Origin of the sequence: Hymenobacter sp. B1770 (assembly GCF_049896385.1) — a bacterium.
Taxonomy (GTDB): Bacteria; Bacteroidota; Bacteroidia; order Cytophagales; family Hymenobacteraceae; genus Hymenobacter.
Map to the genome: position 1 here is coordinate 400974 of NZ_JAFCUF010000004.1, position 57671 is coordinate 458644.

Annotated in this window: 46 protein-coding genes (2 of these 46 cut by a window edge); 22 read left to right on the plus strand and 24 right to left on the minus strand. The window is 58.1% G+C overall.

Annotation, left to right across the window (positions count from 1 at the left end; all coding sequences use genetic code 11):
• On the minus strand, window positions 1-2241 hold the 5' portion of the coding sequence (locus ACP7AJ_RS10955; RefSeq protein WP_426060235.1) for a glycosyltransferase. It extends 279 nt beyond the left edge of the window; the window shows 2241 of its 2520 coding nt (coding positions 1-2241); it begins with the start codon at window positions 2239-2241; its stop codon lies off the left edge, out of view.
• Window positions 2242-2551: 310 nt separating this feature from the next.
• On the opposite strand from ACP7AJ_RS10955, the gene ACP7AJ_RS10960 reads away from it, so the two are divergent.
• Complete coding sequence (locus ACP7AJ_RS10960; protein ID WP_426060236.1) at window positions 2552-3895, plus strand: glycoside hydrolase family 2 TIM barrel-domain containing protein; 1344 nt, start codon at window positions 2552-2554, stop codon at window positions 3893-3895.
• 160 nt (window positions 3896-4055) lie between these two features.
• Here the strand turns inward: ACP7AJ_RS10960 and ACP7AJ_RS10965 are convergent, their stop codons facing one another.
• Window positions 4056-4859, minus strand: coding sequence for a PhzF family phenazine biosynthesis protein (locus ACP7AJ_RS10965; RefSeq protein WP_426060237.1), 804 nt, complete (start codon window positions 4857-4859; stop codon window positions 4056-4058).
• A 197-nt stretch (window positions 4860-5056) separates the two neighbouring features.
• On the opposite strand from ACP7AJ_RS10965, the gene ACP7AJ_RS10970 reads away from it, so the two are divergent.
• Window positions 5057-5626, plus strand: a complete 570-nt coding sequence (locus ACP7AJ_RS10970) for an RNA polymerase sigma factor (RefSeq protein WP_426060238.1) — start codon at window positions 5057-5059, stop codon at window positions 5624-5626.
• Window positions 5623-7383, plus strand: a complete 1761-nt coding sequence (locus tag ACP7AJ_RS10975) for a hypothetical protein (protein WP_426060239.1) — start codon at window positions 5623-5625, stop codon at window positions 7381-7383. Before ACP7AJ_RS10970 ends, ACP7AJ_RS10975 begins: the two co-directional genes overlap by 4 nt.
• Window positions 7384-7400: 17 nt before the next feature.
• Here the strand turns inward: ACP7AJ_RS10975 and hutI are convergent, their stop codons facing one another.
• The gene (gene hutI / locus ACP7AJ_RS10980) at window positions 7401-8675 is read right to left on the minus strand and encodes an imidazolonepropionase (protein WP_426060240.1); all 1275 of its coding nucleotides are present in this window, start codon (window positions 8673-8675) and stop codon (window positions 7401-7403) included.
• Window positions 8676-8736: 61 nt separating this feature from the next.
• Complete coding sequence (locus ACP7AJ_RS10985; RefSeq protein WP_426060241.1) at window positions 8737-9858, minus strand: spore photoproduct lyase family protein; 1122 nt, start codon at window positions 9856-9858, stop codon at window positions 8737-8739.
• Between the two features lie 194 nt (window positions 9859-10052).
• Between ACP7AJ_RS10985 and ACP7AJ_RS10990 the strand changes: the two genes are divergently transcribed.
• On the plus strand, window positions 10053-10586 hold the full coding sequence (locus ACP7AJ_RS10990; protein WP_426060242.1) for a 2'-5' RNA ligase family protein: 534 nt from the start codon (window positions 10053-10055) through the stop codon (window positions 10584-10586).
• 366 nt (window positions 10587-10952) lie between these two features.
• Here ACP7AJ_RS10990 and ACP7AJ_RS10995 read toward each other — a convergent pair whose 3' ends face one another.
• Window positions 10953-12833: a gamma-glutamyltransferase family protein gene (locus ACP7AJ_RS10995; protein WP_426060243.1), complete on the minus strand. Its 1881-nt coding sequence runs from the start codon at window positions 12831-12833 to the stop codon at window positions 10953-10955.
• 102 nt (window positions 12834-12935) lie between these two features.
• Window positions 12936-14498 carry a glycosyltransferase family 39 protein gene (locus tag ACP7AJ_RS11000; protein WP_426060244.1) on the minus strand — a complete coding sequence of 521 codons (1563 nt, stop codon included), beginning with the start codon at window positions 14496-14498 and terminating at the stop codon, window positions 12936-12938.
• A 158-nt stretch (window positions 14499-14656) separates the two neighbouring features.
• Here ACP7AJ_RS11000 and ACP7AJ_RS11005 point away from each other — a divergent pair, with 158 nt between their 5' ends.
• Window positions 14657-15274 carry a hypothetical protein gene (locus tag ACP7AJ_RS11005; RefSeq protein WP_426060245.1) on the plus strand — a complete coding sequence of 206 codons (618 nt, stop codon included), beginning with the start codon at window positions 14657-14659 and terminating at the stop codon, window positions 15272-15274.
• A gap of 45 nt (window positions 15275-15319) precedes the next feature.
• Here the strand turns inward: ACP7AJ_RS11005 and ACP7AJ_RS11010 are convergent, their stop codons facing one another.
• The 4 genes from ACP7AJ_RS11010 to ACP7AJ_RS11025 form a co-directional block, all read right to left on the minus strand.
• Window positions 15320-16324, minus strand: a complete 1005-nt coding sequence (locus tag ACP7AJ_RS11010) for an alpha/beta hydrolase family protein (protein WP_426060246.1) — start codon at window positions 16322-16324, stop codon at window positions 15320-15322.
• A gap of 118 nt (window positions 16325-16442) precedes the next feature.
• Entirely contained in the window at window positions 16443-17204 is a 762-nt protein-coding gene (locus tag ACP7AJ_RS11015) for a tRNA(His) guanylyltransferase Thg1 family protein (protein ID WP_426060247.1), read from the minus strand.
• Window positions 17201-17644 (minus strand): AAA family ATPase, encoded by a 444-nt coding sequence (locus tag ACP7AJ_RS11020; protein ID WP_426060248.1) that lies wholly within the window; start codon window positions 17642-17644, stop codon window positions 17201-17203. The genes ACP7AJ_RS11015 and ACP7AJ_RS11020 overlap by 4 nt, the downstream gene beginning before the upstream one ends.
• 72 nt (window positions 17645-17716) lie before the next feature.
• Window positions 17717-17962, minus strand: a complete 246-nt coding sequence (locus tag ACP7AJ_RS11025; protein WP_426060249.1) for a hypothetical protein — start codon at window positions 17960-17962, stop codon at window positions 17717-17719.
• A gap of 54 nt (window positions 17963-18016) precedes the next feature.
• Between ACP7AJ_RS11025 and ACP7AJ_RS11030 the strand changes: the two genes are divergently transcribed.
• Window positions 18017-19363, plus strand: coding sequence for a YfcC family protein (locus tag ACP7AJ_RS11030; RefSeq protein WP_426060250.1), 1347 nt, complete (start codon window positions 18017-18019; stop codon window positions 19361-19363).
• Window positions 19364-19536: 173 nt separating this feature from the next.
• Here the strand turns inward: ACP7AJ_RS11030 and ACP7AJ_RS11035 are convergent, their stop codons facing one another.
• Window positions 19537-19944: a DUF6960 family protein gene (locus ACP7AJ_RS11035; protein WP_426060251.1), complete on the minus strand. Its 408-nt coding sequence runs from the start codon at window positions 19942-19944 to the stop codon at window positions 19537-19539.
• A 567-nt stretch (window positions 19945-20511) separates the two neighbouring features.
• Between ACP7AJ_RS11035 and ACP7AJ_RS11040 the strand changes: the two genes are divergently transcribed.
• Entirely contained in the window at window positions 20512-22395 is a 1884-nt protein-coding gene (locus tag ACP7AJ_RS11040; protein WP_426060252.1) for an alpha-amylase family glycosyl hydrolase, read from the plus strand.
• A gap of 133 nt (window positions 22396-22528) precedes the next feature.
• On the opposite strand, the gene ACP7AJ_RS11045 is transcribed toward ACP7AJ_RS11040, so the two are convergent.
• A complete protein-coding gene (locus tag ACP7AJ_RS11045; RefSeq protein WP_426060253.1) occupies window positions 22529-23158 on the minus strand; it encodes a nitroreductase family protein in 630 nt (209 codons plus the stop codon).
• 231 nt (window positions 23159-23389) lie between these two features.
• Here ACP7AJ_RS11045 and ACP7AJ_RS11050 point away from each other — a divergent pair, with 231 nt between their 5' ends.
• From ACP7AJ_RS11050 to trpS, 7 genes are all read left to right on the plus strand, one after another.
• The gene (locus ACP7AJ_RS11050) at window positions 23390-25228 is read left to right on the plus strand and encodes a glycosyltransferase (RefSeq protein ID WP_426060254.1); all 1839 of its coding nucleotides are present in this window, start codon (window positions 23390-23392) and stop codon (window positions 25226-25228) included.
• 81 nt (window positions 25229-25309) lie between these two features.
• Window positions 25310-26185 (plus strand): DUF4198 domain-containing protein, encoded by an 876-nt coding sequence (locus tag ACP7AJ_RS11055; protein WP_426060255.1) that lies wholly within the window; start codon window positions 25310-25312, stop codon window positions 26183-26185.
• A gap of 70 nt (window positions 26186-26255) precedes the next feature.
• On the plus strand, window positions 26256-26630 hold the full coding sequence (locus ACP7AJ_RS11060) for an STAS domain-containing protein (RefSeq protein WP_046246220.1): 375 nt from the start codon (window positions 26256-26258) through the stop codon (window positions 26628-26630).
• Window positions 26631-26734: 104 nt separating this feature from the next.
• Window positions 26735-27646, plus strand: coding sequence for a ribonuclease Z (locus ACP7AJ_RS11065; protein WP_426060256.1), 912 nt, complete (start codon window positions 26735-26737; stop codon window positions 27644-27646).
• 105 nt (window positions 27647-27751) lie between these two features.
• Window positions 27752-28498, plus strand: a complete 747-nt coding sequence (locus ACP7AJ_RS11070; RefSeq protein ID WP_426060257.1) for a queuosine precursor transporter — start codon at window positions 27752-27754, stop codon at window positions 28496-28498.
• 26 nt (window positions 28499-28524) lie between these two features.
• Window positions 28525-29100: a hypothetical protein gene (locus tag ACP7AJ_RS11075; RefSeq protein ID WP_426060258.1), complete on the plus strand. Its 576-nt coding sequence runs from the start codon at window positions 28525-28527 to the stop codon at window positions 29098-29100.
• A gap of 73 nt (window positions 29101-29173) precedes the next feature.
• A complete protein-coding gene (gene trpS / locus ACP7AJ_RS11080; protein WP_426060259.1) occupies window positions 29174-30148 on the plus strand; it encodes a tryptophan--tRNA ligase in 975 nt (324 codons plus the stop codon).
• Between the two features lie 201 nt (window positions 30149-30349).
• On the opposite strand, the gene ACP7AJ_RS11085 is transcribed toward trpS, so the two are convergent.
• From ACP7AJ_RS11085 to ACP7AJ_RS11095, 3 genes are all read right to left on the minus strand, one after another.
• A complete protein-coding gene (locus tag ACP7AJ_RS11085; protein WP_426060260.1) occupies window positions 30350-31258 on the minus strand; it encodes a hypothetical protein in 909 nt (302 codons plus the stop codon).
• Window positions 31259-31413: 155 nt separating this feature from the next.
• Window positions 31414-32553: a CaiB/BaiF CoA transferase family protein gene (locus ACP7AJ_RS11090; RefSeq protein WP_426060261.1), complete on the minus strand. Its 1140-nt coding sequence runs from the start codon at window positions 32551-32553 to the stop codon at window positions 31414-31416.
• A gap of 225 nt (window positions 32554-32778) precedes the next feature.
• On the minus strand, window positions 32779-33516 hold the full coding sequence (locus ACP7AJ_RS11095; protein WP_426060262.1) for a class I SAM-dependent methyltransferase: 738 nt from the start codon (window positions 33514-33516) through the stop codon (window positions 32779-32781).
• 254 nt (window positions 33517-33770) lie between these two features.
• Here ACP7AJ_RS11095 and ACP7AJ_RS11100 point away from each other — a divergent pair, with 254 nt between their 5' ends.
• The gene (locus tag ACP7AJ_RS11100) at window positions 33771-35453 is read left to right on the plus strand and encodes a DEAD/DEAH box helicase (protein WP_426060294.1); all 1683 of its coding nucleotides are present in this window, start codon (window positions 33771-33773) and stop codon (window positions 35451-35453) included.
• Between the two features lie 115 nt (window positions 35454-35568).
• Here ACP7AJ_RS11100 and ACP7AJ_RS11105 read toward each other — a convergent pair whose 3' ends face one another.
• The 6 genes from ACP7AJ_RS11105 to ACP7AJ_RS11130 all read right to left on the minus strand — a co-directional run bounded on the left by ACP7AJ_RS11105 (window position 35569) and on the right by ACP7AJ_RS11130 (window position 45624).
• Window positions 35569-37563 carry a DUF2075 domain-containing protein gene (locus ACP7AJ_RS11105; RefSeq protein WP_426060263.1) on the minus strand — a complete coding sequence of 665 codons (1995 nt, stop codon included), beginning with the start codon at window positions 37561-37563 and terminating at the stop codon, window positions 35569-35571.
• A 70-nt stretch (window positions 37564-37633) separates the two neighbouring features.
• The gene (locus ACP7AJ_RS11110; protein WP_426060264.1) at window positions 37634-38530 is read right to left on the minus strand and encodes a 1,4-dihydroxy-2-naphthoate polyprenyltransferase; all 897 of its coding nucleotides are present in this window, start codon (window positions 38528-38530) and stop codon (window positions 37634-37636) included.
• A 244-nt stretch (window positions 38531-38774) separates the two neighbouring features.
• Window positions 38775-39275, minus strand: a complete 501-nt coding sequence (locus ACP7AJ_RS11115) for a glutathione peroxidase (protein ID WP_426060265.1) — start codon at window positions 39273-39275, stop codon at window positions 38775-38777.
• 158 nt (window positions 39276-39433) lie between these two features.
• On the minus strand, window positions 39434-40015 hold the full coding sequence (locus ACP7AJ_RS11120) for a TIGR00730 family Rossman fold protein (protein WP_426060266.1): 582 nt from the start codon (window positions 40013-40015) through the stop codon (window positions 39434-39436).
• Between the two features lie 50 nt (window positions 40016-40065).
• Window positions 40066-41862 (minus strand): arginine--tRNA ligase, encoded by a 1797-nt coding sequence (argS, locus tag ACP7AJ_RS11125; RefSeq protein ID WP_426060267.1) that lies wholly within the window; start codon window positions 41860-41862, stop codon window positions 40066-40068.
• 192 nt (window positions 41863-42054) lie between these two features.
• Entirely contained in the window at window positions 42055-45624 is a 3570-nt protein-coding gene (locus tag ACP7AJ_RS11130) for a PAS domain S-box protein (protein WP_426060268.1), read from the minus strand.
• Window positions 45625-46106: 482 nt separating this feature from the next.
• Between ACP7AJ_RS11130 and ACP7AJ_RS11135 the strand changes: the two genes are divergently transcribed.
• The gene (locus tag ACP7AJ_RS11135) at window positions 46107-47114 is read left to right on the plus strand and encodes an alpha/beta hydrolase family protein (RefSeq protein WP_426060269.1); all 1008 of its coding nucleotides are present in this window, start codon (window positions 46107-46109) and stop codon (window positions 47112-47114) included.
• 164 nt (window positions 47115-47278) lie between these two features.
• On the opposite strand, the gene ACP7AJ_RS11140 is transcribed toward ACP7AJ_RS11135, so the two are convergent.
• Complete coding sequence (locus ACP7AJ_RS11140; RefSeq protein ID WP_426060270.1) at window positions 47279-48253, minus strand: arginase; 975 nt, start codon at window positions 48251-48253, stop codon at window positions 47279-47281.
• 316 nt (window positions 48254-48569) lie between these two features.
• On the opposite strand from ACP7AJ_RS11140, the gene ACP7AJ_RS11145 reads away from it, so the two are divergent.
• Both ACP7AJ_RS11145 and ACP7AJ_RS11150 read left to right on the plus strand, forming a co-directional pair.
• Entirely contained in the window at window positions 48570-49967 is a 1398-nt protein-coding gene (locus tag ACP7AJ_RS11145; protein ID WP_426060271.1) for an arginine decarboxylase, read from the plus strand.
• Between the two features lie 95 nt (window positions 49968-50062).
• Window positions 50063-50218, plus strand: coding sequence for a hypothetical protein (locus tag ACP7AJ_RS11150; RefSeq protein WP_426060272.1), 156 nt, complete (start codon window positions 50063-50065; stop codon window positions 50216-50218).
• A 97-nt stretch (window positions 50219-50315) separates the two neighbouring features.
• On the opposite strand, the gene ACP7AJ_RS11155 is transcribed toward ACP7AJ_RS11150, so the two are convergent.
• The gene (locus tag ACP7AJ_RS11155; protein WP_426060273.1) at window positions 50316-50858 is read right to left on the minus strand and encodes a D-glycero-alpha-D-manno-heptose-1,7-bisphosphate 7-phosphatase; all 543 of its coding nucleotides are present in this window, start codon (window positions 50856-50858) and stop codon (window positions 50316-50318) included.
• A 73-nt stretch (window positions 50859-50931) separates the two neighbouring features.
• Between ACP7AJ_RS11155 and hemG the strand changes: the two genes are divergently transcribed.
• The 3 genes from hemG (at window position 50932) to ACP7AJ_RS11170 (ending at window position 54270) form a co-directional block, all read left to right on the plus strand.
• The gene (hemG, locus tag ACP7AJ_RS11160) at window positions 50932-52269 is read left to right on the plus strand and encodes a protoporphyrinogen oxidase (protein ID WP_426060274.1); all 1338 of its coding nucleotides are present in this window, start codon (window positions 50932-50934) and stop codon (window positions 52267-52269) included.
• 122 nt (window positions 52270-52391) lie between these two features.
• On the plus strand, window positions 52392-53135 hold the full coding sequence (locus ACP7AJ_RS11165) for a polyprenol monophosphomannose synthase (RefSeq protein ID WP_426060275.1): 744 nt from the start codon (window positions 52392-52394) through the stop codon (window positions 53133-53135).
• Window positions 53136-53343: 208 nt separating this feature from the next.
• A complete protein-coding gene (locus ACP7AJ_RS11170) occupies window positions 53344-54270 on the plus strand; it encodes a TerC family protein (protein WP_426060276.1) in 927 nt (308 codons plus the stop codon).
• 236 nt (window positions 54271-54506) lie between these two features.
• On the opposite strand, the gene ACP7AJ_RS11175 is transcribed toward ACP7AJ_RS11170, so the two are convergent.
• The gene (locus ACP7AJ_RS11175; protein ID WP_426060277.1) at window positions 54507-56624 is read right to left on the minus strand and encodes a transglycosylase domain-containing protein; all 2118 of its coding nucleotides are present in this window, start codon (window positions 56622-56624) and stop codon (window positions 54507-54509) included.
• A 163-nt stretch (window positions 56625-56787) separates the two neighbouring features.
• On the opposite strand from ACP7AJ_RS11175, the gene purB reads away from it, so the two are divergent.
• A protein-coding gene (purB, locus tag ACP7AJ_RS11180; protein WP_426060278.1) for an adenylosuccinate lyase crosses the window boundary here: on the plus strand, window positions 56788-57671 show its 5' portion. It continues 457 nt past the right edge of the window; only the first 884 of its 1341 coding nucleotides appear in the window; its start codon is at window positions 56788-56790; its stop codon lies off the right edge, out of view.

Here is a 57671-nt window from a genome sequence, read left to right on the forward strand (position 1 = left end):
GTGGGCTGCGCCGGGGAAATAAGTACCTACCGAGTCAGGCCGGGGAGGCGTCCACACCCATACCACTGTGGTATCGCCGCTGGCGCGGTAGCCTTTTACCAAACGCTGCCACGCCTGGCGGTGAGCCGAAGGATTGGTCTTGTTGAAGATGGGCCGGAGCAGCACTTGGTTTTCGCGCGCAATGAGCTGCAACACTTGCTGCTGAAAGAGCTGGTTGTTGGTAGCCGCGGTTTCGTCCACGTTCCAGGTAAGCACCGGAATATCGCCGCGCTGATTGATTTCCTCAATGGCCGCAACCGGCAATTGCGGTGGTGTACCGGCAGGCAGCTCCAAACTCACCAGCTGGGTAGTGGTCTTAGCCGCAGGCCCCCAGGTGATGGCTGGCCGAGCGTTGGCTTCGGAAGCAGGCCGCACTGGCAGCATCGGCGAGCCGGTGTCGGGCTGCCCAACCCGCAACGGGCCAAAACCCGTATGCGCCCAGATGTAGTCATCGGAAATGCCCACTTGCTCGTTCCACTGCACTAGTACAAAGCCCGCAGTAGCCAACGTGTGTAGAATGGCTAAGCCGGCGGCAAAGGCAACGGACCCCGTGCGCAGTCGACGGGTGATAACGCCCGCCCCCGATGCCAAGACATTGTCGGTAAACTGCTTGATGGCGTGCAATGGCCGCACCGACCACACGAACTTCCGTAGGCCGTTGAGCAGCGCGTGCTGGGCCATAATTACCGAAATCAACAGGATGGCGGCGTTGATGAGGGCCAGCGTGGCCATGAGCTTCGTATAGGGGCCCCGAATGCCCTGCACCTGCATGCTATAAGCCGCCGCGCCGATGGAAATGAAGGCCAGCAGCAGATTAGGCATGCACAGCAGCCACTCATTCTTCACCTTGCCCTCTTTGGGGGTAGGCAGGTAGGGCACCTTCACGTTGAGGAAGGTATACACCAGCCCCAGCGAGTATACCCACCAGGTGGCAATGCGCAGAAACCCGCCCGCTAGGTGCAGGCCGGGCTCGTGGCGCTCGCGCAGCCATTGCTGGGCGTTGTACCGAATGAGCAAGCCCACCATGGTCACCGGCAGCATGTGCACGGCAAACTCCGGCAGCGACAGGTGCCACGGAAACTCGAGCAGCAGCAGCGACGCAATGGGCACCGTGATGTCAATCAGGGCCACGATGCCCGACAGGAAATACAGCGGCAGGGTAAAGTAGTGTATGCGCTGCCGCCACGTGAAGTTCTTAAACAGCTTGGGATAGACGTGGGCCAACAAATCGAACGTGCCCCGCGCCCATTTCAGCTGCTGCATGTAGAATGCCCCGAGCGTGGACGGCACCAGCCCGCGGCTCACCACCACGGGCGCATACACCGACTTCCAGCCGGCTGCGTGCAGGCGCATGGCCGTGTGCATGTCCTCGGTGAGGCCGGCCGCGTGGCCACCAATTCCATCGAGAGCCACCCGGCGGAAGGTACAGTTGGCGCCAATGGCCTGTACCGTGTTGTAGCTGTTCATGCCCATCATCAATGGGCCGTAGAAATGGTATGTTTGCTCGGCGGCTCCCAGGGCCACCAGGCTGTCTTTCTGGTTGCCGTAGGCCTGCACCACCTGCACGTAGCCCACGGTTTCGTCTTCGAAGTAGGCAATCACTTGGTCCAGGAAGTCGGGCGTAACTTCGTGGTCGGGGTCGAGCACCACGCAAAACTCGCCGGTGGCCTGGCGCAGGGCGTTGTTGATGTTGCCGGCCTTGGCGTGCTTTTTCTCAACCCGCGTCACATGCACTACCCCCAGACGTTCGCACACGGCGCGCAGTTCGGGGTCGTTGCCTTCGTCGCAGAGGTAGGTAGTGTGCGGGTAGCGCACGGCCACCAACGACTCCAGCGTGCGGATAATCATGTCGTGCGGCTCGCCGGGGCAGGCCGTGGTCAGCATGTCCACCGTGCGCAGCGGCGCGTTTTCCGGCACCGCGGGAGCAATGGGCTCTTTCACGTGCACGTAGTGGTACCACTCATGCAGCATGCGCAGCATCTTGTAGCACAGCGAAAAAGTAAGGAGCCAATACAGCGGGGCGTAGCCCATGTGGTCGGAGTCGGCAAACCACCAAAAGAACTGCGCCAGCAACGCAAGACCTATCACCACCAGAATGCGCATCTGCTTTGCGCCTTTCGCATCCCGAAATTGAACAGTAGTACCTTGAGTCGGCAGTTTTTCAGGGGGAGTTTCCTCTACAGAAACGAGGTCACTTGCCATTGAAGAAGACAAACGTTTATCTTTTGATTGGTAGATATCACTAGACATGCTTGATAATCAGAAAATTATAAAATAATAGGTAGTATTATTGTAAACCATTAATCATCAAAATTAGCGATTACTACGTACGGCTGTCCTATTGCGCCGCTTCGCAAGATTAATTTTTTTCGACATTTGAGCCCATAGAAAGCTATTTATTCATTATTATAATCCACAATCCTGTTCCTTAGCCAGGACCGTGAAGCTCCTTTAATCTTACGTTTCAGTGAATTACTTTCATTTTCAACGAGCAGTCACGCTATTTACAAGCTTGCTCGGAATTACGGCACTGCTCTTAGGCTGCCGCCCCACTCCCGAATCAATTGTCGACCAGGTCACGCCACTTCACCCCGAAGCTGGTGTGGTACCGGTGCGGGTAGTACGCATCGATTCGAGCTACCAGCTTCAGCGCGCTGGCAAACCATACGTAATCAAGGGGGCGGCCGGCGTTCAGCATTTCGAAAAAATAAAAGAGAAAGGAGGCAACTCGGTGCGGCTCTACGCCCCGGCCTACGCCGATGTACTCCTGGACAAGGCCCACCAAAACGGCCTCACGGTCATGTTTGGCTTGTGGATGAAACCGCCCTACGAAAAATTCGATTACTACGACCCCAAGGCGGTGGCCGAGCAGCAGCAAGAAGTGTACCGACAAGTGATGCGCTACAAAAATCATCCGGCGCTGCTGATGTGGAACCTGGGCAATGAGCTTGACAATCATTACGGCGATTTTAAAGTGTATCAGATTGTGAATGAAACAATTAAAATTATTCACAAGCTGGACCCAAATCACCCGGTAACAACCACCATCACCGACGGCACCTACGCCATTCCCTCCATTGTTTACCTGTGCCCCGACCTCGACGTGCTAACCGTTAATGTCTTCAACAAGCTGACTCAGCAGCCCGAGCGGTTGAAGCAGGCGGGGTGGAAAGGGCCCTACATCATCGGCGAGTTTGGGGGCCGCGGGTGGTGGGAAGCCCCCCTTACGAGCTGGGAAGCTCCGCTGGACCAAAGCAGCAGTGCCAAAGCCGAGTTTATGCAAGCTGGCTACAAAGCCACTATCGAAAGCCAAAGCGCCCGCTGCCTGGGCAGCTATGTGCTGTACTGGGGCAACAGATTCGAGCAGACCGATATGTGGCTGAGCATGTTTTCTCCCAATGGGGAGAAAACACCCATGGTGGACGTAATTGAAACAATGTGGACCGGGCGCAAACCCGTCAACCAAGCCCCACAGATGGGCAACGTCCTGTTGGACAACAAGCTTGCCCAGGCCGACCTGGTCCTGGAACCCAATACCAACTACCCGGCATCCGTCACCGCCACCGACCCCGACGGCGACCCGCTGCGGGTCGAGTGGAAAATCACCCATGATGTGGACGAGTTTCACACCCTGCCCCAAAACCGCACGGCCCCCGAAATCATCCCGGGCGCAATTGCCCAAGCCAATGGCTTGAACGCCGTGGTGCGCACCCCTACCGAACCCGGAGCCTACCGCCTGCAGGTGAACGTGTACGACGGGCAGGGCAGCATCTCCAACAACAGCTTCCCGTTTTACGTCGGTCCCCTCAAAACCCCACGCGTGGGCATCCATATGCCGCGGTACCGCCGCGATTAAACCCTTACTGGAAGTTTAGGGGTCCGTGCCAGGTATTAGCGCGGCCTTGTAGTTCGCGTCCTTGCGCCGTTCGATAGATTCCAAATGCGCGGGGACGTGAACTACAAGGCCGCGCTACAAAATCTAGTGTGGACACCTCTTGAGTTGCCTTAGCGACAGCTTAGTCCACCAGGATTTCGCCGGTCTTGTAGGTCACGGCATAGCCGCTGATGTCTACCCGGTCGCCTCGCAGCCGGCACCAGAGGTCGCCGCCGCGGGGTGAAATCTGGCGGGCGCGCAGCTCGGTTTTGCCAAGCTTTTCGGCCCAATAGGGAATCAGGGTGCTGTGGGCCGAACCGGTGACCGGGTCTTCGGGTACGCCCACACGGGGCGCAAAAAAGCGCGAGACAAAATCGATGCCATCGGCTGCCGAGCCGGGAGCTGTGGCGATGACACCCACATATTCGAGGGCGGCGATGTGGGCAAAGTCTGGCTTAAGAGCCAGCACTTCGGCTTCGGTATTGAACACGGCCAGCACGTCGCGGGCGGCCAGCACGTGCACCGGCGTGGCGCGCAGGCCGTCGGCCAGGCCCGTGGGATGCGGTGCGAGCAGTTGCGGTGGGCGCGCCGGAAAATCGAGGGTGAGGCGGCCGTCGGGCTCGCGCGAAACGTGCAGCGGGCCGCTCTGGCTGTGAAAAACTACGGCCGGCTCGGCAAAACCCAAGTGGGCAAACAGCACATGGGCGGCCGCCAGGGTGGCGTGGCCGCACAAGTCGATTTCGACGGTGGGCGTAAACCAACGGATGTCGTATTCAGCGGCCGACGCGGCCCGGGGCACGATGAATGCCGTTTCGGCCAGGTTATTTTCGGCCGCTATTTGCTGCATTAGCTCGGTGGGCAGCCAAGCCTGCAGGGGGCACACCCCGGCGGGATTGCCGGCAAAAGGCTTTTGGGCAAAAGAGTCGACGTGGAAGTAGCGTATCACGGATTGGGTGGGTTTTGAGGATTTCGTGAATTTCTTTGGCAAGAATACGGTGCGGCGGAGCACCCGGGCGCCCCGGCCCTTTTCTGCAAAGCGAATTTTGAAATAAATTTAGAAGCCACGCAACCGCGGTGGTCTGTTGCCGGTCATGCTTTCACAAGGCGGGTGCTGTACAGCCTGCCTTCTATTCATTTTCTCACATGCCGCCTCCCATTGCCCCCGTCGATGAGGCGCTGCTGGCTGCGTGCCGGCGCGGCGAATCGGCAGCGCAGCACCGGCTTTACCAAAAGCTGGCTTACCTGCTGATGGGCGTATGCCTGCGCTACTGCCCCAACCGGGCCGAGGCGGAGGATGCACTGCAGAACACGTTCGTTAAAATATTTACCCGGCTCGACCAATACCGCGGCCAGGGCCCTTTCGAGGCCTGGGCCCGCCGCATTGCCGTGACCACCTCCCTGCATGCCCTGGAGCAATACCGCCTTCGGCACCAAGGCACCAGTCCGGACTCCGACGAGCTAGCCAACGACCTGCCCAGTGCCGAGCCCACGGCCCTGGACCAGCTAGCAGCCGACGACCTGCTGGCCCTACTCGCCACCCTGCCGGCTGGCTACCGCACCGTGCTCAACCTCTATGCCGTGGAGGGCTACTCGCACCAGGAAATTGCCGAGCTCCTAGGCATAGCCGAAGGCACCTCTAAATCGCAGCTGGCCCGGGCCCGCCGGCTGCTTGAAAGCCGCCTGGCGGCTCATCATTCTCCGCAACTGCCATGACCGACCGCAAACCCGATGACTTATATGACGCCCTGCGCGACCGCCTGGCCGATTACGGCCAGGAGCCACCTGCGCAGCTTTGGGCCGGCATTCGGGCCCAGCTGCCGCCGCCCGTGGCCCAGCCCCAACTGCGCAAGCGCCGGCGTTGGAGCCCCGTGCTGCTGCTGGGCCTGCTGCTGGCCGTGGTGAGCGGCGCAGGCTGGCAGTGGTGGCGCACCGCAGGCCCCGGCCAAACCACTTTGGGGCAGGGCGAGCTCGCGACCCATTCAACACCGCCTGGCACCAAAACACCTTCGACCTCCAACCCTAGCGAAGCAGCCCGCCAGCTTCCCGCCTACTCGGCAGCCACGGCTTCGCAGTCAACTGAATCATCACGAATTACAGATTCGGAAATCGTAGGCACCTTGCCCGGTAAAGCGGCCTATACGCCAGAGGGGGGAGCTATTGCCCGCACGACGCCGGCGGCCGAAGCAGTAACAGGAATGCCGTCGGCAGCTTCCATTAGCAGCGCCGCTTCATCGGGCTCAGTAGCGACTAGGCACACTGCACCAACTGCTCATGGGCGGGTGCTTTCCACAGCCAGACAGTCCGCCACAGGGCTGAGCGCCCGCAGTGGAATTGCCAACGGCAGCGCTCTCACGCGTAAGCAAACACGCTCCGGGCCAGACGTTCTGCCAACTGGTCTGGAATCAGCTGCTGCCAGCCAGGCTGGCATGCCGGACCAGCCTACCTCAGCAGGCTCTGACTACCCAGCGGGGCAATCGCAAGCGGTCAATGAAATAGCAGTGTCGTCTGCTCAGCCTGGCTTGCCTCCTACCCCGGGCGCTGAAGCTCAACCCACCGGGACTGCTGCCATCGCGCCTTCCGGAGCACCTGCCGCACGTACTTCCGAACTTGCTAATCATGAGATTGCTGCTGGCAATAATAGTCAACTACTTATGCGCTCGGTGGTGCCCGTGCTGGAAGAGGCGTCGCCACGGCCTGCCCTACGCCTAAACGCAGATACGCTCTCCGACACCCCGGAAATTCCGGTGCGCCGGTGGGCAGCCCAGGTTTTGGCAGGCCCGTCCCTCACCTATCGGAGATTAGGCCAGCAGGCGGCTCTGGCTAGCTCGCCCTATGTAACGCCCTCGGCCTTTAGCCGCTTCCTCAATAATTCAGCACCCAATCAATTGGCCCAGGAGGAGAAGCCCAGCGCAGGGTATGGCCTGCAGGTGCAGGCCCACCGGGTGCTGAACGGCCGCTGGAGCTTCAGCACTGGCCTGGGCTACCAAGAGTATGCAACCCAAACCCCTTACTCTTATAATCCAACACTTTCTGCAATGGGTTTTGGCACCAGCGTCAACCCTTCTTCCCCGGCCAGTATTGTGCCGACCCAGCTTACCCACCGCGATACATACCGGTTCCTGACGGTGCCGCTGCGGCTTGGCTATGGCCTTGGACAGGGCCGCTCCAGCCGCTTGTATTACGGAGTTCTGGCCGGCGCCGACGCGGCCTTTTACGTCGGAGGCAAGAGCACGGGGGCCGACACTTCCCCCCGAACCTGGAGCAGCAGCGGCGCACCGTACCGTTCTCTCAATATTAGCCTTAGTGCAGGGCTCGACTTACGATACCGGGCTACTTCCCGGGTAGAGCTTTTGGCACAGCCCACGGCTACCTATTTTGTAAACTCGCTGATGAAATCCGACTCGGGGCTGACGCCGCGCTACCTAATGGGAACGGGGGTTCTGTTTGGCCTCTCCTACGAGCTGCGCTAGGGCGCGAACAAGCTGAATCAGGCCGTCAGGGCACCGCCAATTATTACGTCGCGCACCGGATTCTCGCCCAGCCAGTAAGGAATTTCGGCTACGCTGCCCACCTTGAGCACCAGCACATCGGCACGCTTGCCGGGCTCCAAGCTTCCGCAGTCGTGCTGCTGAGCAATGGCCCAGGCGGCATTGAGCGTGACGGCGGCCACCGCCTCTTTTGTGGTGAGGCCCATTTTGAGGCAGGCAACGGAGAGGGCCAGCCAAAGATTTTTGCTGGGACATGAGCCGGGGTTGAAGTCAGTGCTCACGGCTACTGGTAAGCCGCTGTCGATGAACTCGCGGCCGGCGGCAAACTTCTGCTGCCGCAGAAACAGTGGTACCAGGGGCAGCAGCACCGCCACCGTACGACCCTGGCTCTGCTGCGCTATGCGGGCCGCCGCGTCGGGCATGAGGTAGTCGCAGTGGTCAATGCTGGTGGCGCCCAGTTCGGCCGCCATTTCGCAACCGCCCAAATCGTGCAGCTGCTCAGCGTGAATTTTCAGGCCAAACCCCATTTTGTGGGCTTGCTCAAGGTAATACTTCGATACGTCGAGTGGAAAAGCTCCCTCCTCACAGAAAATATCCACAAATGCCGCCTCCCCTTTCAGGTCCGATAGCACCTCGCGCAGGATAAAATCAACGTAAGCCCGCGGGCCGGCTTCCTTGAACTCAGGCGGCACAACGTGCGCCCCGAGAAAGGTAGGCACCACCCGCACGGGCTGCAACTGGCCGGCTTCGCGGGCCACGCGCACTAGGCGCAACTCGGTGTCGCGGTCGAGGCCGTAGCCGCTTTTGGCCTCTAGGGTGGTCACGCCGTAGCGGCGAAATCCTTCGAGGTGGTGCAGAGCATTGGCCAGCAGCTCGGCTTCGGAAGCAGCACGGGTGGCCCGCACGGTACTCAGGATACCGCCGCCGCCGGCCAGAATGTCCAGGTAAGACTCGCCGCGCAGCTTGCGCTCAAACTCGTCGGCCCGGTTGCCGCCAAACACAAGGTGGGTGTGGCACTCCACCAGCCCAGGCATCACCACGCAGCCCGAGGCGTCGATGAGGCGGGTTTCGGGACTGAGGTGGGCCAGGTTCAACTCGCTCATGTGGCCCACGGCCACCACCCTGTCGTTGAAGCAGGCCACGTAGCCCTGCTCGATAATGGTCCAGCTGCTCAGGGCGGGGCCGGCCAGAGGGCGGTCGGGTGGTCCTCCGGCCAGGGTCAGGACTTGCGCGGCGTGTTGGATGAGCAGCGTGTAGGGAGCGAAATCAGTCATGTCGCAGGCAGTGGGTAGGCGAGCAAATTACAACTCTATATCTCCCCGCCCAAAGCCCTGGCTACGTCCAGTATTGCACCGGCGCGTGCGGAAACCGCCGCTGCCACTCGGCGTAGAACCACGCCTTCATGGCCCTCATCTGCTCGGGCTGGTACACGTATTTCAGGCCGCCAAACTTGTTGCGCTTCACGGCGCGGCCCTCTTCGGCCAGGTCGAGGCTGGTGTTGGGGTACCATTGCAGGAGCACGTCCTTCGAGCCGGGCGTGAAGCGGTGCGTGATGAGCTCCACGGTGAGGTCGCAGTCGAAATCGAACGCCACTTGCAGGCGGTCGAGCAATTCGGTATAGTGCTGCTGCCAATCGGGAATGGGCATAATGGGAGCCAGCACCACGCCCACCGGGTAGCCGGCGCCACCCGCAGCCACGGGCAGGGCCAGCTTGCGCATGGCCTGAATGCGGGCCTCTACGGATGCCGTGCCGCCTTCCAAGCGCCGAACCACAGGCTCGGCATTGAGGGAAAAGCGGGCGCGGGTACGGCCGTGGTGCTGCAAATCCAGCAGCGGCCCGATGTGGTCGTACTTGCTAACGAAACGCAACTGAGCGCCTTCACGGGTGCCGAAATGGCGCACGGCCTCAGCCAGGCTGCCAGTGAGGTGCTCAATGCCCAGCACGTCGGTGTAGCAGCTGGCCTCGAAGCTCACCACGCGGCCGGGCTGCTCGTAAGTAGTAGTGTTGGCCAATAGCTGAGGCAGGTTGGCGAAGGCCTTCACCACCGGCGGACCGCTGAGGCTGCCGGCCAGGTAGCAGTACTGGCAGTGGGCAGGGCAGCCTTCGGCCAGGTTCAGCTGCCAGTCGGCCGAGGGCGGCGTGGGCTGCAGACGCAGGGCTCCGGCGGGGGCCTTCACGATGGCCAGGGTGTTTTTGGCGGTGCGGTAGGTGGCACGCACGTCATCGCCGCGCAGGCCGGTGAGGCGGTTGCTTTTCAGTAGCTCCACTTCCAGGTTTTGGGCCGACACGCGGGCCAGGATTTGCTGGCCAAATTCTTCGTCCAGGGCGTCGGGCGTGAACACCACGCGCTGCGGTAGCCAGAGCTTAGCTGAGTGGGTGCGCGGGGCCAAAGCCGTGGCAGGTTGGTCGGTGAGCAGGGTATCGGAAATGGAAACGAGGGAGCCGGCAGTGAGCATACAAATAGGTTGGTGGCGGATATTTAACCAACGTATTACGGCTCGGATAAAGTCCCTAAAACCCGCTTAACACTCCTTTTTGGGCAATATTTATTGAATTGACTAACTAACACTTAATCATAATTTTGGTTGAGCTAACTCAGCTAATCAAAGGCAAACCCCGTACCTAGTTATGCGCTGATTCTCCTTGCCTCATGTCCTACCCAACTGTCGCGCCGCTCATCCTCACCCTTGCCCTGGATGAGGCGGCCCAGACCTACTTCAACGCCCTGCGGCGCGAGCATTTTCCGCCCAAAATCAATTACCTGGCGGCTCACCTCACCCTCTTCCACCACTTGCCCGGCGCCGAGTTGGAGGCCGTGTGCGAGCAGCTGCATAGCTGTTGCCTGGCACAGTGCGAGCTCCTGCTACAAGTCACGGGCCTTCGCTCGCTGGGCCGCGGGGTTGCTTTCACCCTGGAAAACGAAGAGCTGCGAGCGCTGCACCGCCAACTGCAACAAACATTTGCTGCCTCCCTCACGCCTCAGGACCAGCAGAAGCTGCAGCCCCACGTCACCATTCAAAACAAGGTGGAGCCCGCGGTGGCCCGGGAGTTGCTGGCCCGGCTTCAGGCAGACTTCGCGCCTTTTTGTGCCATTGGCACCGGACTGCAGCTCTGGACTTATCGCAACGGCCCGTGGGAGGCCCTGGAGTATTTTCCGTTCAAAGCCGCTGTCAGCGTGCTTTAGCTGAAAATAACGCGAGCTTTTTATTGGGCCCGGCCTTTCCAGTAGGTCTATTGGGAAATCGTCCAGCGCAGAACGCCCATCCCACTTTGTCCCGGATAAAAAAATTTCATCTGCCGGCCGCTTGTCGAGCCGAAGGTCGGCGAAGCCAAGCATCTCACCCGCTTCGCCTGCCTCGCGTCTGTCATGCTGACGAAGGAAGCATCTTATCACCGTTGAACGAATCGTTGAAGCGTGATAGGATGCTTCGCAGGCTCAGCATGGCAGACGACTAAGTTTACCTACCCTACGCGAGATGCTTCGGCAAGCTCAACATGACGTTCTGGTTATTTTTAGGCTAGGGTTCTAAATAGACTCTATCTACTTCTCTTACCAGCCAATTCCGTAATCTTCGCCGTGGTTGCTGGAGCCGCCCCAGAGGCTATTGTGTTTCCAGTCAAAGTAAATGGCATTGATGGGCCCGCTGGTGCGGTCTTCAAAGCTCATGGTGTAGCCCAGCTTTTTAAGCTCTTCCCGCACCTGCTCAGGGGTGTTTTTGTTAAGCAGAATATGGCCGGGTTTGGGTTTGCGGTCGTCAGTCTTTGAGCCGCCCAGCGAGAGCCATAACTGGTTTGTGTTGAAGTTGGCCGCCTCGGAGGCTTGCTGCAAGGTCATGCCGAACTCCACTACGTTCAGGAAAAACTGCAGGAGGTTCTGGTCTTGGGTGTCGCCGCCCTGCACGGCAAACGACAGAAAGGGCTTGCCGTCTTTGAGCGCCATGGAGGGCGTTAAGGTCACGCGGGGCCGTTTGCCAGGTGCCACCACGTTGAACGGGTTCTGAGTGGGTTCCAGCACAAAGCTTTGCATGCGCTGGCTCATGCCTACCCCGGTATTGCCAGCAATGCAGGCCGGCAGCCACCCCCCGCTGGGCGTAATGGACACTACCCAGCCTTCTTTATCGGCGGCTTCCATGGTGGTAGTGCCCAGCCACAGGCGCTCCTGGTACTCGGCACTAGGAGAGTTGTTGCCCAAGTCGTGCTTAGGGGCGAAGTTCCGTTTAGTGGTGTCCATCTCGTAGCCTCTGGCCTTGAGCAGCTTCAGGTACGGGTTTTTCTTTCCTTCAAACGGGTAAGGGTCGCCGGGACCAATGCGGGGGTCGTTTTTCTGGTATTGGATAAGGCGCGACCGTTGCTTGGCGTAGGCTTTGCTGAGCAACCCTTTGATGGGTTCTTCCGGGGCGGCATAAGAATCGCCGTAGTAAAAGTCGCGGTCAGCAAACGAGAGGCTCATGGCCTGGTACACCGTATGAATGTACTTGGAGCTGTTGTAGCCCATGGCCTTCAGGTCAAAGTTTTCCAGAATGTTGAGCCCCTGCAGCATGGCGGGTCCCTGGGTCCATTGCTGCAGTTTGTATACGTCAACGCCTTTGTAGTTGACCATAAGCGGCTCCTCTTCCAACGGTTTCCAGCGGGCCAGGTCCTGCATGTTAATCAGGCCACCCTGCTCCTTCGAGCCACGCACAAATTCCTGGGCAATGTCGCCGGTATAGAACCGGTTGTAGGCGGCCATGATGGCCTCTTTCCGGCTTTTGCCATTCTTAAGAGCCGCTTTTTCAGCGTCTATCAGTTTGGTCAGCGTTTGCAACAGGTCTTGCTGCACAAATATTTCGCCAGCCTCGGGCGCTTCCCGCTCCTGGCCGGGGTGAGTCAGAAACAGTTTTTTGCTGTAAGGCCATTGTTTTAGCAGCGCTTTGTTTTTCTCGATGCTGTTGGCCGTCTGCGCCTCGATGGGGTAGCCGGCGGCCATTTCCATGGCCGGGGCCAGCACCTGCTCCAAGCTGAGGGTGCCGTAGTTGGCCAGCATGTGCATGAGTCCGCCAGGGGTGCCGGGCGTGGTGGCGGCCAATGGGCCGTTTTCAGGAGGAAAATTGTACCCTTTGCTTTTGAAGAACTTTGGAGTAGCCCCGGTTGGCGCCACGCCCATGGCATTGATGGCGATTACCTTTTTGGTGTTTGGGTTGTAAATAAGCGCCTGGGTTTCACCGCCCCAGCTCAGCACGTCCCACATGGTGCAGGTAGCGGCCAGCATGGCGCAGGCCGCATCTACCGCGTTACCGCCTTTTTGAAACGTCATGGCACCGGCCGTCGCCGCCAGGGGCTTGCCAGTTATCGCCATCCAGTGCTTGCCGTGCAACGGTGGTTTCTGGGTCTGCTGTGCTATACCGGGCAACGAAAGGGCAACCAGCGCCAGGAGTACATATAGCCGTTTCATAAAATCAACGTTTGTGAAGATAAATGTAATAGAAACTGAAGTCATTGCTTTTAGCCACTAAAAGGGAGTTCGGCTAACGCGTTTGGGGCTGTTTGCGCGCGGTCAGCGTTCCACAGTTTCGCGGGCACGGGCCATCTTGGTTTCGCCCTCCCACGACGCCAGTGCGGTCTGCCATTCGCGTGTTATCAAGTTTAACACGGCGCTGTCGGGGCGTATTCCGAGGGTAATGTACGTGCCTTGCTCGCGGGCGAAGGGGTCGGTGACGGTGCTTACCCGGCGGTATGCAGCAAAATGCGGGGCCAGCTCGTCGTCGGGTTCATCGTCGACAATAATCATGGCCCGGCACTGGTCCAGTGGCGGATACCAGTACAGAAAGCTGCCATTGAGGCTGTTGGCGGCGGGCAGGGCTCGGTGGCGGTTGTAATAATTAATGGCACTGGCCTGGCCGTAGTTGGCGCAGTGGATGAGGGTGTGGAGCCGGACAGAGTCAGGCAGGCTGCGGTAGGCGGCCCAGGTTTTGTTGGCCATTTCGCGCCAGCCCAGCATGTCGGCGTAGTCCTGGGGCAGTTGGTGCTGCTGGCCGTCTTCCCAGCGGTACACGCCCAGGCTTTCATATTTGGGACGCAGCGCGGCCATGGCAGCCGGGCTGCGCAAGGGGTACACCAATGGCAAAAACGCCAAGTGGCAGGCCAGCGGCACTACCAGCAGCACCAGTTGCACCAGCTGCTTCCACCGAAACCGCGCCAGCCGTTGTTCCCACCACACGGCCCCAAACGCGAACAGCACCGGGTAATAACCCAGGGCGTAATAGTCCTTGCCGTGCAGCACGGCCAGCAGCCCCACCCCCAGCACTGCTACCAGCCCCACCGCCCGGTATGGCCGAAACTGGCGCGCCAGCAACACTGCCAGCAGGCCCGGCACCCAAATCAGGAGCGCCGGAAAGCACATCAGCAGCTGGGCCTTCCAGAAGTCGGTGGCTTCGACGTGCACCAGTTGGCTTTCCTTCAGCAGTGCCATGTGGTGCAGAAAGGGAAAGCCGTGGCTGATTTGCCACCCCAGATTCGGCAGCCACAGCAGCAGTGCCAAGCCCGCTGCACCCCAGAAGTGGCGGTTGGTCAACAGCCGCCGGGCTGGCGTGAGCACCAGCGCTCCACCCAGCGCGGCGATAAAAAACAGCGTGGTGTACTTGTTCAACAACCCCAGCCCCAGCCCCAGGCCTAACAGATAGAGGTAGCGCGGCCGCTCGTCTTGGAAAAAGCACACCAGCCAATAAAGGCACGCCATAAACCCAAACACCTCAAACGAATTGGGCTGAAACAGCAGATTCAGCCGCGCAAAAGCTGTGCACAGGTAGCAGATGCCCGCCAGGGTTTGCGCAAACCAGCCGCCTCCCAAGCGCCCAGCCAGCCGCACCACCAGGTAAACGGTAGCCGCACCCCACAGAAAGGGCCAGAACTTCACCCAGCCCTCGGCCCCGCCCAGCGCCAGCGTCGCCCACCCCTGGGCAGCAATGAGCGGCGGCACTTCCAGGTAGCCCCAGGCCAGGTGCTGGCCATGGTTGAGGTAGAGGTATTCGTCGCGCTGCAACTCATAAGCCTTGCTGATGAGGAAATAGCCCGAGATAAACTTGAGCAAAGCAAAACCCAACGGAAGGAAGCGTTTCATGCGCGGCAAGGTAGCATCAGCCCACTTTCTTAGAGGAAATTCCTATTGTTAAAATCTACCAAACAGAATTAGAAATCAATGATAAAATCAAGTATTTAGCTTCCTAACTTTACTCGCTAACCATTCTCTCTTGCCTCTGGCCTACTTTTTACTCATTCATGATTGTTTACGGAACCAACGGCGCCCACGTGCGCACCACGCTCCTGCCGGGCGTGAACTGCCCTAGCTGCGCCGCAGCCGAAACGCTGCAGCTGAGTTTATTCAGCCGCTACGTTCACATTTACTGGGTGCCGGTGCTGCCCTACAGCAAGCCCGTGGTGGCCCAGTGTGGCCACTGCCAGCGCGCCTGGGAAGGCAAAGAGCTGCCCGCCGAAGTGCAGGAATCCGCTCGGGGATTCAAAAAAGAAACCCGCGCACCTCTGTGGCACTGGTCGGGGCTGGCGCTGATTGCCATTTTCATTGCGTGGGCCGTGGTAGCCAGCTCGCAGGACGCCCGCGCCAATGCCGACTACCTGGCCGCTCCCCGCCCCGGCGACATCTACACAGTGCGCTCCGATGAAGACCAATCCATCTACTCCTTGCTGAAGGTGGTGAGTGCCAAAGGCAACGCGGTGGAGCTGGTGGCCAATAAATTTGAAGTCAATGACAACCACCCCATCGGCAAGCTGAATTCGGCGGATAAATACAGCAAAGAGTCTTTCTCGCTTACCCAATTTGAACTGCAAATCATGCAGAACAAAGGCCAAATCACCGACGTGGACCGGCTGGAAGAATAAGCTCCTGCTGACTTCGGGGGCGAGGCTGGCCGGTATTGGCGCTGGCTAGAGCAGGCCAGCCCAGCGCATAAAGTCTGCCCCTACCTTATGCCAATAGAAATCGTCGTAATTGATTTGGCCGTCTTTGAAGCCGAAGAAGTTATGCTCGCGGCCGGAGTACTCTTGGAAAGTGAAGTTCGTTTTGCGCAGGCGCTGGGCTTCCAGGCGCAGGTAGTCATCGCCGGCCACACCCCGGTCGCGCGTGCCAAAGCCAACAAATACGGGCACCTTGGCTCGCAGTAGTACTGGCAGCGGCGCCGCTGAGAAGCTCATGGTGGTGCGGTTATTATCGCCGGGGGTGCAATCGGCGCGCGTCGGGTCGTTCAGCACGTCGCGCCAGTAACGGAACACTTGCGGCACAGCGGCCGTGTCGCCGGCGGCTTCCTCCCGGCGCGCCTCCACGATGTTGGAATGCATTCGCCCCAGTGGGTTGCCGCTCAAATACACGGCGCGGCTCACCAGGCCCGGCACGGCGGCGAGGTGCGCGGCCACCGTGCTGCCCTCCGAATGGCCACCTACTATCACTCGGTTGGCGTCGACCCACGACTGTTTTTTGAGGTACCGCAGCACAGCCACGTTTCGCCGCACATAGTAGTCGAGGTAGTTGCGCTGGCAGTAATAAAGCGGCGGGGTCTTTTCTTGAAACGCCCGGTTGGGATTGATTCCCTGAATGTTCGCTACTAGCGCAACTCCCGGTTTTCCGATAATGGCGATGTGGCACGGGGGCGGGTCCGTTTTGGCCAAAAACGGAAAGACCCCATATGCACCTTTGGCATCGTACAGAATCAACGGTTTCGGCAGAGAGCCCTGCACCCACAGCAGCAGCGGCTTCTTGGTTTGCGCTTCTCCTTTTGGCGAAAGAACCAGCACATCTACACTGTCTTTCCCAAACATCACCACCAGGTGGCGGTAGCCAAAGTCTTCGGGAGTGCGCCGGACCGGCCTGGTTTGGGCACCGATGGAAGCGTACAGCGGCCATAGCAACAGCAGCGTCAGACACAAAATCCGCATGTGGTTTCTTTCTAATGAACGCGTAGACGCTAGTGTCCGGCCAGTTCAAGGACTTTACCGGGCTGTTAAGAACTGCACCAGAAGCAACAACTACTTAAGTTCTTTCTTGCCTGCTGCGCTATTCCACTTCCAGGAATTGCTGAACAAAGCTCTCATAGGCCGCGCCGACAGGCAGTTCGTAGTTGATGTGCAAGCCCCGACGCATCACCTGAGTGGTTTGATTCGTCAACGGATTGAAGCCCTGATGGGAAGCCTCCTGCCAATACACGCCAACTCCCCGCTTCTGCCAAGATGGTAGGTTATTGAAGTTGATGCCGCGCTGAAATAGCATCTCGTTTTTGGCCGCGGTAGTTAGTCCCTTTACCGATGTTGTAGCCGCAACGCGGTTCTGCCCTTCATTACGTAACTGCCAATAGCAATGAGCGTTAAGCGCATTGCGCGAAGCATCTTCTGCCCGCCAACGGAAATAGTCTATTACATCAGCCAAGCGTGGCAGTTGCGCAATGCGGCAGTCGAAACACCCTACTGCTCCCAATTGCAATGAGAATTTAGCAGAAGCTTCTCCTGCCAGAATGCTATGGTATTTGCGCAGTTTCCGGCCAAACGTGTCTTCACCCGGGTCAAGCAAGAGTGATATTTCGTCGCTCTCGGTGAAACCGTAAAGCACCCGAAAGCCACACTGCATCAAATGCTCTACGGTGCCCACCATCAAGTCCCGAAAGCGCACATCAAAAGGCCGCTCAAAAGGATGGACTTCTTTGGTGAGCCGAGTAAAGCCGCGGCCATCGAGGCGAGCTACCAGGTAAAGGCCTGGCAAAGCACAATGGTCGTGAGCCGTTTCGTACACCCGCAGCCGGGCATCTAAGTCATTAAATTTCATGGTTTCCAGGTTTCAACCACGAAAGTACCATCCGGGCCGATGCGGACGTAATAGAGTTCGTCGAATCCCTCAGCATATTCTGGGAGTTCCAAGCGGGCACGCGTGCCGAAGATGCCACGGTCGGGCACTTGCTCAGGCAGCGGACGGCTTTGGTTGCGAATAAGTGCCTCCTGGGCCACTGAGTGGAAGAAATATCCTACGATGCGATACCCTAACTGCTTGGCCGGGCCAATGTAACGCGCCCGCTCCGCTGCCGAAGGATTGGTATTATCCACTACGAATCGGGCCTGCGTGTCAAGACACAAGGCCAACAGCCGCTGCTCGCGGTTGCGGGTCCGCAGCAAATCGAGACTGATGCGAATGTGGGAATTGAAAAAGCGCTGCTTGTAAAATGTGCTCTTTCCGGTGGCCTGAATGCCACAAAAGATAACGGCCTGCATCAGAATAGCAAGTAGGTGGCGCCCCCGGGGGTCGGGGTCGCTTATGGTGGTGAGTAAACGCTGCCTCTATTGCTACAGCGCATCGGGCAGCCGCACCAGTTTCAGATAGTCGCCCAGCCCGTTCGGCGTTTGAAACACGTGAATGAAGAGGATGTGTTCCTCGCCCCGGCTGCGCCAAATCTCCGCGTAAAAGCCCTCCACGGCGTACAGCGTCAGTTCGAAGCTGTCTTCCTGGCGTTCGGCCAGGCGGTGGCCGTGCCGGGCGATGTGCTCGGCCTGTCGACGCTGGTGCAAAGCTTTGAAGTCCGTAAGGGTCATGGATGCGGAACCGTGGTTTTGCAAAGTTCGTGCGTAGCCGCCCTACTTTGTGCCATGAACACCTTTCGCTTTCCTCACCCGCTGGTGCTGCTTGTAGGCTTTATTATACTGGCCGCGGTGCTGAGCTACGTGCTGCCCGCCGGCCGCTTTGACCGCCAAAAGGACCCCGAGACCGGCCGCGATGTGGTGATAGCCGGCTCCTACCACCGCGTGCCCGCCACGCCGGTAGGCCCGCTAGATATGCTGGTGAATATTCCCAAAGGCTTGGCCGATGCCGCGGCCGTGGTGTTCCTCATCTTTTTGGCGGGCGGCGCCTTCACGGTAGTGGACCAGACCGGGGCCCTGCGCCACGGCGTCGACTGGCTGCTGACCCGAGCCCAAGGCCGGGAAGTAGTGGTAATACCGTTGGTCAGCCTGCTGTTTGCCACCATGGGCGCCCTCGAAAACATGGGCGAGGAAATCATTCCGCTGGTACCAGTGCTGCTGGTGCTGATGCGCCGGCTGGGCTACCCCACCCTCACGGCCGTGGCGGCCAGCGCAGGTGCCGCTTTTGTGGGCGCTTCGTTCAGCCCCATCAACCCGTTCCAGGTGGGCATTGCCCAGAAATTGGCGCAGCTGCCGCTGCTCTCGGGCGGTGGCTGGCGCATGGCATTCTTAGCTGTGGCCGTCACCGTCTGGATTATCGGCACCATGCGCTACGCCACCCGCCACCGCGTGCAGCCCGAAATTACGCCCGAAGAAATTGCGGCCGACCAACGAGGGGCCGGCCGCCACGGGCTGGTGCTGCTCCTAATGCTGGTCACGTTCGGCGTATTTGCCTACGGGGTGCTGAAGCTGGGCTGGGATTTCGAGCAGATGTCGGCGCTGTTCTTCGTGCTGGGCGTGAGCGCGGGCTTACTGGGCGGCTTGGGAGCGACCGGTACCGCCGAGGGCTTCGTGGCCGGCTTCCGCGACATTGCGTTTTCGGCCATCCTGATTGGTTTTGCCCGCGCCATTTTTGTGGTGCTGGAGCAGGGCAACATCGTGGATACCATTGTCAACGGCCTGGCCTCGCCCCTGGCCCACTTGCCCGTAACCTTCGCTGCCCTGGGTATGATGGCCGTGCAAACGGCCCTGCACGTGCCCGTGCCCAGCGGCAGCGGGCAAGCTACCCTCACCATGCCGCTACTCACGCCACTGTCAGACCTCATCGGCCTCTCGCGCCAAGTGATGGTGCTGGCATTTCAGTACGGCGCCGGCCTCTGCGAGCTGATTACGCCCACCAATGGCACGCTCATGGCCATGCTGGCGGCGTGTGGCGTGCGCTTCGAGCAGTGGCTCAAGTTTGTGTGGCCGCTTTATGGGCTTTTGATTCTGCTGGGGATAGCCAGCGTGGTGGGCGGCATTGCGGTGGGGCTATAACCGCGCTTGGAGCTTATTGAAGAATGGCGAAATAAAAAAAGAGTATCATGCTGAGCTTGTCGAAGCATCTCTACCGCGTAAGTAATCTGATTTACTATTGCGGTAGAGATGCTTCGACAAGCTCAGCATGATACTCTTTTTCTTGCCTTTATTTCTTTACGGAAGAAATGAGCCTAATCAGCTCGCAGCTCCGAGCCTTTGAAAATCTTCGGCAGCTTGCGCTTGCGTTCCACAATCTGATACGTGGCGGTGTCTGTGCTTTCGTCCCAGAACACATCCGAAACCTGCCCAAAGTGGCGGTACTGGCCCGGCTCCGGCGTCACTTCCTCCACCGAGTCGCCGAAGCTGAACTTGGGCTTGTGGTATATTTCCTTGAACAGCTCCGGTTTCACGAGAAACTGCTGTTCGTCGTAGCGGATGGTCACCCATTCCCCTTCTTCATCTTCGCTGATTTTCTCAAATAGCTTGCCCACCGGCTCCAGCAACTCAAACGAGCGGCGGTTGGCGGGGTGAATATACCGGAAGCCATATTCGGGCGACCAGCCATAAAGACCAAAAATGACGGGTTTGGGACGGCGCATTCTTCTTTAGTGAGCGGTTATTGCTTCAGTTTACTAATGAACGATGAACAAGCTCAGGGCGCAATTTGCTCACTACGGCAGTAAATCATGGCCGATTGATGCGTTGTGTTGCCCTAAACTGCAAGCCAATTTGCTATCGACCAATGGCTTCTAGCTATTGGCAACTCGTAATCTTCGATTAAATTCCTTACGTGCGCCAGCGCCGCTTGTACTCCTAGCCAAAGCGCCCCATGATAACCGCCCCTGTTAGCAACACCGCCGCGGGGCCGGATGGCGCAAGCTTTTGCCCGCCTACCGCCGAAGATACTTGCGGTGAAAAATCGGGGCAGATTCATCCAAATCGGGAGTAGCCCATAGCCCAGGTCGCGTTCGTGCCCGAAAGCTGGCAATAACCAGCAACGCTGCCAAGTGCTCAGCCGGTGCCAAACACGAGCACGTCTTTAGTCCGTGCCTGCTAAAAAGCTCAACTGTTTGGCCATTAAACGACCATTCTCGTATTGTCGAGCTATCCCCGTCCAACATCAGCTGCATTTTCGGCTGCCCGGGCGGCGAACTTCTTCTTTTTCAATGCCTATCGCTTCCGTATCCGGCCGCGCCAGAGTTGCGTCCCAATCCCCTGCTAAAACACCAACTAAAAAAACACCTTCGCTTCCATCGGCTACCCTGCAACCGGGCATGGGTGCCGTGCCCCACGCCGCCGGCACCACGTTTCGGGTGTGGGCGCCCCACGCAGAAGCGGTAGCCGTTATCGGCTCCTTCAACGAGTGGGATGCGGCACGAAACACCTTGCAGCTGGAAGGAGATGGCTACTGGGCCACCGACGTTGCAGGCGCCCAGCCCGGCGACGAGTACAAATACCGCATCACCCATCAGGGCAGGGAATTTGACCGCAACGACCCTTATGCCCGGCAGGTAACCAATTCGGCCGGCTCCTCGGTAGTGCACAACCCGCACTTTGACTGGGGCGACGACAATTTCCGGATGCCCGCCTGGAACGAGCTGGTGATTTACGAACTGCACGTGGGGACCTTCAACGCCCCCAACGCCAGCCACGTGGGCACCTTCCTCAGCGTGGCGGAAAAGATGCCTTACCTGCGCGATTTGGGCATCAATTGCATCGAGCTGCTGCCGGCTACCGAGTTTCCGGGCAGCCGCTCGTGGGGCTACAATCCTTCCAATCCCTTTGCGCTGGAAAGCGACTACGGCGGGCCGGTGGCTTTCAAGGAACTGGTGAAAAAAGCCCACGAGCACGGCATTGCCGTGGTGCTCGATGTGGTGTACAACCACTTTGGCCCCGGCGACCTCGACCTCTGGCAGTTCGATGGCTGGAGCGAGAACGGCGGCGGGGGCATTTACTTCTACAACGACTGGCGCGCCCACACGCCCTGGGGCGACAACCGCCCCGATTACGGCCGCCCCGAGGTGCGCCAGTACATCCGCGACAATGCCCTGATGTGGCTGCACGACTACCGCGTCGACGGCCTCCGGGCCGATGCCATTGCCTTTGTCCGCAACGTGCACGGCGAAAGCGACCCGGCCGCCGACCTGCCCGATGGCTGGAGCCTGATGCGCTGGATAAACGAGGAAATTGCCCGGACCATGCCCTGGAAAATCACCATTGCCGAGGACATGCGCGGCAACGCTGGCATCACCGAAACCATCGAAAACGGCGGACAGGGCTTCAATTCGCAATGGGACAACCAATTCCTTAACCCCATTGTGCGGGCCCTGACCACGCCCGAAGATGCTGACCGCGACATGCACGCCGTGGCCGAGGCCCTGACCGTCAGCTACAATGGCGATGCCTTCCGCCGCGTCATCTACACCGAAAGCCACGACGAAGTAGCCAACGGCAAAGCCCGCCTGCCCGAGGAAATCATGCCCGGCGACGCCGCCCATTGGTTTCCGAAAAAGCGCGCCACCTTGGGCGCGGCCTTGGTACTCACCGCTCCCGGCATACCCATGCTGTTTCAGGGCCAGGAATTCCTGGCAGACGGCGCGTTCGTCGACACCGAGCCCCTGGACTGGCAGCGCGCTGAGCACCGCGCCGGCCTCGTGCACCTCTACCGCGACCTCATTGCCCTGCGCCGCAACACTCGCGGCAACACGGCAGGCCTGGGCGGCCAGCACACCCACGTCTTTCACCTCAACAACACGGACAAACTAGTCGCTTTCACCCGCTCTACTGCCCAAGAAGGCCCTGGCGAAACGACTGTCGTTGTTGCCAACTTCGCCAATAAAATATACGAGGCCTATACCATCGGCCTGCCCGGTCCCGGCCATTGGCGGGTGCGCTTCAACAGCGACTGGCAGGGTTACGATGGCGAATTTGGCGATTTTGAGAGCTTCGGCACGGAAGCTTTCAAAGGAGAGTACGACGGCTACAAGTGGCATGGCACCATCGGAATAGCGCCGTATGCGGTGCTGATTTTATCGCAGGGAGAGCACTAGGCGTAAGCCTGCAAACTACTCTTCTCTTGAGCGGGAAGCCGAGCAGCGAGGCACTACGCTTGCGAACAAAAAAGCCACTGCGGAAACGCAGTGGCTTTTTTGTTTAATCCTGTCAGGCTCTCTAAAAATCTGCCTATACGTCGGCTTGGTCATAGCGCTCGTCCTGCAACCCGGGCCAGCCGCCTTCAAACACAAACTCTGCCAGCGGCTTGCGCGTCCGGGAGGCAAGCTCCTTATCGCGCAGCCCCTCAGACAGAAGGCTGGCGTCGCCGGGGTAGCCAATGGTGAACAAGGCCACTGGCTCATAGCCGGCAGGGATGGTAAAAGCTTCCCGGATTTTATCAGCCGAGAAGCCCGCCATCTGGTGGATTTGCAGGCCCAGCTCGGTGGCTTGAATGGCAAGCGTGGCCGTGGCCTGGCCCACGTCGTGCCGGGCCCAGGCATTGGGGTTTTCGTCGTGCGAGAAGTGGAGCTTGGCAATGCTCACGACCAGGACGGGGGCGTTTTTAGCCCAAACCTGGTTGAATTCGCCCATGCTGGTCAGTATTTTATCGTACGCTTCGGAGCTGGTTTCGCGGTTGCCCACGAGGTAGCGCCAGGGCTGCTCGCCAAAACAGGAAGCGGCCGAAGATGCCGCTGCGAAAACCTGCTTCAGGGCATCGGCGGGCACGGGTTGGTTGGTGTAGGCCCGGGGGCTGCGGCGCTGCGTTAGTACCGGCAGAACAGGGTGTTCGAGTGCGAGAATGTTGGTGGTATCAGCCATACGGCAAGTTCAGAATGGGGTGGGGCAAGCCATCGGCTCACCGCCAGGGTGAAGAATGATTGTAGCGCGCTTAACAGCTACCGTGCTCCGAAGTTTTGGCAGCCGAGGCAGTACCTCATTAGCAGCAACTTCGACCAAAGGCCGAAAAAAATCGTTTGCAATGGCATCTAAGCGCTGATAAGCTTTACCTTTCGCCGCGTTCACACATCTGTCATTTCGCATCCTCCCCCTATGCAGCCTACGCCCCACGCCCCTGATGTCCTGTTCCCCGACGCTTTATTGGTAGAGGTTGCTTGGGAAGTTTGTAACCAGGTAGGAGGCATTTACACCGTTATCCGCTCGAAAGTGCCAGCCACCGTCCCCGTCTGGGGCGACCGTTATTGCCTGGTGGGCCCCTACTTCCCCAACCAGGCCCAGGGCGAGTTTGAGCCATTCGATGATTTGGCTATTCACACGGCTTCCGACCCCTTCGGGGCCGCTGTGCGCACCATGCGCGCCCAGGGCTACGACGTGCAAATCGGCACCTGGCTCGTGACGGGACGTCCCCGCGCCGTGCTCATCAATCCTTTTCAGGCCTACAACCAACTGGGCCAGTTGAAGGCAGAACTCTGGCAGCGCCACGGCATTCCCTCGCCCGACAACGACGACCTCCTGCACCAGGTAATTGCTTTTGGGCACCTCACTACCGTTTTCTTTCAGCACGTGGCGGCCCAGGTAAAGCCCGAACAGCGCCTGCTGGGCCACTTTCACGAGTGGATGACGGGCGTGGCCATTCCGGAGCTGCGCCGGCTGCAAGTGCCAGCCCATCTGCTGTTCACGACCCACGCCACCCTGCTGGGCCGCTACCTGGCCATGAACGACGCCAACTTCTACGACCACCTCATGTGGGTGAACTGGGAAGTCGAGGCTAAGAAATTTAACATCGAGCCGGCCGTGCGCATGGAGCGCGCCGCCGCCCATGGCAGCCACGTCTTCACCACGGTGAGCGAGCTCACGGTGCGCGAGTGCATTTATTTACTGGACCGGATTCCGGATGCGGTGCTGCCCAACGGACTCAACATCGAGCGGTTTGTGGCCCTGCACGAGTTTCAGAACCTGCACCAGCAGTACAAGGCCAAAATTCACGAATTCGTGATGGCCCACTTCTTCCAGTCGTACGCCTTCGATCTGGATAAGACGCTGTACTTCTTCACTTCGGGCCGCTACGAATATCACAACAAAGGCTTCGACCTGACCCTCGAAGCCCTGGCCCGCCTCAACCACCGCCTGCAGGCCAGCGGGAGTGAAGTCCAGGTGGTGATGTTCTTCATCACCAAGCGTCCTTTCACCAGCATCAACCCGCAGGTGCTGGAGCGGCGCGCCATGCTCGACGAAGTGCACGAAACCTGCCAGGCCATTGAGCGCCAGGTGGGCGAGCGGCTGTTTTATGCCGCTGCTTCCAGCCCCGACCACAAGTTGCCCGACATCACGAGCATGGTCGACGACTACTGGAAGCTGCGCTACCGCCGCACCCTGCAAAGCTGGAAAACCAATGCGCTGCCCTCCGTCATCACCCACAACCTGGTAAACGACCAGGACGATGACATCCTGAATTTTATGCGCCGGGCCCAGCTGCTCAATCACCGCCACGACCGGGTGAAGATGGTGTACCATCCGGATTTTGTGTCGCCCTCCTCCCCGCTGCTGGGCATGGAATACGGCCAGTTTGTGCGCGGCTGCCACCTGGGCGTGTTCCCCTCCTACTACGAGCCCTGGGGCTATACCCCGCTCGAATGTGTGGCCCGCGGCGTACCCGCCATCACCTCCGACTTGTCGGGCTTTGGCGACTACGTGCTCCAAACCATTCCGGACCCCGAGCAAAAAGGCATTTTTGTGGTACACCGCCAGGAAAAATCCTTCGACGAATCGGCTGAGGAGCTCTGCAACATGCTCTGGGACTTTGTGCAGCACAGCCGCCGCGAGCGCATTATGCAGCGCAACGCAGTAGAGAGTTCGGCCGAGCTGTTCGACTGGAAAAACCTGCGCGTACACTACGACCGGGCCTACGCCCTGGCGCTGGAGCGGCAGTAAAAGACCACTCAGGTGCGCCGCCGCGCGCACTAAAATTGGACTAGTGGCTCGTAGCGGTTCGCAGCACTCACTGTATCTTCAATGATGAGAATATCTATTCCCGCCGCTCTTTTGGTTTGCGCCGGCCTGAGCGCTGCTGCCCACGAGTTCTGGCTTGAAGCGCCACGCTTCCGCCTGCAGCCCGGACAGACAATAAACATCCGGCCCTTGATTGGTGAAAACTTTAAGGGCGAACCGTGGACCAACAAGGCCGAGAAGGTGATGCGCCTGGTTCGCTTCGGCCCCACCCCGGCCGACTCCACCGACCTCACCCCGGCGCCCAGCTTTGCTCCCACCGATACTTTTCGTACCGCTTTGGCCTTTACCAAGCCGGGAACCCATGTGGTGCTGCTGCGCTCCACAAATTCTTTTATTGAAATGCCCGCCGCGGAGTTTGCCGCTTACCTCCGCGAAGAAGGCCTCGACTACACGCTGAAACTGCGCCAGGAGCGTGACCAGCAGACCGCGCCAGGCCGCGAAACCTACCGCCGCTGCGCCAAAGCGCTAGTGCAGGTAGGCGAGGTAGCAGCAGTTGCGGCAGCGACCGACAGCGCCTGCCGCAAGATTTATGGCCTGCCACTGGAACTGGTGCCGGAACAGAATCCCTATCGGATTTCTGCCGGCAAGGCATTGACAGTATTGGTGTTACGTGCGGGCCTGCCAGTATCCGGGGCCGCCGTGCAGATATGGCAGCGGCAGCCTGGCGGCCTGCCTACTACACATTTTACGGTGCGTTCTAACCAAAACGGGCGAGTGCTGTTACGTCTGTCAGGACCCGGCCCCTACTTGCTGGCCACAGTGAGCATGACCGAGGCCCCAGCCAAGCTGCGCGACCGCGCCGATTGGCAGTCGACCTGGGCGTCTTTAACCTTTGCCGGACCAAGCGCGGCCGTACGAAGGACCGCCGCAAAACATTAGCCAACTTCGCCTAAGATTTTGGGTTTTTTCTTTACCTTCGCCGTTCTCTTACCCTCCTTGCCTACGCTGTATGAAGTACACGATTGATAAAAAAGAAAGCTACACCATAATTACCATTGAGGAAAAGAAGCTCGACACCACTGTTGCGCCCGACCTCAAATCGGAATTTGTGAAGCTTAACGCCGAAGGCATTAACAACCTGATTCTCGACCTAACCAATGTGAAATACACGGATTCGTCGGGCCTCAGCTCCATTCTTATTGCCAACCGTCTGTGCAATTCTACGGGCGGCCTGCTGGTTCTTACTGGCCTGCAAGACCACGTGCTCAAGCTCATCACCATCAGCAAGCTGGAGTCGGTGCTCCATATTTTGCCCACGGTAGAGGAAGGCATTGACCGGGTATTTTTGCACGCCATTGAGCGCGACCTGACGGATAAGGAGTAACTTTTTTAAAGCTGCAAGCTATAAGCTGCAAGCCGCAAGCCGCGTTCAGTCGAACAGGCTTGCGGCTTGCAGCTTATAGCTTGCGGCCATTATAGCCCCCACCCTTGACTTTTGAGCTGAAGATTTTGGGCTCGGCCTCGGCCACTCCAGTACTTTCCCGCCACCCCACGGCGCAGGTGCTCACGGTAGGCGCCAGCAACTACCTGATTGATTGCGGCGAAGGCACTCAGTGGCAAATGCTCGAGCACCGCGTGCGGCCCCACCAGCTGCAGGCCATTTTTATCTCGCACCTGCACGGCGACCATTACTTCGGGCTGTTTGGCTTGCTGGGCACCATGCACCTGCAGGGCCGCACCCAGCCGCTACACATCCTTGGGCCCGCCGGGCTCGATGAAGTGCTCAGCGCTCAGGCCCGGGTGTCCAATATGCAGTTGGGTTTTCCTATGGATTTTACGGTGGTCGACACCGAAATCCACGCCGTGGTATATGAAGACGAGTTGATTACGGTGTCTTCGCTGCCCATGCGTCATCGCATTCCCTGCGCCGGCTACCTCTTTGCCGAAAAGCCCCGCCGCGCCAACCTTCTCAAGGACAAATTGCCAGCTGGCCTGCGCCCCGACCAGCTGGCCCGCTTGGCCCACGGCGAAGACCTGCCTGCCGATAGCCAACAAGCTGGCCTGCGCCATGCCGACGTGGCCGGCCAGCCGCCAGTGCCGCGCCGCTACGCCTTCTTTTCCGACACGCTCTACACCCCTGCCCTGGCCGACCTGATTCGCGGGGCCGACCTGCTCTACCACGAAGCCACCTTCCTGGAAGACCTAAAAGAGCGCGCCGCCCAAACCCACCACAGCACCGCCCGCCAAGCCGCCCAGCTCGCACACGATGCAGAGGTTAAACACCTTTTGCTGGGCCACTTCTCGGGGCGCTACAAGAGCCTAGAGCCCCTGCTGCACGAAGCCCACGAGGTGTTTCTGGCTACTGCACTAGCCACTGAGGGGCTGATTGTAAGTTTGTAGCGTTGGCTTACAGCTTGCACTTTCGCGAGGCCTGGCAACAACAATTTTCGGCTTCGCTGCCTTACTATACCACGACTTTTTCCTCTCTATAGCTGGAGTTACTGCATGCCCACCTACGCTCACAAAAAACAGCAGCTCTACTTGGTTCTCAGCGGTATCTTTATTGTGAATGCGCTGCTGGCTGAGATTATTGGGGTTAAGATATTCTCGGCTGACAAGCTGATGGGGTTGCCCGGCAACCTCACGGCGGGCGTGCTTATATGGCCGGTGGTTTTTGTGACTACCGACATCATCAATGAATACTTTGGGAAAGCGGGTGTCTTGCGGATTAGCTACCTAACGGTGGCGCTTATCCTGTTTGCGTTCGGGGTTATCTTCCTTACCACTACGCTGCCGCCCGCCGATTTTTGGCTCGATGTAAATAAGACCGATGACCTTGGAAGGCCGTTTGACATTGAGTATGCTTACGACAGTATTTTTCGGCAGGGACTGGGCATCATCACCGGCTCCATCGTTGCGTTTGGCATCGGCCAAGTGCTCGATGCCTCCGTTTTCGCCGCTATTCGCAAGGCTACAGGGGGGCGTTTTGTGTGGCTGCGCGCTACGGGCTCTACGCTGATTTCGCAGCTGGTCGACTCCTTTGTAGTGCTGTATGTGGCCTTTTATATGTTCGGTAACTGGTCGCTGGACCAAGTAATGAGGGTGGCGAACACCAACTACTGGTACAAATTTGCGATGGCTATTCTGCTCACGCCGATGATTTACCTGGCCCATTATGTCATCGACAAATATCTAGGACAAGAAGAGACCGTGGAGTTGCAGAAGGAGGCAGTAGAGAATATTTCTGTCTAATAATCAACCCAGATAATTCACCGTTAATGCGCGCACTTTTATTCATCATAATTACCCTTATAGTTCCTCATTTTGTTCAAGCCCAATCGGATTTCGCGAAGGGAACCTTCCGGTTGAAGAAAATCCCTGAAATTCAGATGAGTGGCCTGCTGCGAAGTGGTAGCAGCTTGGATGTGAAGCAGACCCCGGATGGTCCAAGCGTAAAGTATCCGTGGGAAGACATATTATCTTATAAAACAGGTATTTACCGTTACATTCGAGCTAGTGGTTTCACAATGAGAAATCTTTCAGGCTGGTCTCACGAAATAGCGGACAACAGGTTCGTTCTATTGCTAGACAGCGGAGCCGTGTCGCTTATGCGCTATGAATATGATTTCGCCCTATACAATACCAATCAGCCACCGCCCTCTATCATTTTATTGCAACGAGCCAATGAAAAGGAAGCTACCGATATTCCATATAGTGTGTTTGAGGGTGGAGGAAAGAAATTCCGAGAATCACTAAAGCCCTATGTAACCGAAAGGCCGGATTTGTTAGCCTTGTTGGCCGATAAAAAAAATCACGATTTACAATCTGCTAACCTTTATTCATGCCTTGAATAATAAAGAGCAGTTTCTAAATTATCCAATACAAGGGCCTTTGCCCAGCAGCAACTAAGCGTAATCTATTTCCTTCATGTCCCGCATTCTCACCGGCATCCAGAGCACTGGCCGCCCCCATTTAGGCAACCTGCTCGGTGCCATCCTACCCGCCATCGAGCTATCGAAAAGCCCAGCCAACGACTCCTTGTACTTCATTGCTGATTTGCACTCGCTCACCACCGTGCGCGACCCTGAACTACTGCGGGCCAACACCTACGCCGTAGCCGCCGCCTGGCTGGCTTGTGGCTTTGACACGGAGAAGAACCTGTTTTACCGGCAGTCCGACGTGCCGCAGGTAACCGAGCTGACCTGGTACCTGAGCTGCTTCACCCCTTTCCCGATGCTGGCCAATGCCCACTCGTTCAAGGACAAGTCGGACCGGCTGTCGGACGTGAATGCCGGCCTCTTCACCTACCCGGTACTCATGGCGGCCGATATTCTGCTCTACGACGCTGAAATCGTGCCCGTGGGCAAAGACCAGATTCAGCACCTGGAAATAGCCCGCGACATTGCCACGGCCTTCAATGCGCGCTACGGCGAAACGCTGGTGCTGCCCCAGGCCCGCGTCGATGCCCAACTCATGACCATCCCTGGCCTCGATGGCCAGAAGATGAGCAAGAGCTATGGCAACATCATCGACGTTTTCGCACCGGAAAAGGAGCTTCTAAAAACTGTCAAGAGCATCGTTTCGGACAGCACGCCGCTGGAGGCCCCCAAAAACCCCGAGACTGACACGACCTTCAAGCTCTACTCCCTGCTGGCCACCGCCGAGGAAACAGCCACCATGCGCGCCAACTATGAGGCCGGCGGCTACGGCTACGGCCACGCCAAAAAGGAACTGTACGAGCTGATTTTGCGTCGCTTCGCTACGGAGCGGGAGCAGTTCACCTTCTACATAAACAACCTGCCTGAACTGGATGCTCAGCTGGCGATTGGGGCCCGGCGTGCACAAGAGTATGGCGCTGGGGTGCTGGCTAAGGTGCGGCAAAAGGTGGGCTACGGGAAGTAGAATTTACCTGCGGGAAACCTCACCCGGGGACCTCACCCCAGCCCCTCTCCCACGGAGAAGGGAGCCTAACGAAACTAATGGAAACAGAAAGTCCCACTGCTCATCGCAGTGGGACTTTCTGTTTGAAAGCTTATTAGCACTTTTGCCGTGGCTCCCCTCTCCGCGGGAGAGGGGCTGGGGGTGAGGTCCTCAGCTACCACATCAAGAACCCTGCTGCTGCGCCGAGAAGCTGAATCCAACTTTACTGCCGCGGCTCACCTGCTGGTTTTCCAATTTCTGCTTGACGCTGATTTTCTGGATTTCAGGCAGCGGCGGCGCAATTAAGTCGTTATTAACGGCGGCAATCATGGCGCTTTCCACGAACAGGCGCATGGCGTCGGTTGTGATTTTGTTGTCCGACATGTCGTTGTTGGGCAATTCGAGCTGCTGCACGCCTTCTAGATAGTAGTGGTTGTCGATGTTGACAAGCAGGCGGCCGACGAGGTAGCCAGGGTCGTTTAGACGCTGATATTTAATACTATCGGCCATGAAGTTGTACGCCATGATGTGGCCGAAGAAGCGGCGCCGGAAATCCGCGTTTACATAAGCACTGTTCATGGGGCCGTAGTCGTCGGGGAACGTCACCACGTTGGAATGCATGACAAACACCAGCAAGTCGCCCGAAAACTTTATGTGATACTCCATCTCGTTGACGGGCCGGTACTCAATCACCACGCTCGAATCGAGGGCCGTAAGCTTATGCGCCAACTCAACCACCAATTCCTGGGTTACGAGCCGCAAGCAATCAAAGGCCGCTTGGGTATTGCGAAAAATGGCTTGTTTGGCGGTTGATTTCTGCTTTAGACCTTCGAATATCTGGTCGAGGCGGTCGGCAGGGGCCGCGGTAGGCGAGCCGGCTTGGGCAATGGGGAGGTTGTCGGTAGCAGTGGCGCCGCTGTGAGCTGCTTCCGGGGCCGCGGTAGGCTCGGCAGCAGCTTTTTGCTTACGGGCTTTAGCCGGCTTTTTGACCGGGGCTGGGGCCTCCGCTACGCTGGAGGCTCCATTACCAGCCGTTTCAGTGGGGGCGAACAACTCCGGTTCGGCGTTGGAATTAGTGGTTGACTTGGCCATGCGAAAGGATTAGTGCTACGCCCCAAATAACAGACGCGCGAGGGTATACAACGAAGATAAGCAGAACAGGAAACGCCGCTCGGTTCCGTTGCCTTGAACCAGGAGGTACGAAAGAAAGCAAGGCCTTAGTTGCAAAAACAACCACCGACAGCGGTTCACTCGTCGCTGTGCGACGGCTTACTCAATGCGGGTGGGGCACTTAGCTGAGCCGCCACCTCCCACTCCGAACTGTGGAATGCCACTGTGCGCAGGCCCGCTGCCCCGGGCAGCAGCATGGCTGCGGCCGAAGGATGAGCCAAAGCCTCTCCTACGCTGCGCACAGCACCGGCTGGCACTGCTCGCCGCTCAAGCTCGGCCAGCAGCTCATCGCTGTTTGCGGCAGCGATGCAGTCGGTAAGGAGGCGCTCTAGTTCGGCGCGGTGCTGCACTCGGGCGGCATTAGTTGCAAAGCGGCTGTCCGTTGCCCACGCCGCTTGGTTTAGGGCAGTGCACAGCTGACGAAACTGGCCATCGGACCCCACAGCCAGCACGAGCTGGCGGCCGTTGGCAGAGCGATACACAGTGCCGTAGGGGACGATACTAGGGTGGCCGGAGCCCATGGGTTTTGGGTCGTACCCCGTCACGAGGAAAGTGGCTGCTTGGTTGGCAAGGGCCGACAATGCGCTGTCCAGCAAACTCACGTGCACCAGCGCCCCAAGGCCGGTTCTTTCCCGCTGAAACAGGGCAGTGAGGAGGCCTTCTTTCAGTTGGTGCGCCGCCAGCAAATCGACCATGGCCACCGGCATTTTCTGGGGCGGGTGAGCGGGGCCAGCGGCGTTGAGGAACATGAAGCCGGCTTCGGCCTGGAGCACGGCATCGTAGCCGGCGCGGGCATTATCGGGGCCATAGCCGGTAAGGTGACCGTAGATAAGACGCGGGTTTTTAGCGGATAGGCTGGCATAGTCCGCCTTGAGCTTCTCGGCATCGCCGGGCTTGTAGCTGGCCAGCACAATGTCTGCTGTGCTGGCCAAGACGTGCAGCCGGGCTTGGCCAGCAGCAGTAGTGAGGTCCAGCACCAGCGACTGTTTGCCCCAGTTAGAAGCGGCAAAGTAGGCCGAAACCGAAGCATGGGAAGTCACTTGCGGAGCAGCAGTTTCGGCAGTGGTTTTCCAAGTGCGGGTGACATCGCCGGCGGGGCTTTCTATTTTCAACACCTCTGCTCCAAGCTCCGCGAAGAATTGCCCAACCTGAGGGCCAGCTAGCACGGAGGCGAGCTCTAACACGCAGAGGTCTGCGAACGGACCTTGAGTATTCATAGATTTTGCGAGCAGTTAAAATTTGGTTTTCTCTCCAACGCCTTAGCCCAATCTATGCACTCGTCTACCATGGCAATCACCTCGTCGGCATCACCACTCAATTCAATGCGACGGTTGTTTCGGTCAGTTAAAGACACAATTAAATGTCCATTTGATACTTCATTAATGCGAAGAAGCCACCCTGGAATTGGGTAAGTATTGTCGTGAAAATTCATCACTAAGCACCTAGTCTACACGCCCTACCCGCACGAACACCGGGAACACGACCTCCCGCTCGCCGGGTCCCCATAGCTCCATCACTTCAGCGGCTATTAGGTCTACGGCATCTTCGCCCCGTTCATTCTGATATTTCACCACGCTCGACCACGTACGCAGGTATTGCAAAAACCACTCGGCTGACCACTGCCGCTGCACGGAGAAACGCGCCCGCTGCACCCCGGCAAAAGGAAAGGGAATGCGCGCGTACTCATCGTCGATGTGCCAGCGGTTGGCGTCCCAATATGGCCCCATTATCACATCGTGGAAGTGCCGAATGAGCGGGTCAACTTCCGGACTTATCTGCACCAAACCGTAGCCCCATTCGGCCAGCACGGCCCCGGAGCGGGCCACCCGGCGCACTTCGGCGTGGTAAGCAGTCGCGTCGAACCAATGCACGGCCTGCGCCACGGTAATGAGGTCGAAGCGTTGGTTGGGAAAGAGGGTTTGCTCGGCGCGGGCGGTTTGGTAGTGAAGATTGGTCCGGGGAGTGGCTTGCGCCAGCTGCTTTTCGCTCAGGTCCGTGGCGTCGACCCGCACAAAATGGTCGGCCAGCACCACGGCTACCTGGCCATTGCCGGTGGCACAGTCCCAGGCTCGCTCGCGGCCAATAACCTGCGGCAATAGCCAGTCATACAGCGCAGCAGGATAGTCGATACGGTAGCGGGCATAGTCAGCGGCTTGGGCTGAAAAACGGTCGAGGGCCATGGCACAGGGCAACCAAGTGTTGTCTTGGCGTGTTGCAAGAACGAGATTCTTTGGTTTTACGCGCTGGCTCAGCCTTTGCGCCCCTCCCAACTCTTCGTTTTTCTATGGTTGGGGTTCCATCGTATCTTTACTCCAAATCAAGCGGTTCGCTGGCCCGGCATCAAGGTCAGCCCAATATTTCACTACAAACAAGCTGAACCTTGACGTTTCACGAATTTAAGCTTCACGACGACCTGTTGGCTGGCATCGACGCCATGAATTACCAGCAGGCCACCCCAGTTCAGGAGCAGGCCATCCCCAAAATCCTCGACGGTAAAGACCTCATTGCCTGTGCCCAAACTGGCACCGGCAAAACCGCCGCCTACCTCCTGCCGCTGCTCGACAAGATTTCGCACGACAAGCACGGCCACACCACTACCCTCATTCTGGTGCCCACCCGCGAGCTGGCCACCCAGATTGACGAGCAGGTGATGGGCTTCGGCTACTACGTGGAAGCCAGCAGCATTGCCATCTACGGCGGCGGCAAGTCGGAGAACTGGGAGCAGCAAAAGCGCGCCCTCACCTCTGGCGCCGACATCATCATCGCCACGCCCGGCCGCCTCATTGCCCACCTCCAAATGGGCTACGTGAAGTTCGACAAAATCAAGTACCTGGTGCTGGACGAGGCCGATAAGATGATGGACATGGGCTTCTCCGATGACATCTTCAACATCGTGCGCCAGCTGCCTACCAACCGGCAGACGCTGCTGTTCTCGGCCACGATGCCGACCAAAATCCGCGACTTCTCGCAGCAAATTCTCAAGAACCCCGAGGAGATTCGACTGGCCGTATCGAAGCCCGCTGCCGGCATCGACCAGCAGATGTATATGGCCTTCGACCGCCAGAAAATCTACGTCCTCGAGCACATCATCAAAACGCAGGACGTGCAGAGCATGGTGCTCTTCACCAGTCAGAAAGCAGCCGTTGGCGGCATTGTAAAAGCCGTCAACAAGCTCGGCATTGAAGCCCGAGGCATCAGCTCCGACCGCACCCAGGAAGAGCGCGAGGAAATCATGCGCGCCTTCAAAAACAAGCAGTTCCCCATCCTGGTAGCTACCGACGTTCTCAGCCGCGGCATCGACATCGACTCGCTCAGCCACGTGGTGAACTACGACATCCCCCGCGCTGCCGAAGACTACGTCCACCGCATTGGCCGCACGGCCCGGGCCGCTACCAAAGGCACTGCCATCACCTTTATCTCCGACCAGGACCAGGACCGGGTGGTGAAAATTGAAAAGCTCATCGAGCGCGACCTCGAGAAGCGTAGCATTACCGAAGAGTTGGGCCTGGGCCCGGCCCCGGAGTTTGACCCCAAGCGTTTTGCTGGTCTGGGTGGTAAAATTGGTGGCCGTCCGGCCCGCGGCGCCCACGGCGGAAGTGGCGGTGGCTCCCGCGACGGCGGCCCACGCCGCGAAGGTGGCGTAAGCCGCGATGGCGGCCGTGACCGCGACGGAGGCCGCCCGCCCCGCCGCGACGCCCCCGACCCCAAAGACCCCAAGCACATCGAGCGCATGGCCAATGCCAAGAATGCCCTCGCGGCGCTTGATGCCGGCAGTGCCCCCACCGTGCCCTACCAGCGCCCGCCCCGCGAGCCCCGTCCCGAGGGCGAAGCCCGCCCCGAGCGCCGCCCGCGCCCCAAGGGTGAGAACCGCCCCCCACGGGAGCCTCGTGCTCCGCGCCCGGAAGGCGAGCAGCGCCCGCCCCGGGAGCCACGCCCGGAAGGTGAAGCCCGTGCACCCCGCGCCCCTCGCGCCGAAGGTGATTCGCAAGAGCCACATGCAGAAGGTGAGCGCCGCCGGAGCCGCGGCGGCCGCAACCGCAAGCGAGGTCCTAAGCCGGAAGGCGATACTCAGCCGAAAGAACCACAGAGTTCACCTGCTGCTTCTGCTTCAGAGTAGCCTGCAGTTATTTCAGACAAAACAGCTCCACTGGATATCCAGTGGAGCTGTTTTGTCTGCTGTTTTTTTCAATTTGACCCAGACGACCAGCTACAAAAAGCAGCCTTAAAACTTCTCAATCTCTGCCTACTTTTCCCAGTTCTGGTAGGCCAATTTGCAGGAAGAAAGCATACGTTTCCGCATAGAAATTCGGAAGTCTGGTTTCGTCGGTAGCCGACCCTTCGGGGATGAAAAGTACCATGCCTTGCCGAGCACGCGTCAGCAGTACTCGATAGGCGTTCAGTAGATAGCGTCGACTTTCAAGGGTATTGCATTGTTGCCACCGAGTGCCCTTAAACTTGCGAAAGTGCCACTTTCCTTGGTGCAACCACAAATCAGCATCCCAGGCCAAGCCTACCCAATCCAGTTCTAGGCCCTGAATATCAAATTCGGTCGCTACGTCTTCTAAATAGTACGATGACCGCACGTCGTCACGGCCGTTTAGAAACCAGACTGGGGCGTCGATTTTATCTTTAATGTTCAACCCCAGTGGTTTCAGCCTATGTGCCCCCGAAGAAGCTACCAAGCCATACCTCTCGGTACCGCGTGCTTGCTGTCGGAGCCAAGCCTTCGCGGGCTCTAGCTGGCGTGTCAATTGAATTGGATATACGTCCCGCAGTTGAGAGGCGTAGATGTGCTGAGCTTTTTCAACATCGGCATCAAGGATGGCTTGAACGAAAGCGGCAACGTGTTCGGAACGAAAAGAGCGGACGGAAACAGCCAAATGCAGCGCATCCAATGGCTGGGCTTGCAAAGCATCTAACCGGGCCACTCCGGTGACAGTATTCAAATAGTTTTGGTCGTCACGAATGCGGCGGGAATAATAGATATCCCAATCAGAAAAGCGTGATTCAAATGCTCGGAGCCATTCTTCTAAACCTGCCTCACCCGTGTTGATTTCTTGCCCGCCTCCTACCAAACACACGACGGTGCACCAGTCGGGATGGCGGTCCATCACTTCAATCAAAAACTCTGGCTCTGACATATTAAAATCAGGTTGCCCGCGCTTTTGTTGCATGAATTTACTGGCTTGCTGGGCTGACCATGCCCGCTGAGCCTCATCAAACACCGTCACTTTTTCAATTGGAGGGCCTTGGGTGCGCAAGGCCTCATCTCGAAAGTGGTGAATGTTCTGTATGAAAGTCCTTACTTCGGAAACAGCCTGCTTCTTATCGATGCGCCGACCAATACGTTTGGCATCGTGCACTTTGTCACGAGCCAGTGCTTCGCGTAGCACATCTACCAGCGGCCCATTTCCGGACAAAAACACAGCATGCTCAACTTCATCTATCTGGGTGCGCTCGCTAGCAATATTAAGCCCTGCTAATGTCTTTCCAGCTCCCGGGACTCCTGTTACGAAGCAGATGGATTTTCTTCCATTTGCTTTCGAGCCGTCAATGATATCGGCCACACAAGCACCTGTGACAGTCAGGTTTTCTGCTCCGGCATCGGAGCGAGAAATGTCAGTTACTCGGTGCCCTTTGTATATGGCCTGGGCTGCTTCGATAATCGTAGGTGTGGGATGATACCCGGACCGAAGCCACGCCTGAACGTCAATTACTTGTCCGGCAACACCAGCAGTGCCTAAGTGCAATAGTTCTGCAATTTGACTCTCGTTGCCAAGCATTGCTTGGCATAACCCATCTTCAAAAGAAAGCAGTATGTTGCGATGAGTTGGTGCATGCGTGGCAATCAATATCGGAAGGATGCGAACATGATGACTACCTGCGTGGAAGTTCTTGAGGTCTAGAGCATAGTCAAGTACTTGGTCCTGCCCACTTTGGTCGTAAGTAGTGCTGCGCACTTTAAATTCGAGCACAAATACTGCGTCGTCAAGGAGTACCAGCACATCGGCTCGCTTGCCCATGCGGGGAATGGCAACTTCAAATAAGACATGCCCTCGGGCAAAATACAGCAACTCGTTTTGGAGCACCTTAATCTGGTGTAGCCATGCTCCCTTCTGCGACTCTTCTAAAGCATGCGTGTGCTCCAGCGCCAATTGTCCTATTATACTTTCTTCGCTTTGAATTAGAAAATCGGCAATTGGGGCGTGGTAATAGGCGCGTTGCATTGATGAGATTGGTGAATCAGAAAAGAGTCTAAGCCGGTAGTTGACCAGACAAAGCAACGACAAAAGCAAATCACCCCAACACCTGCCCCACCCCAAATAGCACCGTAAAAATCAGAGTACTAAGTGCCATTTGCTTAAGCAACGGATCAATCTGCATGGATTCTTGCCGCTGCCACACCTGAACGGCGTTGAAAGCAAAAAGTGGGACGGCCAGTGCAAAAAGCCACTGCCAGGGCGAGCGGTACGTGAGCGCCACAAACACCGTGGCGCAGCCTAGTCCCAACACCAGCAGCAACCAATGGTACCGCCGCGCGTGCATAGGCCCGAGCCGCACTGGAATTGTGATTTTACCCGCTAGCACATCGGAGTTTATATCGCGAATGTTGTTCACATTCAGTACCGCCGTGGCGAAGCAACCCAGCGCCGCTGCTGGCAGCAGGATGGGCAAGGGCAGCGTGCGCGTCTGCAGAAAATAGGTACCGCACACTCCTACCAAGCCAAAGAACAGAAACACTGAAATATCACCCAAGCCCGCGTAACCATAGGGGTTAGAGCCGGCCGTGTAGTTCACCGCGGCCCAAATGGCGGCCAGCCCTAACGCCAGGAAGCCCAGAAACAGCCCCAACCCTGCAGCGCCCAGCGCCACCCAAAGCAGCGAGAGGCCACTGAGCAGCGACAATACCCCACAAATCAGCATACCGCGTTTCATTTGGGCCGGGCTGATGGCACCACTCTGCACGGCGCGCTGCGGGCCCTGGCGGTGCACGCTGTCGGCGCCGTTTTGGGAGTCGCCATAGTCGTTAGCTAGGTTGCTGAGCACTTGCAGCAGAATGGTGGTGAGGGCGGCCAGCGCAACTACCATCCCATTAAACTGCCCGGCCGCCGCTGCCAGAAAGCCGCCCGTGAGAATGCTGGCCAGAGCCAGTGGCAACGTGCGGGGGCGAAATGCAGAAATCCAGGGCGACATACTTTTTTTTGTAAAGGGATGCAACAAGAACGTCATGCTGAGCGGAGTAAAGCAGTCCTACCACACGATTTTGCCTAATCGGCTGTCATGCTGACGAAGGAAGCATCCTATCTCGGCTGAACGATTTGTTCGAACCAGATAGGATGCTTCCTTCGTCAGCATGACAGACGAGACTGGACAGGGGAAGCAGTAGCGAGGCCTTCACCAGTTCAGCATGACGCTCCCACTTCAATGGCAGGACAAATTACTTTGAGATGTCCGCTAGCAACTCTGGGCTAAGAGGCTTCACGTCAGACTTGTAAAACTTCACCACGTGGCCATTCTCGTCGACCAAGTATTTGCAGAAATTCCAGTTAGGGGCGCTGTCTACGGCGCCGTTCTGTTTTTTATCGGCCAGGAATTGAAACAGCGGCGCCGTGTCGGCGCCACTCACCGATACCTTGCTGAACAACGGGAAGGTCACCCCGAAATTCTTCTCGCAGAAAGCGGCAATCTGAGCTTCGGTGCCGGGCTCCTGGCCGCCGAAGTTGTTGGCCGGAAAGCCTAGCACGGTCACTTTGTCGCCGTGCGTTTTATACAGTTCCTCCAGGTCTTTGTACTGCGGGGTGTAGCCGCACTCCGAGGCAGTGTTCACAATCAATAACTTTTTGCCTTTGTACTGGCTCAAGCTCACGTCTTTGCCATCGATGGACTTCACAGTAAAATCGTAAACAGAACCGGTTGCAGTTTCAGCAGAAGTATTCATAAGAGGAGATTGAGCTGGTTTGGCTACTATAAACACCACCGCAGAGGCAGCAGCGACCAATGTGAGAAGAATGATTTTTTTCATGCAGTAGGTGGCCAATCCTGACTAGCCGCCTGCATAACCCGGGGCAGGCTCGCTGGGTTTTGGGCCGCGGCTAATTAGGTGGTGGGCACCGTGAGCCACTTCTCGAGCTGCACCGGCTGATAGGCAGCCAACTGGGCCAGCAAGTCGGCCGGGTCGGCGGATTGCAGCAACTGGCTGCGGTTTTCGGCGCGCAGCAGCTGGTCGTCGCGCATGCGGTCGAGGGCCAGCAGCAGGTGGTCGTAGTAACCATCCACGTTCAGCACGGCCACCGGCTTGCGGTGCAGGCCAAGCTGGCCCCAGGTGAGGACTTCGAACAGCTCTTCGAGGGTGCCGTAGCCGCCGGGCATGGCCACGAAGGCATCGGCGCGGTCGGCCATCAGGAGCTTCCGCTCGTGCATGCTCTTCACCACATGCAATTCAGTACAGCCAAGGTGGGCCAGTTCTTTGTTGGCTAGGAAGTCAGGAATTACTCCGACTACCCTGCCGCCGTGGGCCAGCACTGCATCGGCGATGGTGCCCATCAGCCCTACCCGGCCGCCGCCGTACACCAGCGTGAGGTCGTTGGCCACCATGGCTGCGCCCAAGGCCTGCGCCTGGGCAATGTAAAGAGGGTTGGTTCCGGCACTGGAACCGCAGTAAACGGCAATACTTTTCATCTTTTTAAAACAATGTAGAGATTCGACACTTGGCTACGCCGTTCTAGCAATTACATGCGCTCGGGCACTTGGATGCCCAGTAGGCCAAACGCCGCTTTAATCTGTTCGCCAGTGCGAGCCGACAGGGCTAAGCGCAGGTTGCGTTTGGCAAGGTCGGCTTCTGCGAAAATCGGCACTTTGGCATAGAAGCGGTTGTAGTTCCGGGCCAAGTCGTAGGCATACTGGGCCACCACGGCAGGCGACAGATTCTTTGCGGCTTCGGCTACCACAGCCGAATAGCGCGCCAGCTCTTGTATCAGCTCGCTATCGGCGCTGTGCAGCTCCGTCACGGTGCTCCAGTCAGCAGTTTCGTCAACCCCCAACTCTACTGCTTTGCGACGGACAGCAGCGGTCCGCGAGTGGGAATACTGGATAAACGGCCCGGTGTCGCCTTCCAGATTCACCGACTCTTCGGGATTGAAGAGCATACGCTTCTTGGGGTCCACCTTGAGAAGGTAATACTTCAGGGCGCCCAGGCCCAACATGTGGTACAGCTCCTCCAGCTCGGCGTCGGTCAGGCCTTCGGTTTTGCCTTTTTCGAGAGTAGCAGCTTTGGCGGCGGCCACTACGTCGCGCACCAGCTCGTCGGCGTCGACCACAGTGCCTTCGCGCGATTTCATCTTACCCGAGGGCAGGTCCACCATGCCGTAGCTGAGGTGATGGATGGCCTCGGCGTAGGGCTTGCCCAGCTTGCGCAGGGTGGCCTGCAGCACCTGCATGTGGTAGTTCTGCTCGTCGGCGATTACGTAGATGCTGGAGTCGTAGCCAAAGTCCTGGTACTTCAGCTCGGCCGTGCCCAGGTCTTGGGTGATGTAGACGCTGGTGCCATCGGCGCGGAGCAGAAGCTTTTCGTCGAGGCCCTCGGCCTGCAAGTCAACCCATACCGAGCCATTCTCTTTCTTGAAGAACACGCCCTTTTGCAGGCCTTCCTCCACCCGCTCCTTGCCCAGCAGGTAGGTGCCCGATTCGTAATAAAATTTATCGAAATCGACGCCGATGGTGCGGTAAGTTTCATCAAAACCCTCGTACACCCAGCCGTTCATCTGGCGCCAGAGGCTTACTACGTCTTCGTCGCCGGCTTCCCAGGCTTGCAGCATCTGCTGGGCCTCGGTCATGAGCGGGGCGCTTTTCTTGGCCACGTCGGTGGCCACGCCTTCGGCTTCGAGCTGGCGAATTTCCTCGCGGTAGTGCTTTTCAAACAGCACGTAGTACTTGCCGGCGAGGTGGTCGCCCTTCATGCCGACGCTCTGCGGCGTTTCGCCCTGGCCGAAGCGCTGGTAGGCAATCATCGACTTGCAAATGTGAATGCCGCGGTCATTCACCAAGTTGGCTTTGGTGACGGTGGCGCCGGTAGCTTTCAAAATCTCGGCAACCGAGTAGCCCAGGAAGTTGTTGCGCAAATGGCCCAGGTGCAGGGGCTTATTGGTGTTGGGTGAAGAGTATTCGACCACCACATTGCGCGGAGCATCTGGCAAGGACACGGGAGCCTCTGCAGGCTGGGCGCACAGTTGGTTGAATACCTGCAGCCATTCCGAATCGGCAACTTCCAGGTTAAGGAAGCCTTTCACCACGTTGTAGCCGCTCACGCGGGGCTCGTTGGCTCGCAGCCATTCGCCCAGCGCCTGCCCAATCTGCTCGGGGCCTTTGCCGAAGCTTTTGGTTAGCGGAAACGTGACCAGGGTGAAGCTGCCGACAAACTCCTTGCGCGTGGGCTGAAGCGTGAGGCTGGCGGCGGGGATTTCAACGCCAAATACTGCCGTGGCGGCAGCCTGCAAGGCGGTTTTGAGAGAGTTTTCTAGTTGTTGCACGGGGCAAAGGTACGGGCGAGGTGCGGCCGGGACTAGTGGGGCCGGTTTCGTTGTGCTTTTAGTGAAATGGGAAGCTGGCACCCGCCTGCTCATACCAGTGCCCCGTTAACTCTTGGCGACGCCATTGGCTTGCAGTTTACAACCAGTAAGCCGCCTTCACTTATCCCTTTTCGCCTAAAAGTGGGATTGTTCTTAATTCGGTATTGCCCTGGCTGCCGTTAAATCTAGTAGCGTCTGGAAGAGGTCGGCTTCGTCGTAGGGCTTGGTGATGCAGGCATTCATATCGGCTGCCAGATAGGCTATTCGGTCGGACTCAAAAGCATTAGCCGTCAGGGCAATAATTGGAATATTGGCGCGCACCTCATCGGGGCTCGCCCGAACGGCGGCCGTGACTTCTACGCCGCTCAGTCCAGGCATTTTGATATCGAGAATAGCAGCATCGAATACTGCTTCGCTTAGCTGGGCCAAAGCATCGGTGCCGTTGCTGACGGCTTTTACCTGCACACCCCTGTTTTCCAGCATCACCACCGCAATCCATTGATTGACGACGTTGTCCTCGGCCAAAAGCACGCGTAGACCCCGCAGGCCCTCGTAGGAGGGAGTGGCCGTGGCCAGGACTTGCTCAGCAATGGTTGCAGGGGGCCGGGGCAGCGTGAGCGTAAAAGAAAACGTGGTGCCCTCATTGGGCTCGGTGCAGAGCAGCAGAACGCCCCCCATTTGGCTTACCAGCTGCTGGCTGATGGCCAAGCCCAGCCCTGTGCCTCCAAAGCGGCGGCTGGTTTCGGTGCTGGCCTGCGCAAAGGCTTCGAAAATGTGTCCCTGTTGCTCGGGCGCTATGCCAATGCCGGTGTCTTCTACCCAAAATCGCAAGGCAAGTTCGGTGGGCGTGTCGCGAAGCACATCGGCGCCGAGCCGCACCTGCCCTTGGTCCGTGAATTTGATAGCGTTGGAGAGCAGGTTGAGAAGCACCTGATGCAGCCGGTACGCATCGCCAACAACCCGTGGCGCAACGGTGCGCAGGGGCTCAACGATTAGCTGAAGTCCTTTTTCCTCGGCCAGCGCGGCCACCGTCTGGCCGGCACCTTGCATGACCACTGCCAAGTCGAAGGGCGCGCGGTCGAGCTGCAAGTGCTGGGTCGTGATTTTGGCCATGTCCAGCACGTCATTGAGCAGGGATAACAAGTGCTGACCGGCGTGCTGCATCGTGTTCAGGTACTCGCGCTGCTGCTCGGTGAGGCCGGTTTTTTGCAACAGAGTAGCCATCCCCAGCACCCCGTTGAGGGGGGTGCGAATTTCGTGGCTCATGCGAGCCAGAAAGGCTTCTTTGGCTTGGGCGTTTTCCTCGGCTTCCTGCTTAGCATGCTGCAGGGCACGCTGGGCTAGCACGCCCGTGGTTACGTCGTAGCCAGAAGCTACGATGTAGGGCGGATAGCCCTCTTCCATCACTTGGTAGGCATAGTACTGCAGGTAGCGTCGCTCCCCGGTGCTGGTCCACACAGTCATTAGGCGGGGCTGCTGCTGCTGTAGAGGCTTCTGGTCTTCAAGATAGGCCTGCAGGGAGGCGTGGTGCTCGGGCGGTAGGGCGTCGTAGATGGAGCGGCCCAGCATCTCGGCTGCTGGCATGGCCATGAGCCGCTCTATGGCCGGGTTCACCGAGAGCACGGTGCCGTTCAAATCGTGCGTGCAAATCAGCGCCTGTGAATAATATACCAAGTCGTGGTATTGCTTTTCGCGGCGCTCCAACTCCTGACGGGCCTGCTTCACCGCCGTTACGTCGGTAGCGACGGTGAGAACGCCGAGCTTACCATCGGCGCGCGGCAGCGGCCGCTTGTGCACCTGAAAATACAGGGTTTCGCCCGTAGCCAAGGTAAATGGCAGTTCCTGGGTTTGGGCCTGCTGGGTGGTGCGTACCAGCTCGCTGAGGTGCCGGACCTGCTGCAGCTCTTTTCGCACGGTCGGGGTGGCTTCAGGCTCACTCCAATGCTGGCTGTGCGTTAGCAAGTCATCAAACGCTTGGTTCGAAAAGGAAACGCTGTTGTCGGGGTCTACCAGATAAAGCGCATTGGGCAGGGCATCCAATATCTGGCGGATAAACACCTGCTGCTCCTGCAGCATCAGCTGCACTTCGTTTTGAAGCTTCTCGGCCGTGTAGCGCGCCGTAATGTCGATGCCTGACCCCACCACCAGCCGCAACGAACCATCGGCATTAAACACGGGCCTCAGGTTGCGCAGTATCAGCTGCGGGCGCTGGTTGCGGCCTGTGCGCATCTCCTCCCAGGTTACATCCGTTTGGGTGCGCACTGCCAGGTTGAAGTACTGCTCCCGCTGCTGGGCCATTTCGAAGAGCTGGTGCATCTGCCGAAACTCGAAGTATTCGGCATTGGTCATGCCAATGATTTGCCGGCGTACCTCGGGGTCTGCTACCGCAGAGGGATTGACGAACAGAAAGCGGTGCTCGGCGTCAAATATGGCCACATCAACTGGCAGCTGATTGAGAATCAGCTCGTAAAACTCCTGCTGGCGGGCTATTTTTTCTTCGGCCTGCTTGCGTTCCGTAATATCGACGCCTGAGCAGATGACCAGCAGCACCCCGTTGGGGCCGCGCATGGGCCGGTAGCGCAACAGAATATACTGCAGCCCATCGGGCCCCACGCGCGTTTCTTCCCACGCTACTTCCCGCTGCTCGCGCAGCACTTCGGCGAACTTATCTGCGCGATTGCGCATCACCGCTTCCGGGCGCAAGCGGTACGCACAGGCTTCCTCGTTGGTCTTTCCTATCATCCAGGCCCGCACAATGGGGTCGGGCTCAACTACTGGGTTAAGGAACAGGTAGCGGTGCTCGGCGTCCAGCACCGACACCGCGGAGGGCACTTGCTCCAGCACGCTTTCGTAGAAGGCCCGCTGCTCGGCCAACTGCTGTTCGGCCACCTGGCGCTCGGTGATGTTGGTAAGGTAAAGGGTGGCAAAGGGCTGGCCGGCCAGGGCCACCACCGTGGACAGGTAGTGATGCCCGGCCACCGCCAGCTCCCGCTGAAGGGGCGTCTGGGTGCGCAGGGCTTCGTGCACCAGGGCCACTATATCCGGCGGCAAGGCAGCCTCTGGTGTCTCGGCGGTTAGGGCCTGCAGCAAGGTCGCGGCAGCAGGGTTCGCATAAACCACCTCCCCATTCTCAGTCAACCGCAAGACCGGGTTTGGGTTTTGCTGCGAGATGTAGGAGAGCGCGCGGGCCTGCGCCGCCCGCTGGTGACGTTCGGTCACGTCGCGATAGCAAATTAGCCGGCCCGCCCGCTGGCTGTCCAGCACCAGGTAGTCCAGCTCAACTACCCGCCCATCGGCCAGCAGAAACTCTTCTTCCAGCACGGTTTCGCCGGCCGCGTGTAGGGCAAGCACCCGCCTGATAAAGGCAGCCGGGTCCAGGAACGCGCCGCTGATTTGCACAGCATCGTGCGGAATTGGTGGCTGGCCCTCGGCTGGTCCAGCCACGGGCGGAAGGCCGAACAGTTGCCAGAAATGCTGATTAACAAACTGTATTTGTTCGTCGTTATCAACCAGTACCAGTCCGGCCCGCAAGTTTTGCACCAAGGCCGTTAGCTGGGTCAGGTGGCGCTGCGCGTTGCTTGCCGTAGCCGCCAGCTCGTGTTTGAGTGCCGCCACTTCGGCCTGGGCCGCAGCCAAAGCACTTTCGGCCTGTTCGCGGCGGGCACGCTCACCGGCTAGCTGCGCTGCCCAGTCGGTACTAGAAGGAGAAGACGGCGTATGCATGGCCGGTCGCAGTGAGAATTGAAAAAGCCTGGAGGCCAGTACGGCCATACATATTGCACTAGCTGCAATTCGGCTTGTCTTCAACGGAAGCTCCACCTCAAGCAAAGAAAGCAGGTTTCAGCTGATTTACGCCGCCAACTGCCCCTACGGGGCGTGTTATTCACAAAGCCCAGCCAATGACTTTACAAAGCGACTTAACGCTACTCCGCAGCCGTTGGTGCGGAACGCCAGCGCAGTGGAATGGCGTTGTGCTCCTGATTCTTTCCAGCTAATCTTCTTCGTACGTGTCATTGTTTGCCTCCCCACTTCTTTCGAAATCCCACTTGTTATGGCTGCTTTTAGCGCTGTTGGGTGCTCCAGCCTGCAAAAGCAATTCACCAGCGCCCACTCCTGAGGCCCCTGCCGCAGAGGCGTCGGTTCTTACCGGCAGCACCCTCATCGGGGAGTATAGTACCTCTGTACTCGCCGGACGGGTACAAGGTGTGCCCCTAGCAGGCAGCCTGGTGCGCTACCCTATCCGGGCCTACCGCCTCACCTATCGCACCAAAACGCCCGATGGCACCGAAACCACTGCTTCGGGCGCGGTGCTGGTGCCGGTGGGCGCTGGGCAGCTGCCCGTACTAAGCTATCAGCACGGCACCCTGGAGCCCCGCAGCGAAAGCCAGGCTCCCTCCTACTACGCCACTGGCAGCGACGTATGGTCGGTGGTTTCAGTGCTGGCCTCAACAGGCTACGTGGTATCGGCCCCCGACTACTTGGGCTACGGCGCCTCCAAAGCCCTGCCGCACCCCTACGAACACGCGGCTTCGCTGGCGTCCTCATCGGCTGATATGCTGCGGGCCACCCGCGAGTTTTGTCAGCAGCAAAAGGTCGATGTCAACCAGAAGAACTTCTTACTCGGCTACTCGGAAGGCGGCTACGCCACCATGGCTCTGCACAAGCTCCTGGAAGATAAGTATGCTACCACCTTGCCCGTAACTGCCAGCGCGCCCGGCGCTGGGGCTTACCACAAAACCGCGTTTGCCCGCTACATCATGGGTGCCACGCAACCCCTCAACTTCCTCACGACCTACGTGTGGGTATTACGCACCTACGACCGCATCTACGCCCTCAACCGACCTTTCTCCTTCTACTACCAGGAGCCCTACGCCACGCGCCTGCAAGCCGACCCGTTTGCGCCCGTGCCCAGTGAGCAAAGCCAACTCTTTGCTCCCGGCTTCCGGCAGGCCGTACTGAATAATGCCGACGCACCTCTAGCCACTGCCCTCGCCGACAACGACATCTACGACTGGAAGCCCCGCGCCCCGCTGGCCCTCTTTCACGGCACCGCCGACGACTACGTGCCCTTCTTCAATTCGCAGGATGCCTACGACGCCATGCAGAAGCGCGGCGCCACGCAAGTAGAGCTGCGCCCTATTCCGGGCGGCAACCACTTTACATCGGCCACGGCCTACACGCTGGGTGCCTATGCGTTTATCAGGCAGTTTTAAGGACCTTTCTCGCCTTGTGGCAATAAAAATAACGCTCATGCTGCGCGGAGCCGAAGCATCTTTGCCCCGCAACTAATCAGAATTAGTAATGCAGTAGAGCTGCTTCGGCTCCGCGCAGCATGGCCGTTCTTACAGCAGCAGTACGTTCTAAATACCCATTCCTTCTACCGGCTTACCACCTCATCAAGCCGCAGGCGCCGCTCAATGGCCTCAGTGGCCGCCTCCAGAATGTTGAAAGCATTCTTAGCCATGGTGTTTTCGCTGTCGAGGGTTGGGTTAATTTCCACCATCTCGAAGCACACCACCCGGTCGTTTTCGAGCAGGGCGCGGCACAGGGCAATGGCTTCGGGCACGTCGAGGCCCAGCTCCACAGGGGTGCCGGTGCCTTTGCTAAAGCGCGAATCCAACGAGTCGACATCAAAAGAGATGTACACCATGTCGCAGAAGCGCAGCCGCTCGTAAATCTCGCGGGCCACCTGCCGCGGGCCTTTGGCGCGGAACTCATCGAGCTTGAAGTTTTTGATTCCGAGCGAATCGATGATAGCGTTTTCCTGCTCTTCGGTGTCGCGCACCACCACGTACACGAGGTGGTCGGGCGTCAGTTTGGGGCCGGGCTCGCCCAGGTTCTGAAGGCGGCGCCAAAAAAACTCAGTTTCGGGCTCGGGCACATTGCGCTGGTGCTTGAGGTTATCCAAGCCCAGGGCGGCGGCCAGGGGCATGCCGTGCACGTTGCCGCTGGGCGTGGTGTAGGGCGAGTGAATGTCGGCGTGGGCATCAATCCAGACCACGCCCAAGGTCTTTTGCGGGTAGGTGGCCTTGATGCCGGCAATGGTGGCGTTGGCATTGCTGTGGTCGCCGGCCAGCACCACCGGAAATTCGCCAAACCGCAGGGTCTGCTCTACGGCGTTGGCAATGCCCTTTTGCACCGTGTAGATAGAATCGATGTGTTTGGCAAAGGGGAAGTGGTTTTTATCAAACAGCACATGGTTCAGGTCGGGAACCACGACGGAGTTGAAGCGGCTGAAATAATCACAGCCCTTGTTGAGGCAGGCCACGCGTAGCGCATCAATGCCCATGCTGGCACCGCGCGTACCCGCTCCGAGTTCGGAGCGTACTTCCAGTAATTTTATGCGTTTCATCGGGTGGGAATTTGGGTAGCGTATGGTGCATCGTTCCAAAGCCCTTCACTCAACACTCGTCATTCAACCTACTAACAGCAGTTCAGCGCGTGAACGATTGTTACTTGTTAAATGCTAACTGCTAAATGACAGAACCTTCGAGCGCTGCCTTGCGGTAGATATGCTCCACCGTAGCCAAGTCGCTTTATTCCATCGTCACGATGCGAGGCGAGACTGCAGAACAACGGGTTGTTCCGAACCTTATAATCTCCACCCCGGCGGTACTTTTGACCTGCCGACTGCAAAGGTCGGCTTTTCCCGCCGCTTTTAAAAACCGATGGATACTTACCACGACCTAATTTCCCAAACCTTCGACTTCCCCACGGCCGATTTCACCGTGCAGGAACACGAGCTGCGCTTCCACGGCATCGACCTCATGGGCCTAGTGGAAAAGTATGGCACCCCGCTGCGCCTGACCTACCTGCCTAAAATCAGCTCCCAGATTCAACGGGCGAAGAAATGGTTTGCCGATGCCATTGAGCAAACCAACTACCAAGGCACGTACTCCTACGCCTACTGCACCAAGTCGTCGCACTTCCGCTTTGTGCTGGAGGAGGCCTTGAAGAACGACATCCACCTCGAAACCTCGTCGTGGTTCGACATCAGCATCATTCGCAACCTGCACGCCCAGGGCAAGGTCGACAAGCAAAAGCACATCATCTGCAACGGCTTCAAGCCCGAGGCATACAAGAAGGAAATTGCGGCGCTCATCAACGACGGCTTTGTGAACTGCATGCCCATTATTGATGCGCCCAACGAAATCGATTATTACCACGACCACGTGCGCGAAAAAGTGAACCTGGGCATGCGCCTCGCTTCCGACGAAGAGCCGCGCTTCCAGTTTTACACCTCGCGCCTGGGCATCCGCTACGCCGACGCCATCCCGCTCTATGAGAAGCGCATCAAGGAAGACCCGCGCTTCGAGCTGACGATGCTGCACTACTTCATCAACACCGGCATCAAGGACACGTCCTATTATTGGTCGGAGCTGAGCCGCTTTGTGCACAAGTATTGTGAGCTGCGCAAAGTGTGTCCCACCCTGCAAACGATTGATATTGGCGGCGGCTTCCCTATCCAAACCAGCATTCAGCCCGAGTACGACTACCCCTACATGGTGACTGAAATTCTGCGCACCATTCAGCGCATTTGTACCGAGGAAGGCGTGCCCGAGCCCAACATCTTCACTGAGTTCGGCATCTTCACGGTAGGCGAGAGCGGCGCCATCATCTACAGCATTCTCGACGAGAAGCTGCAAAACGACAAGGAGCTTTGGTATATGATTGACGGCTCGTTTATCACCAATCTACCCGATACCTGGGCTCTAAATCAGCGCTTTATCATGCTGGCACTAAACGGCTGGAATAAAGGCTACAAAAAGTTGCAGCTCGGGGGTCTCACCTGCGACTCGCAGGACTACTACAACGCCGAGAAGCACATCTACCAGGTGTTCCTACCCGAGCGCAAGCCCGCCGATGCTCAGCCGCTCTACGTGGGCTTTTTCCATACCGGCGCCTACCAGGAAAGCCTGAGCGGCTTCGGCGGTATTAAGCACTGCCTCATCCCCGCCCCTCAGCACGTGATTCTCGACCGCGCCGCCGATGGCACTCTTAGTGACACGGTTTTTGCTCCCGAGCAGGACGCCGCCAGCATGATGCGGATACTCGGATACCAATAATCCAATTTTGACGTTAGCAATTTTTCTTAAGATATAGGGTTGACTGCTTATCTTTGAAGCCAACCTCGTCATCCCTCACTCGTTTTTTTATAATTATGAAAAAGTTCGTTCTGCTTGCTGCCGGCTTTGCAGCCCTTACCCTGGGCGCTTGCAACCGCCAGAAGTGCCCTGCCTACGGCAGCACCAAGGAAGCCAACCGCGTTTCCTCGCCCATTATGGCCAGCACGGCTACGCCGGCAGCACGGCAGTAAATTCTTAGAACTTGAATTAGAAAAGGCTGGCTTTCCCTTGGGGAAGGCCAGCCTTTTTATGTTTTAGCAGAGCAGTTCGTTGATGCAGAACAGAACGTTATGATGCGCGCGCGCTGCATGACGTTCTAAGCATCAGAATAACCTCAGTGGCCGCCTGCAAATCCGCCACCCGGGGCGCAAATGCTGCTACTTCCGTTTCGCCCACCAAAATGCCGCGCACGCCCACTTTGGCCCCGGCTTCCATGTCGCGGTACCGGTCGCCGACAATCCAGCACTGCGAGACGTCCAGATTGAACCGCGCTACCGCTTTCTCAAGCATGCCCGAATCGGGCTTGCGGAGGATGGATTCGCTCACGCTGGGGTGAGCGTCGCTGAAATACAAGGCATCGAGGACGTAGCCGCAGGCGTCTTGTAGCTTGGCGTGGCAGGCGAGCACATCGGCAGCGGCGTAAAGCTTTTTGGCAATGCCGGCCTGATTGGTGACCACCACCAAATAGTAGCCGGCCGCTTTCAGGCGCGCCAAGCTCTCGGGCACACCAAGGCAAATGCGAAACTCCTCCGGCTTCCACACGTAGTCCCCCATCTCGTCGTTTAAAACGCCGTCCCGGTCAAGAAATATTGCTTTGTTCTTTGTTATCATCGGGGCAAAGCTACGGGCAGGCAAGCCGCAACACTGCGGCCCTAGCTTTGCGCCCTCCTCCTGCAACATCTCTATGAAAATTGCCATCATCGGCGGCGGCATCAGCGGCCTCACGTTTGCCTGGTACCTGCAAAAGGCCGGCGTGGCCTACGACCTGTTCGAGGCCGACCCGCGCCCCGGTGGCAACCTGCACAGCTGGACCACCCCCGAAGGCTACCTCCTGGAAGTGGGCCCCAACTCCCTGCAGCTAAGCCCAGAGTTGGAAGAGCTGCTGGCCGACCTTGGCCTCACCGACCAGATTCAGGATGCCGCCGCCGTGAGCCAGCAGCGCTACGTGCTGCGAGCCGGGCATTACCAGGTACTGCCCGGCTCGCCACCGGCCTTGCTTACCAACGGATTTTTCAGCCTCAAAGCCAAATGGCAGCTGCTGAAAGAACTCCGCCTACCCGCCGGCCCCTCCGATACCAACGAAACCGTAGCTCACTTTTTTCGTCGCCGCTTCGGCTCCGAAATCCTGGACTATGCCATCAATCCCTTCATGGCCGGCATCTACGCCGGCGACCCCGAACGGCTGCTGCTGCACAAAACCTTTCCGCAGCTGGCCGCCTTGGAGCAGGAGCACGGCTCGGTGCTGCGCGGGCTGGCCAAAAAAGGCAAAGGCGCGGGCCGCCGCCGCATCGTCACGCTCAGCAAGGGCCTGCAAACCCTGACCGATACGCTGGCGGCCCGGCTTACACACTACCAACCCGGCACGGCGGTCAAGGCCATTTTTCGGGCCACTGATGGCACCTACCAGCTGGAGCTGGCAAGCCCGCAAGGTCTGGCTGCGGTGCCCGGCTACACCCACTTGGCTCTGGCCCTGCCCACCTACGCCCTGGCCCCGCTCCTGGAGCCGTTGTTTCCACAAGCGGCAGGAGCCCTGGCCGCCGTGCACTACCCGCCCATGAGCGCCGTGTACTCGGCCTACGACCGGGCCGCCGTGACGCATCCGCTCAACGGCTTTGGGGCCCTGCACCCCAAGGTTGAAGGTGCCTACGCTGCCGGCTCTATCTGGACCAGCGCCATTTACCCCCAGCGAGTTCCGGCCGGGCAGGTCCTCTTTACCACGTTTGTGGGCGGTGCCCAGTACGAGGCGGCCGCCACTGAGCCCGAGGATGTTCAAAAAGCCGCCGTGCATGCCGAATTGAGCAAGTTTTACGGCATCAGCGGTGCTCCACGCTGGCAGGGACGCTACTTTTGGGCGCGTAGCATTCCGCAATTTGACGAGCGGATTGTGGGAGCTCATGCCGCCGCCGCTACCTTGGAAGCTGAGAATATCTGGAGCGTCGCCAACTGGCGTGCCGGCGTCGGCGTGCCCGATTGCGTGCGGCATGCCCGCCAAGTTGCCAGCACGTTATCGGCTGAGAAGTAACCTTACTCCAACCGACGGAATACCGGAAAAAGTCTAAAATATTATCATTTGGTCGCTAAATAGTGGCTTGTGGGCCTCTATGGGCATGCAGCTTCGTGCCCCTTAACCCTATCTTTGAGCCCATGAGTGAAGGCCTCGTCCTAATTCCTACTTACAACGAGCGCGAAAATGCGGAATTGATTATCCGGAAGGTGATGTCGTTGCCGCGAGCATTTGATGTCTTAATTATCGACGATGGCTCCCCGGACGGCACGGCCGCCATTGTGCAAGGCCTGCAGGCCATTTTCCCCGGACGGCTATTTTTAGAAGAGCGCAAGGGCAAACAGGGCCTCGGCACGGCCTACATTCATGGCTTCCGCTGGGCGCTGGCACACGGCTACGACTACATTTTTGAGATGGACGCCGACTTCTCGCACAACCCCGATGACTTGCTGCGCCTGCACGACGCCTGCGTGCAGGAGGGTTTTGACATGGCCATTGGCTCGCGCTACATCCAAGGCGTGAACGTGGTCAACTGGCCCATGTCGCGGGTGCTGATGTCCTACTTTGCGTCCTGGTACGTGCGCCTGGTTACAGGCATGCCCATCCGCGACGCCACTGCCGGCTTTAAGTGCTACTCGGCAAAAGTATTGCGAGCCATTGATTTAGATGAAATTGATTTCGTAGGTTACGCTTTCCAAATTGAGATGAAATGGCTGGCCTACCAGCTGGGTTTCCGTATCAAAGAGGTGCCTATCATTTTCACCGACCGCACCCGCGGCACTTCCAAAATGTCGAAGGGCATCGTGGAGGAAGCCTTCTTTGGCGTGCTGCAGATGAAAGCCAGTAGCTGGTTCCGGCCGCTTAAGCCCGTTGGCAGCCGGTAAAGACGCGGGCCAACAGAACATTTGGCCCTACCATTAACTTATGGGTTTACTCGGGAGCGGCCGCCTAACTAAGGCAGTAACTAACGGCGGGGATGGCTATCGATGGCCTCTTTGATATCTTTCTGCCCCGGGTGGCCAATTTATTCAACCTTTCTTTCGGCCACTACCCCAACAAGCTTGCTAGCCTCGGCGTATCTTGCCCCAACGCATGGAAAATACCCCTCTGTTTTGGTTTGTTTTTAATATTTTCGTAATCGGGCTACTGCTGCTCGATTTGCTGGTGTTCAACCGCAAAGCCCACGCCGTAACCCTGCGCGAAGCGTTGAGTTGGAGTGCCTTCTGGGTAGCGTTGTCCCTGTGCTTCAACTTTCTTGTCTACCGCACCATGGGCCACGAAGCCGGCCTGCAATGGCTCACCGGCTACTTGGTAGAAAAAGCCCTGAGCGTCGACAACCTGTTTGTATTTTTGCTCATTTTCAACTACTTCAAAGTTCCTTCGGAGTTCCAGCACCGCATTCTATTCTGGGGCGTTTTGGGCGCGCTGATTCTGCGGGCCGTGTTTATTCTGGTAGGGGGCGCCCTGCTGGCCAAGTTTCACTTTCTCATTTACTTGCTCGGGGCCTTCCTCATGTACACCGGTATTCGGATGGGCCTGAGTGGCGACGAGCCTGAAATTGACCCCGAAAACAACCCGGTGGTGCGTTTTCTGAGCCGTCATTTGCCCATCACACGGCAGTTTGAAGGGGGTAAATTCTTTGTGCGCCGCGACGGGGTGCGATTCGCAACTCCCTTGTTTGTGGTATTAATAATGGTGGAAACCACCGACGTTGTATTTGCTGCCGACTCCATTCCTGCTATTCTGGCCATCACTCGCGACACCTTTATTGTATTCACCTCCAATGTGTTTGCTTTGCTGGGCCTGCGCGCCATGTATTTTGCCCTGGCCAGCATGATGCGTCTGTTTCACTATTTGCACTACGGCCTCTCGCTGATTCTCGTGTTCATTGGTGCCAAGATTTTACTCGAAAGCTTTTTCCCCATCCCCATGCCCATAGCGCTGGGCGTGGTGGGCGGCCTGCTCGTGCTAAGCGTGCTGGCATCGGTGGTATGGCCCAAAAAGGAGGTCGAAGCATAGGTGGCTACCGGAAACCCATTAGCAATGGACCTTGCTTGAAACTGAAGCTTTGATGCACTTGGAACCGCTGCAAGTAGCAGCATTTAATGCTCAAGTCTCAATATGTAAAAAGGAAAGCCCTTCGCTTTGAAGCGAAGGGCTTTCCTTTTTCTTATCATCAATAGGCGCGTACCGTTTGCTTAATCAGGCGTTTTGAGCAACACCTGGACTATGACCTTGGCGCGCTTTACTCGTTTCTAGCGCGGCGCCCTTCCTGCATCCACACCGGGGGCACCGATGTTCACACCGGCATCGGCGCCCGTGTTCAGCAGGTCCAGCAGGTTTAGAGGCTCGAACTGGCTAGAGTCGGCCTGTGCCGTAATGCGCGTGGTATCAGGCCGTGGTGCAAAGCTCATGTACTTACGCGCCGGACCGTTGAGGTTAAGGTTATACCCCATGTTGTCCCGCTCGTTGTTCGTAATGAGACCTCGCGTGGCCATAATGTCGGCTATCAGCCGAAAGAAATAGCGGGTGCTGCGGCGCAGGTCGCCGTAGGCATCAAAGGAGTAGCGGGCGTACTTGGGCTTGGGAATGATACTCGCCAGGTAGAGACTCTCAGACAAGTTGAGTTCACTGGGACGCTTACCATAGTAGAACAAGGCCGCGTCTTTTACGCCATACACGCCACGCTTACCACTGGGCCAGCGGTACTGGCTGGGGCCCCACTCAATAATGTTCAGGTAGACCTCAAACATGCGCTGCTTGCTGGCCACCTTCATGTTTTCGAGCAGCCAGACAATCAGGGCTTCCTCCATCTTGCGGGCTACCGTTTTTTGGCGCGTCAGGAACACGTTTTTCACGAGCTGCATCGACAGCGTACTGCCGCCGCGGGCAAAGCGCCGCTCCTTGATGTTTTGAATAGCTGACTTCACAAAAGCCTTCTCCATGAAGCCTTTGTGGGCGAAGAAACGCGGGTCTTCGGCCGTAGTGATGGCGTGAATCAGGAACGGCGACACGTCGTTGTACGACACAAAATCGGGGTTCGGCGGTCCCACCACAAAAGTGCGCACCGAATCGCCCTTGTCGTTATATACAGTGTGCCGGAACGGTGTATTGAGCTTGTTCAGGTCTTCCTCGCCAAAGCTGGTCAGCTTGAAGTTATTACCCTTTAGGCTCGAATCAAATTTGAGGCTGTCTACCTGGGCCATGTCGAGGCTGCCACTCATGCGGTAGGTGAGCGTACCGGTGCCGCGCACCCCGCGCACTTCGTCGAAAATACCGGTAGGCAACGACGAAAAGAAGTCATTGGCTTCGGTTTCGGCAGATGTAACCTTGATGGAGACGGCCCGGCTTGGCTTCAATCGCACGCTTATTTCGGGAAACATCACCAGCTTGTTCACCGTGACCTGGCTGCCCTTCTCCAAAGAAGCTGTGCCACGGCCCAAAGTGGCCACAAAATCCATGGAGCCACTTTTCACTTCAATCTCATTGGCTGCCAGCTTGGGGTGATACAAACTGAAATTACGCGCCGCCACCGAACCGCGCACCGTGAGCCGGCCCCCAGTTTCGTCCTTGTTAAAGTCCTTGCTAATGAGGCTCACCAGCACCGTATCGAAGCTCACCATGGCGCCAAAGCGGCGCGGCAGGTAGGGAAGCTGTATTGAACCACCTCGGCCAAACACTCGGGCAGTGAGGGCATAGTCACCGGGCTCGATGTGCCCAGTGATGCCCAACTCGTTCACGACCGAGTCGATGTTGGCCGTGAGGCGTCCCGAGATATCCCCATCTTTGATTTGCAGCTCCGGCAATTGCATGATTGCCGTATGCCGCGGGGTTAGGTAACTGACGTAGAAATCCTTAAAGTGCGCTTCGCCGGGCACGTTGTCGAAGCCGGCTTCCAGCACTTGGTTTAACAGCAAGCCATAATTAGTGCCTTTGGTCGTGTCAACGGGTATAGTCTTGGTTTTATCCTTCTTTACCAAGAAACCATAGTTGTCACCGGCAGGAGTTTTGCGTGCCGTAAGGCGGGCTGTCAAAATTTCGAGCCCACTGAAAACCGGGCGGCCTGCAAACAGCGAGCGCACGCTCAAGCTAGCTTGCAGGCGCTTGGCCGTGAGCAAGGTATCATTAGGAGCATCGCGAGGAACCAGGCTCATCCCGGCTATTTCTACGGTCTTGAAACCGGCGAACTCGGCAGGACCTAAGGTGAGGATAACGGGATACTTGCGTTCAACTTTAGCTTTTACTTCACCCAGGGCATAGGTGAGCAACTGCTGGCGCTTCCATTGAAATACGGCAAAAGCCACCAGCAACAACAAGGCGAAACCGCCTACTATGCCGAAAATAAGACGTTTAGTGGAAGGAGATATGGACACGGAATACAGTAAAGTGGGCGGGTTCGCCACCATCAAAGGTAAGAAAATCGGCCGCGGGAAGCAGAATTAAAGTTGTCGCGCTGGAGGTACTATACGAGTAATGTGCCCGGTACGGGGGAGCTTGGGTAGTGCAACGCTGCTTTCTGCCCGTACTTTTGCCACCATGCCCAGTCCTCTTACCGCACTTTCGCCCCTCGACGGGCGCTATGCTCGTGCCACGGCCCCCCTGGCCACCCGCTTTTCTGAAATGGCCCTGATGCGCTACCGCGTGCTAGTCGAGGTCGAATACTTCATCGCCTTGGCGGAGTTGCCTCTGCCTCAGCTACAGGGTGTATTAACCGATACTTTTCCGGCGCTTCGGCGCATTTATGAGGCTTTTACCGAAGCTGACGCCGAAGCCATCAAGGCCCACGAAGCCGTAACGAATCACGATGTTAAAGCGGTAGAATACTTCCTGCGCGACCAATTCACGGCGCTGGGACTAGGTGGTTTTGTCGAGTTTATTCATTTCGGGCTCACTTCGCAAGACATTAACAACACGGCCATCCCATTGAGTTTCCGCGATGCGCTGATGGGCGAGCTCTTGCCAGCTTACGCCCAGGTGCGCAACGCCCTTTCAGCCCGGGCCCAGGAGTGGGCGGCTGTGCCCATGCTGGCCCGCACCCACGGGCAGCCCGCCTCGCCTACCCGCCTGGGCAAGGAGGTTGAAGTGTTTGTGGCCCGCCTCGACGCCCAGGTTGCACTGCTGGCCCAAATACCGTTCGGCGCCAAGTTCGGCGGGGCCACGGGCAATTTCAATGCCCATTTCGCAGCCTATCCCCAGGTTGACTGGCACGATTTCGCCACCACCTTCGTCACCGCCCGCCTGGGCCTTAGCCGCTCCTACCCCACTACCCAAATCGAGCATTACGACCACTTGGCCGCTCACTGCGACGCCCTCAAGCGCCTCAACACCATCCTACTCGACCTGGCCCGCGACGTGTGGCAGTACATTTCACTTGGTTACTTTAAGCAGACCATCAAAGCCGGCGAAGTGGGCTCCTCGGC

What these genes read in the sequence shown, in the direction of transcription:
- ACP7AJ_RS10970 (WP_426060238.1), top strand. Translation starts at nt 5,057, where the DNA reads ATGCCGCCTCCCATTGCCCCCGTCGATGAGGCGCTGCTGGCTGCGTGC.
- ACP7AJ_RS10975 (WP_426060239.1), top strand. Translation starts at nt 5,623, where the DNA reads ATGACCGACCGCAAACCCGATGACTTATATGACGCCCTGCGCGACCGC.
- hutI (WP_426060240.1), bottom strand. Translation starts at nt 8,675, where the DNA reads ATGACTGATTTCGCTCCCTACACGCTGCTCATCCAACACGCCGCGCAA.
- ACP7AJ_RS10985 (WP_426060241.1), bottom strand. Translation starts at nt 9,858, where the DNA reads ATGCTCACTGCCGGCTCCCTCGTTTCCATTTCCGATACCCTGCTCACC.
- ACP7AJ_RS10990 (WP_426060242.1), top strand. Translation starts at nt 10,053, where the DNA reads ATGTCCTACCCAACTGTCGCGCCGCTCATCCTCACCCTTGCCCTGGAT.
- ACP7AJ_RS10995 (WP_426060243.1), bottom strand. Translation starts at nt 12,833, where the DNA reads ATGAAACGGCTATATGTACTCCTGGCGCTGGTTGCCCTTTCGTTGCCC.
- ACP7AJ_RS11000 (WP_426060244.1), bottom strand. Translation starts at nt 14,498, where the DNA reads ATGAAACGCTTCCTTCCGTTGGGTTTTGCTTTGCTCAAGTTTATCTCG.
- ACP7AJ_RS11005 (WP_426060245.1), top strand. Translation starts at nt 14,657, where the DNA reads ATGATTGTTTACGGAACCAACGGCGCCCACGTGCGCACCACGCTCCTG.
- ACP7AJ_RS11010 (WP_426060246.1), bottom strand. Translation starts at nt 16,324, where the DNA reads ATGCGGATTTTGTGTCTGACGCTGCTGTTGCTATGGCCGCTGTACGCT.
- ACP7AJ_RS11015 (WP_426060247.1), bottom strand. Translation starts at nt 17,204, where the DNA reads ATGAAATTTAATGACTTAGATGCCCGGCTGCGGGTGTACGAAACGGCT.
- ACP7AJ_RS11020 (WP_426060248.1), bottom strand. Translation starts at nt 17,644, where the DNA reads ATGCAGGCCGTTATCTTTTGTGGCATTCAGGCCACCGGAAAGAGCACA.
- ACP7AJ_RS11025 (WP_426060249.1), bottom strand. Translation starts at nt 17,962, where the DNA reads ATGACCCTTACGGACTTCAAAGCTTTGCACCAGCGTCGACAGGCCGAG.
- ACP7AJ_RS11030 (WP_426060250.1), top strand. Translation starts at nt 18,017, where the DNA reads ATGAACACCTTTCGCTTTCCTCACCCGCTGGTGCTGCTTGTAGGCTTT.
- ACP7AJ_RS11035 (WP_426060251.1), bottom strand. Translation starts at nt 19,944, where the DNA reads ATGCGCCGTCCCAAACCCGTCATTTTTGGTCTTTATGGCTGGTCGCCC.
- ACP7AJ_RS11040 (WP_426060252.1), top strand. Translation starts at nt 20,512, where the DNA reads ATGCCTATCGCTTCCGTATCCGGCCGCGCCAGAGTTGCGTCCCAATCC.
- ACP7AJ_RS11045 (WP_426060253.1), bottom strand. Translation starts at nt 23,158, where the DNA reads ATGGCTGATACCACCAACATTCTCGCACTCGAACACCCTGTTCTGCCG.
- ACP7AJ_RS11050 (WP_426060254.1), top strand. Translation starts at nt 23,390, where the DNA reads ATGCAGCCTACGCCCCACGCCCCTGATGTCCTGTTCCCCGACGCTTTA.
- ACP7AJ_RS11055 (WP_426060255.1), top strand. Translation starts at nt 25,310, where the DNA reads ATGATGAGAATATCTATTCCCGCCGCTCTTTTGGTTTGCGCCGGCCTG.
- ACP7AJ_RS11060 (WP_046246220.1), top strand. Translation starts at nt 26,256, where the DNA reads ATGAAGTACACGATTGATAAAAAAGAAAGCTACACCATAATTACCATT.
- ACP7AJ_RS11070 (WP_426060257.1), top strand. Translation starts at nt 27,752, where the DNA reads ATGCCCACCTACGCTCACAAAAAACAGCAGCTCTACTTGGTTCTCAGC.
- ACP7AJ_RS11075 (WP_426060258.1), top strand. Translation starts at nt 28,525, where the DNA reads ATGCGCGCACTTTTATTCATCATAATTACCCTTATAGTTCCTCATTTT.
- trpS (WP_426060259.1), top strand. Translation starts at nt 29,174, where the DNA reads ATGTCCCGCATTCTCACCGGCATCCAGAGCACTGGCCGCCCCCATTTA.
- ACP7AJ_RS11085 (WP_426060260.1), bottom strand. Translation starts at nt 31,258, where the DNA reads ATGGCCAAGTCAACCACTAATTCCAACGCCGAACCGGAGTTGTTCGCC.
- ACP7AJ_RS11090 (WP_426060261.1), bottom strand. Translation starts at nt 32,553, where the DNA reads ATGAATACTCAAGGTCCGTTCGCAGACCTCTGCGTGTTAGAGCTCGCC.
- ACP7AJ_RS11095 (WP_426060262.1), bottom strand. Translation starts at nt 33,516, where the DNA reads ATGGCCCTCGACCGTTTTTCAGCCCAAGCCGCTGACTATGCCCGCTAC.
- ACP7AJ_RS11100 (WP_426060294.1), top strand. Translation starts at nt 33,771, where the DNA reads ATGAATTACCAGCAGGCCACCCCAGTTCAGGAGCAGGCCATCCCCAAA.
- ACP7AJ_RS11105 (WP_426060263.1), bottom strand. Translation starts at nt 37,563, where the DNA reads ATGCAACGCGCCTATTACCACGCCCCAATTGCCGATTTTCTAATTCAA.
- ACP7AJ_RS11110 (WP_426060264.1), bottom strand. Translation starts at nt 38,530, where the DNA reads ATGTCGCCCTGGATTTCTGCATTTCGCCCCCGCACGTTGCCACTGGCT.
- ACP7AJ_RS11115 (WP_426060265.1), bottom strand. Translation starts at nt 39,275, where the DNA reads ATGAATACTTCTGCTGAAACTGCAACCGGTTCTGTTTACGATTTTACT.
- ACP7AJ_RS11120 (WP_426060266.1), bottom strand. Translation starts at nt 40,015, where the DNA reads ATGAAAAGTATTGCCGTTTACTGCGGTTCCAGTGCCGGAACCAACCCT.
- ACP7AJ_RS11130 (WP_426060268.1), bottom strand. Translation starts at nt 45,624, where the DNA reads ATGCATACGCCGTCTTCTCCTTCTAGTACCGACTGGGCAGCGCAGCTA.
- ACP7AJ_RS11140 (WP_426060270.1), bottom strand. Translation starts at nt 48,253, where the DNA reads ATGAAACGCATAAAATTACTGGAAGTACGCTCCGAACTCGGAGCGGGT.
- ACP7AJ_RS11145 (WP_426060271.1), top strand. Translation starts at nt 48,570, where the DNA reads ATGGATACTTACCACGACCTAATTTCCCAAACCTTCGACTTCCCCACG.
- ACP7AJ_RS11150 (WP_426060272.1), top strand. Translation starts at nt 50,063, where the DNA reads ATGAAAAAGTTCGTTCTGCTTGCTGCCGGCTTTGCAGCCCTTACCCTG.
- ACP7AJ_RS11155 (WP_426060273.1), bottom strand. Translation starts at nt 50,858, where the DNA reads ATGATAACAAAGAACAAAGCAATATTTCTTGACCGGGACGGCGTTTTA.
- hemG (WP_426060274.1), top strand. Translation starts at nt 50,932, where the DNA reads ATGAAAATTGCCATCATCGGCGGCGGCATCAGCGGCCTCACGTTTGCC.
- ACP7AJ_RS11165 (WP_426060275.1), top strand. Translation starts at nt 52,392, where the DNA reads ATGAGTGAAGGCCTCGTCCTAATTCCTACTTACAACGAGCGCGAAAAT.
- ACP7AJ_RS11170 (WP_426060276.1), top strand. Translation starts at nt 53,344, where the DNA reads ATGGAAAATACCCCTCTGTTTTGGTTTGTTTTTAATATTTTCGTAATC.